The organism is Streptomyces candidus, assembly GCF_014207445.1.
Classification (GTDB): Bacteria; Actinomycetota; Actinomycetes; order Streptomycetales; family Streptomycetaceae; genus Streptomyces; species Streptomyces candidus.
Genome location: NZ_JACHEM010000004.1, coordinates 228,648 through 284,140 on the forward strand (window position 1 = coordinate 228,648; position 55,493 = coordinate 284,140).

The window sequence follows — 55,493 nt, forward strand, 5'->3', positions numbered from 1 at the left end:
GCGTGAATTTCTGCTGGACGAACGGGACGACGAAGACGCCGCCGCCCACCACGACCTTCTGGCCGCTGTTGTCGGTCATGATCCGGCCGGTGACCGGATCGGTGGACTTCTTGCCGCGCCGCCCGGTGATGATGAACGCCTCGCTCGGCCCGGCGACCTTGTAGCGCGTGACGACGACGAGGCCGAGCAGGACGAGGAGTACGACGACTCCGACGACCGCGAGTGCGACTGGGCTCATGGGCAGATCCCTCGTGATGGGTGTGCGGTGATGAAAGGACGGGGGCGCGCGGTGCTACGGACGGGCAGCGGCGGGGTCAGCGTTCGACGGGGCGCACGGCCAGGGAGGTCGTCGACAGGGCCGACTCCACCCACACCTCGGCGCCCCGCGCCACCGGCGTCTCGCTCTTCGCCGCGTACTTCACCGGCTGTCCGCCGAGGTGGACGAGCACCTCGCCGTACCCCCCGGCCGGGATGGCCGTGACGACCGAGCCCGAGCTTCCGACCAGGTCCGAACCGCGCGGTGTCGCGTCGGTCTGGTCCCGCATCAGGGCCCGGCTGAACTTCCACGTCAGCCAGGCAGCACCGGCCCCCGCGACGACGCCGACCCCCGTGGCGGCGGCGGCACCGAGGCCGGTGGTGCCCAGCGTGATCGCGCCGCCGAAGCCGAGCATCGCCGTGAATCCCGCGATGACCGGCAGCGAGAGCCACCCGTCGAACAGTCCCTCCATGGCGGAAAAACCGTCGAACAGGCTCTCCAGCAGCCCGTCGAAGACCAACGCGAAGAGCAGCAGGGCAATGCCCGCGATGCCGAGACCGAGAAACAGTGTCATGCGTGCTCCTTCCCTCCGTACGCGCCGATCCGTTGACGTGACCGAAGCGTCGCACGAAGCACTGACATTCGACATTGCCTGGTACCGGCAGTCTTTACACGTTCTTGATGCCGGGCGCCGAGCGGTGGACGATCAAGGTGCGGAGCGCCCCGAGGGCCGTCGGCGCACCAGCGACGACGCCCCTCGGCAGGCACGCGGTTCCTGTTCAGTTCCCCAGTACGGGCAGCAGTTCCGGAAGATGCCCGTCCGAGGCGTGCGCCGCCGCCACTCTCTCCTGCGGCACCTCCTCGTACAGCGTCGTCCGGGGCCGTGCGGGCCGGCCCGCGGCCTCGGCGATGGCGACGAGGTCCTGGACGGAGCGGTACGAGCCGTAGCTGGACCCGGCCATCCGGGAGATGGTCTCCTCCATCAGCGTGCCGCCGAGGTCGTTGGCCCCCGAGCGCAGCATCTCCGCCGCGCCCTCCGCGCCGAGCTTCACCCAGCTGGTCTGGATGTTGGTGATGTGCGGGTGGAGGAGCAGGCGGGCCATGGCGGTGACGGCCCGGTTGTCGCGGACGGTCGGCCCGGGGCGGGCGATGCCGGCGAGGTAGACGGGCGCGTTGGTGTGGATGAAGGGAAGCGTCACGAACTCGGTGAAGCCTCCGGTCTCCTGCTGGACGCGGGCCAGTGTCCGGAAGTGGCCGAGCCAGTGCCGGGGCTGGTCGACGTGCCCGTACATCATCGTGGACGACGACCGCAGCCCCACCTCGTGGGCGGTTTTGACGACCTCGATCCACTCGGCGGTCGGCAGCTTGCCCTTGGTGAGGATCCACCGCACCTCGTCGTCGAGGATCTCCGCGGCGGTGCCGGGAATCGACCCGAGGCCGGCCTCCTTGGCGGCGGTCAGCCACTCGCGGAAGGACAGCCCGGTCCTGGTGGCCCCGTTGACGACCTCCATCGGCGAGAACGCGTGCACGTGCATGTCCGGCACACGGTCCTTGACGGCCTTCGCGATGTCGAAGTACGCGGTGCCGGGCAGGTCCGGGTGGATGCCGCCCTGCATGCAGACCTCGACCGCGCCGACGTCCCACGCCTGCGCGGCCCGGTCGGCGACCTGGTCGAGGGAGAGCGTGTACGCGTCGGCGTCGGTGCGGCGCTGCGCGAAGGCACAGAAACGGCACCCGGTGTAGCAGACGTTGGTGAAGTTGATGTTCCTGGTGACGATGTACGTGACGTCGTCACCGACCACGTCGCGCCGCAGGGTGTCCGCCATCCGGCACAGCTCGTCGAGCGCGGGCCCGTCGGCGTGCAGGAGGGTGAGCGCCTGGGCGTCCGTCAGCTTCGTGGGATCGGCGGCCGCCTGGGAGAGCGCCGTCTTCACCTCGCCGTCGATGCGGCTGACGTCGCCGGTGAGCCGCGAGGGCACCATGCCGGGTTCTGCGGCCTCGCGCAGGGCCTCCCAGTCGCCGTACACCGCGTCGAAGTCGTCGCGCCGGTCGCCGGTGCGGCCCTCGGTGTCGATGGTGCGGTGCAGGTCGGTGCGGCCCGCGGCGGTGAACGCCTCGTCGGGCTCCTGCCAGGGCAGGCCCGAGGGGCGGACGTCCGGCCGGGCGAGTCCGGTACCGGGGTCGGCGAGGGCGGAGACGTGGGGAATCAGCCGCGGGTCGAGCCAGGGCTCGCCGCGCTGGACGAACTCCGGGTAGATGGTGAGGCGTTCGCGCAGCTCGAAGCCGGACTCAAGGGTGCGCTCGGCGAGTTGGTCGATGTGCGGCCAGGGGCGCTCGGGGTTGACGTGGTCGGGGGTCAGCGGGGACACGCCGCCCCAGTCGTCGATGCCCGCGCCGATGATCAGTGCGTACTCGTCGTCGACGAGGTTCGGGGGCGCCTGGATGCGGGCGGCGGGCCCCAGGACGTGCCGGGCGACGGCGATGGCCGCGGCCAGCTCCTCCAGCTCCGCGTCCGGCATCCTGCCCATCGCCGTGTCCGGCTTGGCACGGAAGTTCTGCACGATGACTTCCTGGATGCCCTGGTAGGCGCGGGCCGTCCTGCGCAGGGCGAAGAGGGAGTCGGCGCGCTCCTCGTAGTCCTCGCCGATGCCGATGAGGATGCCGGTGGTGAAGGGGACGTTGGAGCGCCCGGCGTCTTCGAGGGCACGCAGCCGGACGGCGGGCTCCTTGTCCGGGGAGCCGTGGTGCGGGCCGCCGGGCTCGGACCACAGCCGGTTCGCGGTGGTCTCCAGCATCATCCCCATGGACGGCGCGACGGGCTTGAGCCGCTGGAGCTCCGTCCACGTCATGACGCCCGGGTTGAGGTGCGGCAGGAGCCCGGTCTCCTCCAGTACCCGGATCGCCATGGCCCGTACGTACGCGAGGGTGTCGTCGTACCCTTCGGCCTCCAGCCACTCGCGCGCCTCGGGCCACCGTTCCTCGGGCCGGTCGCCGAGCGTGAACAGGGCTTCCTTGCAGCCCATTTCGGCTCCGGCGCGGGCGATGTCGAGGACCTCGTCCGGGGAGAGGTACATGCCGTGACCGGCGCGGCGCAGTTTGCCGGGGACGGTGACGAAGGTGCAGTAGTGGCACTTGTCGCGGCACAGCCGCGTCAGCGGGATGAAGACCTTCTTGGAGTACGTGATGATTCCGGGCCGTCCCACCGCCTGGAGTCCCGCGTCCCGCACCCGCGCCGCGGACGCACACAGATCGGTGAGGTTCTCGCCGCGCGCCTGGAGGAGCACGGCCGCCTCCGTGACGTCGAGGGCCACCCCGTCCCGGGCGCGTCTGAGGGCCCGGCGCATGGCGTTCTCCGTCGGACCTTGGCGGGCGGGCTGCGCTGCGGAGCTGGTCATCCCCCGAGGATACGTTCGACGTGCACGTGACGTTCGGGGTGCGGGGGCGTTAGACGCAGCACACCCTCCGACTCCCCTGGAGACCCGTATGTCGCGCCGTTTCGCAGCCGTCGCCCTGCCCCTGCTCGCCGTGCTGGGCACGGCGGCGCCCGCCCAGGCGGGTCCCGAACCGCACACCGGGGACCGGCTCACCCTCACCGTCGCCGGGACCGGCTTCCCCGGGACCGAGGGCACGTACGAGCTGACCTGCCACCCGACCGGCGGCAGTCACCCCGAGGCGCAGCTCGCCTGCGACCACCTGGACGCGGTAACGGTGTACGGAAAGGACCCGTTCGCCCCGGTCGCGGCGGACGCGCTCTGCACCCACCAGTACGGCGGCCCGGCGACCGCCCGCCTCACGGGGACATGGGCCGGGCGCCCGGTGGACGCGGCGTACAACCGTACGAACGGGTGCGAGATCTCCCGGTGGGACGCCATGGTCCCGCTCCTGCCGGACACGCGGGGGGTGCCCACGAAGCCCAAGTCGCCGTACCGGGACGCGGCGCAGCCGTAGGGCGGGGCGAGCGGGGCACTGAGGGGCGGGGCGGCCCCTCGGGCGCGCGGTTCCCCACGTCCCTGCCGGGCCGCCCGCCGCGGCCCGCTCCCTGACGGCCGTCCCCCGTTCGCCGCGCCCGGGCCCCGGCCCGTACGCCGCGCCCCGAGCCGAAAGCCGCGACCCCGCCCGGCCGCTAGAGGTACGGCGTGTACGTGTCCAGGGCGCGGAGCACTTCCGCCTCTCCCGCCGGCGGCAGCTGGAGCACCACTTCCTCGATGCCCAGAGCGGCGTAGTGCTCCAGCTTGCCGGGGCTCGGCAGGACCGCGTACGGCACGATCTGCAGGTCCTTCGGGTCGCGGCCGGCCGCCACCCACACCTCCCGCAGTGCCGGGATCGCCTCGCCGAGGCCGCGCCCGCCGATCGGCAGCCAGCCGTCCGCGTACGCGGCGATGTCCGCGAAGAGCTTGGGACCGGCCGCCCCGCCGACCAGCACGCGGGGTGCGCCGCCGACCGGCTTGGGGTGCGCCTCACTGGCCTGTACAGAGGCGAACTCGCCTTCGAAGGCAGTGGGTTCGGGGCTCCACAGCGCCCGCATGAGGCCCATCCGGTCGCGGGTGAGCGCACGGCGGGTGGTCCAGCTCACGCCGTGGTCGGCGGCTTCCTCCTTGTTCCAGCCGAAGCCGACGCCGAGCGTGAAGCGTCCGCCGGAGAGGTGGTCGAGGGTGGCGATCTGCTTGGCGAGGTCGATCGGGTCGTGCTGGGCGACGAGGGTGATCCCGGTGCCGAGGGCCAGCCGCTCGGTCACGGCGGCCGCCTGGCCGAGCGCGACGAACGGGTCCAGTGTCCGCCCGTACTCGCGCGGCAGCTCGCCGCCCGCCGGGTAGGGGGACTCGCGGCCGACCGGGATGTGGGTGTGTTCGGGCAGGTAGAGCCCGGCGAAGCCGCGCTCCTCCAGTTCCCTGGCGATCCGCACGGGCGTGATCGACTCGTCGGTCAGGAAGATCGTGGTGGCGATCCGCATGCGAACTCCTTCGTCGAGGGCCTGTTGATGATCTCAAGCTAGGGCGTACGGTGCCGAAAGCCGAGGGGTCGTCCACGCCCCCGGCCGGAACCGGGGAGAGGCGTACCACCATGCTCATGCGCACCAGAACCCTCACGACGCTGCTGCTCGCGGGCACGCTGACGCTGGGCGCGCCCGCCCTGTCGCTGTCGTCCGCCGCGGCGGCGACCCCGATGGCACGGACGGCCACCGTCGCGGTGGCGGCCTCGGGCACGTCGGCGACCGGCGCCACCTCCGCCGCGGCTGCCCGAACCCAGGCGCAGGACAGCAGCTCCGCGGTCTCCCTCTCCAAGCCGAAGAAGAAAAAGAAGAAGAAGGGCTTCGGGATCGGGCTCCTGATCGGGCTGGTCTTCGGCGTGCTCGCCCTGATCGTGCTGGTGCTCGTCATCCTGTGGATGGTTCGCCGCAACCGCCGCAAGGGCTGAGCCGGGGACGATTCCCCCATGGACGATCCCTCCAGGACGGAACTCTCCGGCCGGGCGGCCCCGACGAGTCGCCGTGCCCTGTTCACCGCGGGCGCGGCAGCCGCCCTGACCCTCACGCCGGTGCGCTTCGCGCACGCGGCGGGCGGTGGCGGTGGCGGTGGCGGTGGCGAAGGGCCGCTGACCCGTACTGTCCGGGGCACGCTGCCGCCCGGCGCACCGGACTTCGTGTACCTGCCCGTCGAAGTACCGCGCGGTATACGCCAGTTGCACGTCTCCTACACGTACGAGAAACCGTCCGTCCCGCCCGGCACGCTGGGCAACGCCCTGGACATCGGGCTCTTCGACGAGCGTGGCACCGCGTTGGGCGGCCGGGGTTTCCGCGGCTGGTCGGGCGGTGCGCGCACCGAGTTCTTCGTACGGGGCGACGCGGCGGCCCCCGGTTACCTGCCGGGGCCCGTCCGCCCCGGCACCTGGCACATCGCGCTGGCCCCGTACACGGTGGCCCCGCAGGGTCTGCCGTACACCGTGACGATCACCCTCACGCCCGGTCCGGCCGCTGCCACGCCTCGCCCGGTGTACCCGCCGGACCGTCTCGCGGGCCGGGGCCGCGCCTGGTACCGGGGCGACTGCCACCTCCACTCGGTCCACTCGGACGGCCGCCGCACACCCGCCGAGATCGCGGCCCTGGCCCGGTCGGCGGGCCTGGACTTCATCGCCACGACCGAGCACAACACCTCGTCCTCGCACGCCCATTGGGGAGATGCGCCGGATGATCTGCTCGTGCTGACCGGTGAGGAGATCACCACCCGCAACGGTCACGTCCTGGCCCTGGGAACGGCTCCCGGTACGCACACCGACTGGCGCTACCGGGCCCGCGAGGGCCGCTTCCCGCGGTTCGCCCGGGAGATCCGCCGCGCGGGCGGCCTGGTCGTACCGGCCCATCCGTACGCCACCTGTCTGGGCTGTGCCTGGCAGTTCGGCTTCGCGGACGCCGACGCGGTGGAGGTGTGGAACGGTCCGTTCACCCCGGACGACGAGGTGGCCCTCCAGGCCTGGGACAAGTCCCTCGTCGGCGGCGGCCGTTGGCTTCCCGCGATGGGCAGCAGCGACGCCCACCGCGACCCCGACCGGATCGGGCACCCGCAGACCGTCGTACTGGCCGACGCGCTCTCCCGCGAGGCGATCCTCGCCGGTCTGCGCTCCGGCCGTTCGTACGTCACGGAGTCCTCGGCGCTCTCACTCACCCTGACTGTCAGCGACTCGCGGGGCCGCACCGCCACGCTGGGCGGGCGGCTCGCCGCACCGCGGGCCGCACCGGTCACGGTCCGCCTGACGGTCGAGGGGGCCGCTCCCAGCTGCACGACCCACCTGGTCACCGACCAGGGCACGGTCCGCAGCGGGCCGGCCGGCGGGACCGAGTGGACGACCACGCCCTCGTACGCCTCCTACGTACGGGCGGAGGTCCGCCACCCGGCCACCGCGGCGGGGCTGCCGGGGCCGCCGGCCGCGTTCAGCAATCCGGTGTTCCTGCGCAGCCTGGCGTAGGCACCGGCCCGGACCGCACCGCTCACCTGCGAGAGGTTCCCGCCGGGGCCGTTCAGTCCTGCACGACCAGCGCCGGGGTGTCCTTCGTCAGCACCTCGCCCCGGAAGAAGGCCGGGCTGCGGCGCTGCATCACCAGCATGACCACCACGCCGACGAGCAGCAGTCCGACGCCGATCACGAAGACCGAGCCGACGCCGAACACGGACGAGCCGCTGCCGTACGCCGGGTCCCACATGTCGTACAGCGTCTTGCAGAACACGGCGGCCAGCAGGACTCCGCCGAGCACCGGGAAGACGCCCTTGAAGAACGCGTCGCGCACGGAGGCGGTGAGTTCGCGGCGGAAGTACCAGGCGCAGGCGAAGGAGGTCAGCGCGTAGTAGAAGCAGATCATGAGGCCGAGCGCGTAGATGGTGTCGAGGAGGACGTTCTCGCTGACCAGCGTCATGACCGTGTAGAAGAGGCCGGTCGCCACGCCCGCGTGGACGGTCGCGCGGCCGGGGCTCTTGAAGCGGGGGTTCACACGGGCGTACGACGCGGGCAGGGCCTCGTACGCGGACATGGCGAGGACCGTGCGGGCGACCGGGATAAACGTCGTCTGGAGGCTGGCGGTGGCGGAGGCGACCACGGCGACGAAGAGCAGGATGCCGAGGAAGGGGCCCATGACGGGTCCGGCGAGGGCCGCGAAGACGTTGTCGGAGGTCTCCGGGTTGCCGAGCCCGAGGCCCTTGTCGCCGGTTCCGACGGCCATCTGCACGGCGACGGCGGTGGCGAGGTACGAGCCGACCAGGACGACCATGGCGATCAGGGCGGCGCGGCCGGGGGTCTTCTCGCTGCCGGTGGTCTCCTCGTTGGCGGTCAGGCAGGCGTCCCAGCCCCAGTACATGAAGATCGAGAGGGAGAGGCCCGCGGTGAAGGCGGCGAAGGAGCCCACCGAGAAGGGGTTGAACCACGACCAGGAGAAGTCGACGGCGCCCGCGAACTCGGGCAGCCCGCCGCCGGCCTTGCTGAGCGCCATCCCGACGAACAGCGCGAGGACGACGAGCTGGAGGCCGACCAGGGCGTACTGGACGCCCTTGGTGGCGGTCATCCCCCGGTAGCTGACCAGGGTCGCCAGGGCGATCAGGGCGAGGCAGGTGAGGATGTGGACGGGTTTGCTGTCGTCGAGGGCGGTGATCGCCGCACTGCCGGTGAGCTCGCCCGCGAGGAGCCAGAAGTACGAGGTGGCGACGCCCGCGAGGTTCGACAGCACGATGATCGTGGCGACCACCAGGCCCCAGCCGCACATCCAGCCCAGGCGCGGCCCGAAGGCCTTCACCGTCCAGGTGAAGGAGGTGCCGCAGTCCGGCATCACCTTGTTGAGCTCGCGGTACGCGAAGGCCACCAGGAGCATCGGCAGGAACCCGGCGAGGAAGATCGCCGGCATCTGGAGGCCGACCTCACCGGCCGTGGGGCCGAGGGTCGAGGTCAGGCAGTAGACGGGGGCGACGGTGGAGACACCGATGACGGCGCTGCCGACGAGGCCGACGGAGTTTCCGCCGAGCCCCTTGCCGCGTACGCCGTCGTGGCCGTCGCGGGCCCCGCCGGAAGAACGGTCGCCCGAGACGCGAGGGCCCGCCCCCTCTGGGACGCCCCTTACCGCATCTCCGGCCTGCGGGTTCGTTTCCACCTGAGTCATGAACAGGACGTTAAGTCCTGCGGTTTCCACATACGGAGGACCAAGCTCCGGTACGCCAACCTTGCCTTGGCGGGGTCAAACCACCCAACGATCAAGGAACTTGAGACGCATATCGGAAGTACACCTTGCGAATACAGAGGAACACGACTTCCCCCTGAATGCGCAAACCGCAGGTCCGTCCGTTTTGTCCGGGTTCAAAATTTTCCCGTCGCCGATCCGGCCGCCGTGCGGCCGATCAGTACTTGACCCCGCGCACCTCCCGCCCCCGGGCGTCCTGCTCCCACGCGGGCAGCTCGTCGTGGCGCCGCGTGATGCCGGCCTTGTCAGCCGCCGCGTACAGGGACCGCAGGGCGATCATCATCACGCCGATGTCGTCCAGCAGGACCGGATCGGGCAACAGGTCCACCGGGCTGATCAGATAGGCCACGGCGCCCCAGAACAGGAACTTGTTCTCCACCGGAACCCCGGCATCGGTAAGCAGCTTCCGCGCCTTCACCATCTTGACCAGCAGGATCACGGCGACCACGACCATCGCGAGGACCGCGAGGCCCACCACGACCAGCAGAACGATCGTCCCGTCACTCATGCGCTCACTCCTCGTACCGCCGCCCGTCGGACGTCCCCTTCCGTGTACCCGGATGCGACCGTTCCGCGCACCCGCCACCGGAAGGTTCACCCGCCGCCCGGGGGCCACCCACTTTTTTGTGCGTACTTGAGGAAGCCCCGCGCGGCCACGAGGCTGGGAGCAGCCCACTCGGGCGCACCCCAACACACCTCAGCAAAGGGACCCCCATGTCCAGCATGCCCGAAACGCCCCCCAACTCCACCCCGCTGGCTCCTTCTTCCGCCGTGACGGTGCTGGGCCTCGGCCTGATGGGCACGGCCCTCGCCGAGGCGCTTCTCGCCGCCGGCCACCGGGTCACCGTCTGGAACCGCACCCCCGGCAAGGCCGCCCCCCTGGTAGCACGCGGCGCGACCCGGGCCGCGACGGTCCGCGAGGCGATCGAGGCGAGTCCCCTCACGATCTCCTGCGTCCTGGACTACGAAGCACAGCACGCCCTGCTCAGCCCGGCCGCGGGCGCCCTGCACGGCCGTACCCTCGTCAGCCTCACCAACGGCACCCCCGCGCAGGCCCGCGCCGCCGAAACCTGGGCACACGCCCTGGGCGCGTCCTACCTGGACGGCGGCATCATGGCCGTCCCCGAGCAGATCGCCACCGAGGAGGCGTTCCTCTTCCACAGCGGCGCGGCGGGCCCCTTCGAGACGCACCGCTCCACCCTCGCCGCGCTGGGCACCCCGAAGTACCTGGGCCAGGACGTCGGCCTGGCGTCCCTCTACGACCTGGCGCTCCTGAGCGCGATGGACATGATGTTCGCGGGCTTCTTCCACGCGGTGGCGGTCGCCACGTCCGACAAGGACACGACGGCGTCGAGCTTCACGCCGCTCGTGGTGGCCTGGCTGCAGAGCATGATCGGCACGCTGCCCGCGATGGCGGCGGACATCGACTCCGACGGGCCGGCCGCCTACGCGCAGACCCTGGACCTGGTGGTCGCCGCCGCGGACAACATGGGTGCCGCCGCCCGCGAAGCAGGAGTGGACGCGTCCCACTTCGACCGTACGGTGGCGGCCCTGAAGGCCCGCATGGCGGCGGGCGAGACGACGTACACGGCCCCCGGTGCGGTGCGTCAGTTGCGCGTGGCCGCACAGGACCAGAGCGCCTCCTGCCGATCGGCGGATCCCGCCACGGCGCACCCGTGCGCACCTTTGACGACAGCCCTTCCGATACCGCCGCCTGATCGTTTTCAGGCGGGTCGGCCGACGTCCAGCCGTTCGGACGACGGCTCGTACCCAGCTGCCCTGTAGGCGGCGACGGCGGCAGCGTTCGAGGTCGGAGTGCTGACGAGTGCGCTCGATGCACCCAGTTCACGCAGCGCGGCCGCAGCGGCGACGCTCATCGCCGTCCCGTAGCCCCGGCCGCGATGGTCGGCGTGCACGCCCATCGGCTCCAGCAGGCCGGGCTTGCCGGGGCCGGCCGACCAGACCGTCGCCGCGGCCACCGCGTTGTCCCGGTCGTCGTAGCCGATCAGGCAGCGGGCGTCGGCATAGACCGGCCCGGCCGCGAGGACGTGCCACACCTCCTCGGTGAACGCGGGGCTGCCGAACGCCGAGCGATGCACTGCGGTCCGCACCCCCGCGGTCTGCGGACCGGCCACCTCGATCCGCAGGCCGGGGTCCTTCACCGGCTCGGCGAGGTCGTGGCGCAGCGGCGTCCACGGCTCGTCCGGAACCCAGCCCGCCTCCAGGAGGACGTCGCGGAGCACGGCGCCGTCGGGGATTTCGAGGCCGACCTTTCCGGGCGGCAGAACCCCGCGCCCCGGCTCATCGAGGTCCGCCAGCAGCCGGCGCGCCAGATCGCCGTCCTGTCGCAGATCCGGCGCGGTCGTCAGGCGCAGCACATCGGGGTCGTCCAGGTATCCGACGGCAACGATCCGTCCGTCCACACCCCAGGTGCGGACGGCCGCGGCCAGCCTCTCCGCACCCAGCGCCCAGGCCCAGCCGAGGTCTCCCGGATGCAGTTGCAGCGGCGTGCGGTCGTCCTGCCATGCGCGGAGGGCGTCCACGACCTCGGTCAGCCCATCGACGCCGGGTTCGTTCAGAACGATCGTCATGCCCCGCATCCCACACCATCGCGGCGAGCGGCCGCATCTGGTTTTGCTCGGCCCGTCGGATCGGCGGGACACGCCCCTGGGCGGTCTTCCAGCTCGCCCCCGGAATCGGCCGCCCTCGTCACCCCGGCGAGCGTGGCGACGGGGCGGCGAGCGGCTCGGACGCAAGTCGTACCCGTACGGTCTTGCCGTCCTCCGGGGCTGCGCCGCCCCGCAGGAACCAGGTCAACTCCCCGAGCTGCCGCACCAGGTGAAGACCCCGGCCACCTTCCCCCTCGCACCCCGGCGGCACGTCCATACCACCCCCGCCGCTACGGAACCCAGCCACCGGATCGGACACGTCCACCAGCAGATCCCCGCCGTCCAGCACCGCCAGCCGCAACCAGCCCACCCGGCCGGGGACGCGGGCGTGCCGGACGGCGTTGGTGACGAGTTCGGAGACGACGAGCACGGCGTCGTCGATGTCGCCGGTCCACCCGAGGGCCGTGAGGTGGGTACGGGCGCGGGTGCGGGCGAGGGCCACGGCGCGCGGGGTGAGGGTGCACTCGGTGGACCAGGAGCGGGACCCTGCCGGGAGGACTCCGGTGGACGTCTCCTGGACGTGACGGTGATTGTGCATGGGGACATTCCTCGCTCCGTTGCGTGGTGTGCCACCACACTCCCGGAAGGGCCATCACCGCCCTAGTGGCGTCGGTAGGGGCAAGTGGGCCGCGCTCCGCGGGACTTGCCCGGCAAGTGGCAGGTGCGGGGGCAAAATGGGCGCATGGACATCGGAGAGCTGATCCGGGAGCTCCGGCAAACGCGGGGCTGGTCCCAGGGGCGGCTCGCCTCCGAGATCAACGAGCGGTACCGGACGGCCCTCACCCGGGAATACGTGTCGGGGTGGGAACGGCTGAAGCATCAGCCGGGGCCCTATTACCTTCGGGCGCTGTCGGCCGTGCTCGACGTACCCCTAGCTGTCCTGGAGAGCGAAGTGGATCGGCGCACCTTTCTGACCGATGTCGCCGGGGCCGCCATAGCCCCGGTGATCGCATCGGACCTCCTGTCGGACGGGTTCGCCGCCCGGCTGTCCGGCGGGCCGTCGCTGGAGGCGTGGGAGCAGAAGCTCGCCACATACGGCACCGACTACATGTCGCTCGGTGCTGCCGACATCCAGCGCCGGGTGTCCAGCGAGCTGGTGGTCGTTCAGCAGCAATTGGACAAGCCGCAGCTGTGGTCCGTGGCGGCGCGCCTGATGACCCTGTACGCGAAGACCTTCCCGGGGTCGGACGGTACCAAGGCAGTTCACTGGTACCGGATGGCCGCGCGGGCCGCCGACGAGTCCGGGGACGACGCAACGCGGGTGTGGGTGCGGGGGCGTGCCGCCATCGCGCTCGGCTACGAGGGTGCCTCACTGGGGGTCGCCGACGTGTTCGCCGACCAGGCCATGGCGATCACCGAGCGGCCTTCCCTGGGGCTCTTGAACGCCATCTACGGCAAGGCCCACGCAGCGGCACTGCGGGGCGACACGGCCACGGCTGTCGACCTGGCGGACCAGGGGCGACGTGTCTTCGACACTGCCGGGTCGCACGAGCAGACCAGCGACTACGCCGTGCCGTACTGGCGGCTGAACGTGTTCCGGTCCCTGTTGCTGGCACGGCTGGGCGACGAAAGGGGAGCAGCCGCGGCCCAGGATGTCGCCCGGACGGAACTGCCGGCGTCGCTGCCGCGGTTCGCCACGCACCTCGACATGCACCGGGGCCTCATGCTGACCCGCTCCGGCGACCGGTCAGGGGGTGCGGCCCACGCGGAGTCGGCACTTGCCGCCCTCCCTACGGAGAAGCACTCACTGACGCTGCGGATGCTCATGGACGAGATCAGGGCCTGAGCAGGTTCCGGCGCACGGTACCTGCACGTCAGAGAGCCACCTGACGCGACCTCCTTCACCTGCGACTTCACAAGTACGGGCACGCACCGTGCAGTTGATGCGATACGGTGACCGCACCATCACTCTCCGCACACCTCCGTGCGCGGAGAGCGGCCCCCGTCGGTGCTACCAACACCGGGCGAGGGCCTCACCACCGAGGCTTCGAAGGAGCCAGGGCAATGTTCCTGCATGTTATCTCCCCCGTGCGCGCTTACATCAAGGTCTCCAAGTCCCTGGTGCGCGACAAGCGGCTCGACACGGCCGCACGGTTGCTGATCGCCCACGTCAGCGGGCTGCCGCCGACCGAGGACTACCATCCCCTCTCCCACTACGCGGACGAGCTGGGCCTCAAGCCCTCCGTGTACAAACGCGCGAAGAAGGAACTCGTACAGCACGGGTACGTCCACGATCACCGCCAACAGGGCGCGAACGGGCGCTGGTTCACCGAGCAGTGGGTCAGCAACGTACCCCTCACGGACGACCAGTTCCACGCACTGCGTACCGACGGACGGCAGCCGACCGTCGGTGAACCGGCCCTTCGGCCCGTCGGCCGTTCTACCGGTACTTCCGATACCAACAGCAGCAAGACATCTCCCACCCGCCCACCCCAAGAGCCGGTCCCGGCCCGGGAGGACGGCCCGGAAGTCGACGCCGTGGCCGAGCCCGACAGCCAGCAGCTCACCGCCGAGCGCATGCTGCGACAGCTCGGCAACGAACGGCCCGATCTGCGGATGAGCTTCCGCAACGTCCGGTACCTCGCCGGTGCCGTCGCCGAGCACCTGCGGCGCGGGGTGCCCGTCTGGGAGGTGTACCAGGCGGTGACGCACGGCCTTCCCAAGGAGGAGATCCGCAACGCCGCCGGTTTCGTGACCAACCGGCTGCGGACGAAGGTGCCCGACGCGGGCGTGTGCGCGGCCATCGTCCCTCCGCAGGACGAGGACGGGGCCGTGCCGCCCGTACGGAAGGGCATCGCCGAGTGCACGGGTCCCGGGCGGCCCGGTGAGCACTGGTTCCGGCCTGTCGGCGACGAGACCATGTGTCCACCGTGCCGCCGCGAGTGGCCACAACTCGCAGCCCACGTGAAGGAGGAGCGCGGCGGGGAGTGGGCCCCGCTGGGGGCACTGTGGGCCCCCCACGCGCCCTTCTGAACGGAGACCTTTTTCCGCACCTGCTTTCTTCCTCGGCGGCAGTCGGGGCGGGGCTGCGGCCCGCACCCGGAAAGCGCTCCGGCAGAGGGGAAGCTGTCCACGTCCGTTACGTCAGCGTGCAACTGATGGGCCGTCAGGTGCGTGGGAGGGCGCCTTTTGGCGGGGGTGTGCCTGCGGGGTACGGGCGTGCGTACGGGGTGGGTACGACCCCTTCGCCGTTCCTTGAGCTTCCTCTGAGGTTTGCGTGCTGACGCGCTCGGCACGGACAAGGCAAACTGGCCCTTGCCGTACGGGTCCGTACGAGCCGTACCGGGCAACGGATCGGCCCGTTCCGGGCGCGGATCGGCGTGGGCGAGGGGGAGTGGGATGGTCGACGGCATGTCGGACGGTACGAAGGCGACGGCGGGCGCGGAGGCCGTGGCGGGCCCCGGAGTGCGCTTCAGCCTGCTGGGCCCGGTCCGCGCCTGGCGGGACGGCGAGCCGGTGCCCGCCGGGTCCCCGCAGCAGCGCGCCCTGCTCGCCCTGCTTCTGCTGCGCGAGGGCCGTACCGCCACCGCCGCCGAGCTGATCGACGGCATCTGGGGCGGCGAACCGCCCTCGCAGGCGCTGGCCGCCCTGCGCACGTACGCCTCCCGGCTGCGCAAGACGCTCGGCGCGGACGTGCTGGTCAGCGAGTCCGGCGGGTACGCGATCCGCCCGGAGCGCGGGGCCCTCGACCTGGCCGTGGCACAGCAGTTGGCGGCGGAGGCGGAGGCGGCCCGCACCGCCGGCGACCGCTGCGGGGCGCGGACCCTGCTGGCCAGGGCAATCGGCCTGTGGGACGGCGAGGCGCTGGCCTCCGTACCGGGGCCCTACGCGCAGTCGCAGCGGGCCCGGCTGGAGGAGTGGCTCCTCCAGCTCACCGAGACCCGGCTGGACCTGGACCTGGAGGTCGGCTGCCACGCGGAGGCGGTCGCGGAGCTGACCGCGCTGACGGCCGCGCACCCGCTGCGGGAGCGGCTGCGCGAACTCCTGATGCTCGCGCTGTACCGGTGCGGGCGGCAGGCGGAGGCGCTGGCCGTGTACGCGGACACGCGCCGACTGCTCGCGGACGAACTCGGCGTGGACCCCCGCCCGGAGCTCTCCCGCCTCCAGCAGCGCATCCTCGCTGCGGACACGGAGCTGGCCGAACCCGTCGAGACGCCGCCCAGCGCCGTACCCGCGGTCGTGCTGCCCGCCCAACTCCCGGCCTCCGTACCGGATTTCACCGGTCGCGCCACCCTCGTACGCGAACTGGGCGAACGGCTCGCGCACGCCGAGACGAGCGTGATGGCGGTGTCCGCGCTGGCCGGGATCGGCGGCGTCGGCAAGACCACTCTCGCCGTGCACGTCGCCCACGCGGCCCGCCCGCACTTCCCCGACGGGCAGCTCTACGTCGACCTCCAGGGCGCGGGCGCCCGCCCCGCCGAACCGGAAACGGTGCTCGGCTCCTTCCTCCGTGCCCTCGGCACGCCCGACACCGCGATACCGGACTCCCTGGACGATCGCGCGGCGCTCTACCGCTCGACCCTCGACGGCCGCCGCGTCCTCGTCCTGCTGGACAACGCGCGGGACGCCTCCCAGGTCAGGCCCCTCCTGCCCGGCACCCCCGGCTGCGCGGCCCTCGTCACCGCCCGTACGCGCATGGTCGGCCTGGCGGGCGCGCACCTCGTCGACCTGGACGTGATGTCGCCCGAGGAGGCCCTCCAGCTCTTCACCCGCATCGTCGGCGAGGAGCGGGTGGCGGCGGAGCGGGAGGCGTCGCTGGACGTGGTCGCGGCCTGCGGCTTCCTGCCGCTGGCGATCCGGATCGCGGCTGCCAGGCTCGCGGCACGGCGGACGTGGACGGTCTCCGTACTCGCGGCGAAGCTGGCGGACGAGCGGCGGCGGCTGGACGAACTCCAGGCGGGCGACCTCGCGGTGAAGGCCACCTTCGAGCTGGGGTACGGGCAGCTGGAGCCCGCTCAGGCGCGGGCGTTCCGGCTGCTGGGGCTCGCGGACGGCCCGGACCTCTCGCTCGCCGCCGCGGCCGCCGTGCTGGACCTGCCGCTGTACGACGCGGAGGACCTGCTGGAGGCCCTGGTCGACACGTCCCTGCTGGAGTCGGCCTCCCCCGGCCGCTACCGCTACCACGACCTCGTGCGGTTGTACGCGCGAGCGTGCGCGGAGCGCGACGAACAGCCGCCGGGGGAACGCGAATCGGCCCTGTCACGGCTGCTCGACTTCTATCTGGCGACGGCGGCCGGGGTCTACGCGCTGGAGCGGCCCGGGGACCGGCTGGTGGACCATCTGGAGCCGGTCGGCCGGACCGGGCTGCAGTTCACCGACCGGCACGACGCCCAGGACTGGCTGTACCGGGAGGCGGGCCCGCTGCTGGCCTGCGTACGGCAGTCGGCCGGGCCGGGAACGGTACGGCGCGCCGCGGACCTGCTGTGGGCGGCCCGCGACCTCGGCGAGTCCGGCGCCAACGCCCGCGAGTACGAGTCGACGGCGCAGGCGGTACGCACCGCCGCGCACGCGCTCGGCGACGAACGGACCGAGGGGCGTGCCCTGCTGAACCTCGCCGACGTGCACAGCACGTCGGGACGGTTCGACCGGGCCAAGCTGGAGGCCGAACAGGCCGGCGTACTGGCCACGGCGGCGGGCGACCTGCTGACCAGCTGCTGGGCGCTCAACGCGCTCGCCATCATGGCGATCTACCAGAACCACCACCACGAGGGCGAGGACCACCTCACCCGTGCCATCGCCGGCTTCCGCAAGCTGGACGACCAGCCGGGCGAGGCCAGCGCCCTGTGCAACCTCTCCCGCATCCGCCTCGCGACCGGGCACACCACCAGCGCCGTCTCGCTCGCCCAGCAGGGCATCCGGGTCTACGACAAGATGGGGCACCACCTGCGCGGAGCCAACGGCAGGTACGCCCTCGGCCTGGCACTCGCCGAGGACGGCCGGCACGAAGCGGCGTCGGCCCAGCTCCACCAGGCCCTGGACGTGTTCCGCGACACCCGCCAGCGCCTGTGGGAAGGGATGACGCTCTTCCGGATGGCCGAGGTCGACCTGGCGGCGCGCCGCCCCGCCCAGGCGGCGGCGAAGGCGGAACAGGCGCTGACGGTGCTGCGGGGCATCGGCGGCGAGTGGCGGCGCGGCAACGTCCTGTCCGTGCTGGGAAGCGCCCTGCACGAGGTGGGGCAGGACGGCCGCGCCCAGGTGTGCTGGCACGAGGCCCTGGCCATCTTCGAGGAATCGGATGCCCCGCAGGCCGAGGAGGTCCGCAGGCTCATGGCCGCGCGGACCGCCGCGGCGTAGGGCGTTCATCGTTCGTTTATCGCCGTCCGGCATGCTCGTGTTCATCGAATCCGTCGCGTCGGGGGGCAGACGGGGACGAGTACGGGGCGGCCCGGACAGGGTGCGGCCCGAAGAGGGGTCCGTCCAGCCGTCCACGGGGGAACGGCCGGGCGGGCCCCCCACCTCACCACCGCGCACGACACACACGGGAGCCCACACCATGAGCGACGCCAAGCAGCCCGAGCCCGACGTCAAGCCGCAGGACCTGCACGCCACGTCGGCGCCCGCGAAGACCGAGGATCTGCACGCCACCTCGGAGCCGGCGAAGACCGAGGACCTGCACGCCACCTCGGAGCCCACCAAGTAGACCTTCCTGCACGGGGATCGGCCGCGGCGGCGCGGAGGGGGAGCCGCCGCGGCCGTCGCTTTTCCGGGCGCGGGCCGGGCCGGATACGTAGGCCCGGCCCGGACACGTACGTAGTCGGCGCAACCCGTACCCCTGTTCCGCCCTCCTCCCGTACGAGACCCCGAGGACACACGGTCCGCCGAATCCGCAGGCCACGAGGCCGGGCGGCCGGGCCGTCCGTCCCGTACCGCCCTGGAAGGACCGGAATGACCGCCCAGCGCAACGCCGCCGCGACCACCCCCTCCGACACCGGCAGCGAGCCGGACGCCGGTCGTACCCCACTCCTTCCGCGCCCCGACCGCACCACCGCGGGCCTGCGCGCGGCTCTCGCCCGCCTCTCCCCGCAGCAGCTCCCGGAGATGGAGCGCCAGATGGACGAGGCGCTCAGTCTCGCCGCCCGCACCGGCACGCTCGCCCCGCTGACCCGGTTCCTGGACAGCTGGGCGGTGACGGTCGAGATCACCCGCTTCCCGCAGGCGGCGGCGCGTCTGCGCGAAGCGGAGCACACGGCGCGCTCGGTCCGCCAGGACGATCCGGCGTGGCGCACGGCGATGGACGAGATCCGGGACCTTCAGACGCAGGCCCGGAAGGCGCTGGCGTCGGGTGGGGCGTAGGAGTGCGGGGGCGGGGCCGCGGGGCGGTGGTGGTCGGCGCACCCGTCGCACCGGGCCGCGCACGCCTGCTGGATCGGGTCGGCGAACTGGTGCGGGAGGCCAGGGCGCTGGGCATGTCCGAGGACGAGCTGATGGCGCTCGTACGGGCCAACCTCGTGGACTGAGCCGGGCGGCCCGGGGCTGAAAGCCGCCCCGGGCCGCCGACATAGTGGCAGGTGCGCACCGGTGGAGCCGGTTGCCCGGCGCGCGCCGCTGCGTCGCGTGCCGGGTGCTCGCCTCAGGAGCTGGAGCGGACGACGTCCTTGACCTCGCAGCGGCCGGACAGGGTCTCCGACGACTTCTTGACGTACACGGTGGAGACGTCGGTGGTGCGGCTCTGGTTCGGGGCGACGGCCACGATGCTCGACAGACGCGTGCCGACGGTGGAGCCGCCGTTGGTGAACTTCACCGTGAAGCTGTAGCTGTAGGTCTGCGAGGAGCTCGGGTTCGTGGCGGTGATGCTGGCGACGATGCCGCGCGACGGGTCGTACTTGCACCCCGAGATGCGCAGGTCGCGCGAGCCCCGGTTGCTGCCGCCGACGCCCGGCACGGAGCCGCCGGTGCTGGTGGAGGAACTGGAGCTGTCGGTGCCGCCGGACGACGTGGAGGAGCCGAAGCCGCCGGTGGACGAGGTGGAGTCGCCGCCGCTGCTGGAGCTGCTGCCGTCGGAGCCGCCCGTGGACGCCTGGTAGCCGCCGTCCGACGAACTGGAGCCGCTGTCGCTGCCGCCGCTGCTGGACGAGCTGGAACTGCTGCTGCCGCTGCAACTGCCCCCGTTCGAGCCCCGTGCGCCCGTGAGAGCGAACACGACGACACCGCAGACGGCCACCGCGCGGACATGGCGAAGCTTCATGCTTCCAACCCCCGTTGTTTTGAAGCGTTTGGACGCGACTCGCTAGGAGTCGACCGATATAAAGTCCCCGTAAGGACGTGTGCATGACACCTTAGCAGCGGCTGTCGCGTGGCACGTCCGGAACCCCGGGCGTACCGTCGAAGCCCTGAGACCTGGACACAAACCCGACAGAACCTCACACGAGGGGTGCGAGATGGTCAGGAATGTTCTCGGTTCGATCCTCGGTCTCGCCGGAGCCACGGCCGCCGTCTGGAGCCCGTTCCGAGCCTGGTACGACGGGCGTCACGGGCGTGACTACCGCGTTGCAGATCTCTTCAACGGGGTCACAGACGCCAAGGCCGAGCTGGCCGGTTCCCTGCTGCTGCCGTTCCTTTTCGCGGCCCTGGTCACGCTGGCCGCGGTTCTGCTGCGGTCGCGGTTGCTGATGGGCCTGGCGGGGCTCGTGGTGCTCGGCTTCACCGTCCTCTGGATGGTCCGCCAGGGTCAGGCGGCATCCGGCCTGGCGCTGCAGGCAGACGGATCGGGGCTGGGCTGGGGGGTCGGGTATGCGGTGGCGGGCGGGATCGCGCTGCTGCTGGCGTCCGCGCTGATGACCGGCCGCCGGCCGAAGCGGCGAACCGCCAGGACCCGGCCGCACGTCGAGGACAGGCCGTACGACGAGGGCGGACCGTACGTCGAGGACGGGCCGTACGTCGAGGACGGGCCGTACGAGGGCAGGCCCCCCGCCGGGGCGAGTCCGCACGACGGGGCACGGCCCTACGACGAGGGCGCGCCGTACGGGGGGAGCAAGTCCCACGGCGAGAGCAGGTCCTACGACGAGGCGGGCTCGTACGACGAGAACCGGCCGTACGAAGAGAACCGGCCGTACGAAGAGGGCCGCCCGTACGAAGAGGGCAGGCCCTACGACGAACGCCGGCCCCCCGGCGAGAGCAACCCGTACGGCGCACCGGGCGCCACCTACGAGTCCGGACCGCAGCAGCGGGGAACGTGGCCGCCGAGGGACGACACGCGCCCCTTCCAGTGAGCGGGCAGGGCACGGAAGAGCCGTCGGCGGCTGCCTCGCCGCTGCGGGCCTCGTCCGCCCCCACCCCGCTTACCGGGTCGACCGCCCCGTGGCCGTCCCCTTGACCGCGTCCAGGGCGTACACGCACCTGTCCTTGCTGCACGCGTACACGATGCCCGCCTCCGCCACGGGCGAGCCCGTGATCTCGCCGCCCGTCTTGAGCTTCCAGCGCAGCTGACCGCCCACGGCGTCCACCGTGTAGAGACAGTGGTCGGCGGAGCCGAAGTGGACACGGCCGTCGGCGACCACCGGTGCGCCCACCACCTCGCCGCCGGCCGCGAACCGCCACTTCGGCGTTCCCGTCACCGCGTCCAGCGTGTAGAGCGCGCTTCCGCTGCCGACGTGGACGTGTCCGCCGGTCACCAGGACCGGTTCGATGGACTGGCGGGACTCGGTGGCGATGCGCCAGCGGTCCTTGCCGGTGGAGGCGTCCAGGGCGTACACCGTGCCGAGGTAGTCGGCGAGGTAGACACCGCCGCCGGTGACGGCGGGGCCCGGTGCGAAGGCCGGTGCGCAGAGGAAGACCGCCGGGGCCTCGAAATGCCAGCGGACGTGCCCCGACTCCCGGTCGACGGCGAGCACCCGCGTCCCGGCCGAGACGTACACGTATCCGTCGTCCGCCGACGTCACGCGGACCGGCACGCCTCCGCAGGACGCGGCGTCGCCGATCGGGTACGACCAACGCTCCCTTCCGGAACGGGAGTCGAGCGCACGCAGGCGTGCGTCCTGCCAGACGTACACCGTGTCCCCGTGGAGGTCGGGGCCCGCCTCCGGCGTCTCGAAGTCGGTCTGCGCGCCGGTGATCTCCCACAGTTTCTGCCCGTTGGACGCCTCCCACGCCTGCACTCCGCCGCCGCGCGTGCCGGTGACGACCGTGCCGCGGGCCGCCTTGAGCGAGTACACCCAGGCGTCCGTCTGCAGCCGCCACCGCTCGGCGCCGTCCGAGGCGTCGAGCGCGTACAGGGTCGGCCCGTCGGAGGCGTGGATGCGGCCGCCGGAAACCGCCATCGCCCACGCCACGTCACGCGTCTTGAACTGCCGGCGGCCCGATGCCACATCCAGCGCGTGCACCTCGAAGGAGGTGACGTAGACGAGGTCGTCGGCGACCTGCGGGGTGCCCCACACGTCGTTCGACATCCGGAACCGCCACGGCCGCCATCCGGCGGGCGCGGGGCTCTCGGCGGGAACCGGGCCCCCGCCGCCGTGCGCGGGTCCGTGCGCCGGTGCCGGTACGCCGTTCAGCGCACCGTCAGGCGCACCCCCGCCGCCCGGTGGGCGCACCCAGCCCGTCGCGGGGCCGGCGGCCTCGGCGAGGGCGGCCGCCGCAGCGGCGCCGTGCCCGTCGGCCACCCGGGGCCCCGGCCCGATCGGCACCTTGGCCCCGGCGAGCCGTACCGGCCCGTCCGCGTACGAGGGCGGCGGAGGGGCCTGTCCCGTACGCGGGTCCGCGCCCCAGTCGCGGCCGCCGCCGCGCGGCGGCGGCGGATACGGCGGCGGGCTCTGCGGGCGGGGCGGCGACGGCTCCCGCCGGGGCGCAGCGACGACGGGGGCGACGGGCGGCGCGGTCCGGCCGCCGCCCCTGCGCTGCTCGATCATGGCCGTCGCGCGCGGGGGCAGCCACGCCGAAGCGGTGCCGCTGTCGTCTTCGCCGGAGGAGAACAGGTGCGGGGCCAGCTGTGCCTGGAGGTCGGCGGGACTGGGGCGCAGGGCCGCCTCCATGCCCATGCAGGACTCGATCAGCGGGCGCAGCTCGTCGGGGAGACCGTCCAGGTCAGGGCCTTCGCGGAGCAGCATGAAGACGGTCTCCACGGGGTTCGCCCCGTGGAAGGGGGCGTGCCCGGTCGCGGCGAAGACGAGGGTCGAACCGAGCGAGAAGATGTCGCTGGCACCGGTGACGCTGCGCGAGTCGCGTGCCTGCTCGGGCGACATGTAGGCGGGCGTGCCGACGGCGACGTTCGTCATGGTCAGGCGGGTGTTGGAGACGCCCGACGCGATGCCGAAGTCGATGACGCGCGGCCCGTCCTCGACGACGAGGACGTTGGAGGGCTTGAGGTCGCGGTGGACCAGGCCCGCCCCGTGGATGGACTGCAGCGCCTCGGCGATGCCGGCGGCCAACCAGCGCACCGCGTTCGCGGGCATCGGCCCGCACTCGTTCACTATTTCTTCGAGGGAGGGCGCGGGGACGTAGGCGGTGGCCAGCCAGGGCACCGCGGCACGCGGGTCGGCGTCGACGACGGCCGCCGTGTAGAAGCCGGAGACCGCGCGGGCCGCCTCGACCTCCCGTGTGAAGCGGACCCGGAACAACTGGTCCTCGGCGAGTTCCGTCCGTACGGTCTTGATCGCCACCCGGCGCCCGGACGCGGACCGCGCCAGATAGACGAGCCCCATCCCGCCGGCTCCGAGCCGTCCCAGGACCTCGAACGGGCCGATCCGCCGCGGATCGTGCTGCGTCAGCTGCTCCACTTGCCCTGCCACCTCCCCGTACACAGGCCGCGTCGCACAGCCCTGTGCAGCGTCTCACCGCTGGGCACCCCCAGCGGTGCGCTCCCCCCTGATTCTTGCGGTCTCCCGGCTCGGTGGCTAACCCGGGGCCAATATCTGGCGTTTCCCCCCATTCCCACGCTTCCGTGCCATTTACGGCTTCGACTCCTCCGGCACGCCCCCGCCCGGTCCCTCCCCTTCCTCCGGACGCCTGCCCGGCGCCGTTCCCGGTTCCTCGGGATCCCCGACGGACGCCGCTCCCGCTTCCCCCCGGTCCGCGTCGGCCCCCGCTTCCGGTTCCGCCATGACGGCGAAGACCGCGCCCTGGTCGTCGACGACGACCGCCATCCGTCCGTACGGGGTGTCGAACGGCGGCCGGCCGATCCGCCCGCCCAGCCGCTGGACCTTCGCCACCGCCTCGTCGCAGTCCTCCACCAGGAAGTACGAGAGGTAGTGCGCGGGCAGCTCGGCCGGGAGGTCCCGGGAGATGACGGCCCGGCCGCCGACCGCGGTCTCGTCCCCCGGCTCGGTCCCGGCCGGCGACCAGACCCGGAAGTCCTCCCCGGACTCCTCGGGCAGGTCGTACGTGCCGAACCCGAAGACCGCGTCGTAGAAGGCGTCGACGCGCTCCTTGTCCTCCGCGCGCACGTGCGCCTCGGTCCAGCAGAAGCAACCCGGCGCGGCCCTCCTGCCGAAGCCGGGGTGGCTGTCGGCCTGCCAGACCCCGAAAACCGCCCCGCCGGGGTCGGCGATCTGCGCCATCGTGCCGTACGGGCCGACCTGCATGGCGTCCGTGACGATCTGTCCGCCCGCCTCGCGTGCCCGACGGACGAGCGCCGCCGCGTCAGGGGTGGCCAGGTAGACGCCCCAGGCGGTGGGCATCCTGCCGTCGGCCTTGGCGGCGAGGGCCGCGACGCACGCCCGGTCGTCACCCGCGCCCGTGTACGCCTGCGTGTAGTAGCCGTACTCCTTGTCGGCGCCGTCGTCGAAGGTCCATCCGAAGAGGGCACCGTAGAACCGCTTGCCCGCCTGGACGTCGGGGAGGCTCGCGTCGATCCAGCAGGGCACGCCTTCTGCGTATTCTCCGCTTGCGGTCATGGACCGATCCTCCACACTCCCGGGCATCCCCGCTCGGAGATATCCACCGATGTTGTCCACAGGCTGTTGATAACACTATTGGGGTACGGCTTCCGATGCCGCCTCACATACCGCCATCCGGTAGCACAGCCCCCGGGCCGCCTCCCGCGCCCGCCCGCACCCCCGCCCACCGCTCACAACCGGCCGCCCGCCACGCCAACTCTGGCCGGAAACCCATTTGCACTCGTCGAATCGCGCTCCGATCACCCCTCGGTAAGCTGACGGCATGACAGGACAAGTACGCACCGTCGACGGCCGCGTGGCCGGTCGACGCGGTCAGGCGACGCGGCAGAAGCTGCTCGACTGCCTCAGCGAAATGCTCAGCTCGTCCCCCTACCGGGACGTCAAAGTCATCGACGTGGCCCGCAAGGCCGGAACTTCGCCGGCGACCTTCTACCAGTACTTCCCCGACGTCGAGGGCGCCGTCCTCGACATCGCGGAGGAAATGGCCAAGGAAGGTGCGGGGTTGACCGACCTGGTCGCCGGCCGTTCCTGGGTCGGCAAGGCGGGGTGGGCCACCTCCGAGGAACTGGTGGACGGCTTCCTCGACTTCTGGCGCAGACACGACGCGATCCTGCGGGTCGTCGACCTCGGGGCGGCGGAGGGCGACAAGCGGTTCTACAAGATCCGCATGAGGATCCTGAACTCCGTCACCAACTCCCTTACGGACTCCGTGAAGGAGCTCCAGGCGAAGGGCAAGGTGGACAAGGACATCAGCCCGGCGGCGATGGCCGGTTCACTGGTCGCGATGCTCGCGGCCGTGGCCTCGCACCAGAAGGGCTTCACCACCTGGGGCGTCAAGCAGTCCGAACTGCGTCCAAACCTTGCTCAGTTGGTACACCTGGGCATTACCGGCAAGAAGCCCACCAAGTAGTACCCGTACCGGACGAACCCCCACGAAGTCCTGTCACCCGATGGCGGATCACACCCCTGTGGTCCGCCATCGGCGTTCCCGGGGGCGGAGTACCAGGAAGGCACGGGAGTGCGGTGGCTCTCCAGTCGGCATCGACGTCCACCGAAGGCGTCCCGGCCGTCGCCCGACGGCGCGTCATGCATTGACGCGACCAGCGCAACGCGCATACCGGAAAGCTGTGTTGGGCCGCCTGCTGCGGAACGGCGAACCTCCGTGAACACGGACGGCGGCGGCCTCTCCGCCCGCCGCCCGAGATGCGCGGACTGTTCGTTCTCGTCGAAGCGGTCAGGCAACTGCGGGGCCAGGCGGGTGAGGGTCAGGTCCGCAAGGCGGGGGCGCCTGCCGGGGATCGCCCTCGCCTCGGGCACCGGCGGCTGGTTCTGCTCGTCGGCGACGGTACTGCCGGGCCGCTGAGCACGCGAATCGTTCACCGCTGGACGCGCCGCGCACAGTGGTGCAGCAGCGCAGACTCCGCGCCCAGGAGGCGGTGCGCATCCACTGCTCGACGCCATGTGCACGCCGGCCGGCGCTGCGCGTGCCACGTGCAGGCAGTCCGGCGGACATGGACCTTGCACGAGGGCATCCGGCCCGTCGCGCCCGTCGCTCGCGCCCTGACGGCACAATCGCCCCATGAAGAACGCCGACGAAACCTCCCGCGACTTCCGTGCCCTGCTCCACTCCCTCCGCGTCTGGGACGGCGTCCACCTCCCGGTTTTCGACCCGCAGACCGCCCCCGCGAGCCCACTCCCCCTGTTCCGCGCCTGGCTCCGCGAAGCCGCCGAGGCAGGCCAGCCGGAACCCCACACGATGAGCCTCGCCACCGCCGACGCGGACGGTCGCCCCTCCGTCCGTACGGTCATGCTCCACGACGCCGACGACGACGGCTGGCACTTCGGTACCCATGCCACCAGCCGCAAGGGCCGCGAGCTCGCCGCCCGCCCGGACGCCGCGCTCGGCTTCTACTGGCAGGCCCTGGGCCGCCAGGTCCGCATCGAGGGGCAGGTCAGCTCCGGCACCCCGGAGGCCACCGCAGCGGACCTGCACGCCCGCTCGACGGGCGCGCTGGCCGCCGCCCTCACCGGCCGCATGAGCGAAGTCCTGTCCTCACGGGCGGAATTGGCCTCCGCTTCGCAGGCTGCCTGGTCCCGCGCGCAGGCCGAACCGACCGCGACCGCCCCGACCTGGACGCTGTACGCCCTGGCGGCCACGGAGGTCGAGTTCTTCCAGGGCGACGGGAAGCGGCAGCACGTACGGCTGCGCTACCGGCGCGAAGGCGGGTCGTGGGTACGCGAGTTGCTGTGGCCATGAGCATCACCGGCCGGGACGGCGCTCGGCCCGCGCAACCGGAACCGGCACCGCGCACTCCGGCGGGGCCCCCTCGTCCGCGGCACCGCGTACTCCGGCGGGGCCCCCTCGTCCGGACCCCGAACCACCCCCTCGCCCGTCCGGAACGCCACCTCCAGCTCCGCCCCCATCCGCAGTTCGCCCGCCGTGCTGCCGACGATCTCCGTCATCATTCACGAAACCAGTCCGATCGCGGCGTACCGGGACCAGGCCTGCCAGGACCTCGCGAGCAGCGCGACGACGGAGAGCAGCGCCGACGCCGCGTTCTGCCCCCGCTCGGCCCAGTCGTGGACAGCGCACCTCTGCATGCGTCCCTCGCTCCGAAGAGGCCTGCCTGACGGTGCGTCAGTAGCGCTCACGCGGTAGCCGTACGCAAGAGGCGCACCCCCGCCCGTATGCCCCACATCGGCGCTACGTGATCGATTCGCAACCGATTCCCCCCTCGCCCGAGACCCATCGCGCGACAGCGCGGATACGCTCACCACCCATGCCCCCCAACGCCCCCCGCCCCTCGGCCGCTTCCGCGATCACCACCACGAACGACCGTCCCGTGTACGTCATCGGCGGCGGACCGGGCGGCCTGGCGACAGCGGCGGCACTCCGCACCCGTGGCGTACGGGCCGTCGTGCTGGAGAAGTCGGACCAGGTGGGCGCCTCCTGGCGGAACCACTACGACTGCCTCCAGCTGCACACCACCCGGACGCTCTCCGCCCTGCCGGGGCTCAGGATGCCGCGGTCGTTCGGGCGCTGGGTCTCGCGCGACAACGTGGTCCGCTACCTGGAGAAGTACGTCGAGCACCACGAGCTGGAGATCGTCACGGGTGTCGAGGTGGCCCGCGTCGACCCGGCCGCCGACGGCACCGGCTGGGTGCTGCACGCGAGCGGCGGGCGCGAGCTGACCGGGGCCGCGGTCGTCGTCGCCACCGGCTACAACCACACGCCCCACCTGCCCGGGTGGCCCGGCCGCAGCGCCTACCCGGGCGAGCTGATCCACGCCGCCGCCTACCGCGACCCCACCCCCTACCGGGGCAAGGACGTGTTGGTCGTCGGGACGGGCAACACGGGTACGGACATCGCCGTCGACCTTGCCAAGGGCGGGGCGTCCCGGGTGCGCCTGGCCGTCCGCACCCCTCCCTACGTTCTGCGCCGCACCACGGCGGGCTGGCCCGCCCAGCGCACCGCCGTCCTGGTGCGCCACCTCCCGGCCGGCCTGGTGGACCGGATCGGTGACGTGCTGGTTCGCGTCTCCGTCCCCGACCTCTCCGCCCACGGGCTCCCCCGCGCCACCGGGGGTGTCTACACCCGGGTCCACGAGGGCGCGATCCCCGTCCAGGACGTGGGGATCGTCGCGGCGGTCCGCGCGGGCAAGGTCGAGCCCGTCGCCGCGCTCACCTCCTTCGACCCCGCGACCGGTGAGGCGGTCCTCAGCGACGGCACCCGTCTCGCCCCGGAAGCCGTGGTCGCCGCCACCGGCTACCGCCGGGCGCTGGAGGGCCTGGTCGGCCACCTCGGCGTCCTGGACGCCCGGGGCCGCCCCACCGTCCACGGCGCCCGCACCGCCCCCGGGGCTCCGGGCCTCCACTTCACCGGCTTCACCAACCCGATCTCCGGCATGCTCCGCGAAATGGCCCGCGACGCGGACCGCATCGCCCGGACCGTGGAACGAAGCCGCACGCGCGCCCGCACCTAGAACCCGCCCGCCACGACCCCCGACCGGCATCCCGCCCGGCGACCCCGACCAAAACCCATGCGCCCGGGCCGCATTCCCGGCCTCGCGGCGGGACGCACTCCACACAACGGTCGCCGCAAGCGAAACCATGCCTCCCACCCCGTTCCTGACGGACCGTCATTTCGGTCACCTGCTCTTCCACCGGGCAGATTCGCCACCCTCGGCAGGTAAGGACACCCCTCATGCCGTCCGCTGCTTCACGGTCGGCCTCCGGATGATCAGGGCCATCAGCGCCGCCGCCGCGCACAGTGCGCCCGACGCGTACCAGACCACGCTGTACGACCCGAACACGTCTCGGGCCAGGCCGCCGAGGAAGGCGACCAGGGCCGCCCCCACCTGGTGCGAGGCGAGCACCCAGCCGAAGACGATCGCGCTGTCCGCTCCGAAGTACTCGCGGCACAGGGCGATGGTCGGCGGGACGGTGGCCACCCAGTCCAGGCCGTAGAAGACGATGAAGAAGAGCATCGGGGTGTTGACGGTGGGGGCGAGGAGTATGGGGAGGAAGAGGAGCGAGATGCCGCGCAGGGCGTAGTAGACGGCGAGCAGGCGGCGGGGCTCGAAGCGGTCGGTGAACCAGCCGGACGCGATCGTGCCGATGATGTCGAAGACACCGATGACGGCGAGCAGTCCGGCCGCCGCGGTGACCGGCATTCCGTGATCGTGCGCGGCGGGCACGAAGTGTGTCTTGACCAGTCCGTTCGTGGACGCGCCGCAGATCGCGAAAGTGCCGGCGAGCAGCCAGAACGGGCCCGTACGGGCGGCCGAGAACAGGACGGTGACCGCGCGCCGGGCAGCCCCCGGGACGGGCGGCGGCTTGGGCACGAAGTCCGGTGACCCGTAGGGAGCCAGGCCGACGTCCGCCGGGTGGTCGCGCAGCAGCAGCCATACGAACGGGACGACGACCAGCGCGGCGAGCGCGACGGTGATCGAGGCGGGCCGCCAGCCGTGGTCCTTCATGAGCCAGGCCAGCAGGGGGAGGAAGACGAGTTGGCCGGAAGCGCCCGCCGCCGTGAGGATTCCGGTGACCAGCCCCCGGCGGGCCACGAACCACCGGTTGGTGACCGTCGCCGCGAAGGCGAGCGCCATCGAGCCGCTGCCCAGGCCCACCAGCACGCCCCAGAACAGCACCAGTTGCCAGGCCTCGGTCATGGTGACGGTCAGCGCCGAGCCGACCGCGATGACCGTCAGCGCGCAGGCGACCACCCGTCGGATGCCGAACCGGTCCATCAGCGCGGCGGCGAAGGGCGCGGTCAGCCCGTACAGCGCCAGGTTGACCGAGACCGCGAACCCGATCGTGCCGCGCGACCAATTGAATTCGCGGTGCAACGGCTCGATGAGCAGACCCGGAAGCGAGGCGAAGCCCGCGGCCCCGATGATCGTCACGAAGGCGACGACCGCGACGAACCAGGCGCGGTGCATACGAGGCCGCTTGCGGAGCCCGCCACGGCCACCGGGCACATCGCCGAGCGCGACATCGAAGGGCACAGCGTCACTGGGCGGCACACTGCTGGGCGCCTCAGCACCGGAGGGCACACCCGCAGGCACCCCGGAACCGGTCGGCACGCCCGACAATTCCTCCGGCGGCGCACTGGGCGCCTCACCGGGCAGCACCCTCGGAGGCACGGCGTCACCGCATGCCGCCCCCGTGGACGCGGGCCCTGTGGGCGGGAGCCCCGTGGGCGGGGGCCCGTTGGGCGCGGGTCCCTTGAGCTGGGCGTCTGCGGGCGCGGGCCCCGTGAGCAGGGCGTCTGCGGGCGCGGGCCCCGTGAGCAGGGCGTCTGCGGGCTGGGGGGACGGAGTCGTCTGTGTCACGCCCTCAGCATCCGGACCCAAGTCCCCCCGATCGAGTGGCCCGAAGGACAGCATTCGCTACGATCGGGCCATGAGTGCCGCTCCCCACGCCACCGAGCGTCCGCGACAGACTCCGCACCGGGTCGCCGTCCTCGCCCTTCCGGAAGTCATCCCGTTCGAGCTGGGCATCCCGCACCGGATCTTCGGCCGTTCCTACGCCGCCGACGGCTCGCCCCTCTACGAGGTAACCACCTTCGGCATCCGGCCGGGCCAACTGGTCTCCACGCAAGCGGACTTCAAGCTGCTCGTCGAGCACGGGCCGGAGGTCCTCGCCACCGCCGACACGGTAATGATCCCGGCCGCGTACGAGCCCGCCCAGCTTTACCAGGAGGGCCGCCTCCCGGAGGAGATCGCCGCCCTCTTCCGGCACGTACGCCCCGGCACCCGCATGGCGTCCATCTGTACCGGAGGTTTCGTCCTGGCGGCGGCCGGCTACCTCGACGGCCGCCGCGCCACCACGCACTGGCACTGGGCGGAGACCTTCCAACGCCTCTTCCCCGCCGTCCACGTCGACCCGGAGGTGCTGTACGTCGACGAGGGCGACGTCCTCACCTCGGCGGGCGTCGCCGCAGGCATCGACCTGTGCGTGCACATGGTGCGGCGGGACTTCGGGGCGGCGGTGGCCAACGACGTGGCCCGGCGGAGCGTCGTCCCGCCGCACCGTGCCGGCGGGCAGTCCCAGTACGTCCGGCGCCCGGTCCCGGAGCCCCAGCTGGCGACGACGACGACGGCCCGCGCATGGGCGCTGGGCCGTCTGCACGAGCCGATCCAGCTGCGTGACATGGCGGAGCAGGAGGCGATGTCCGTACGGACGTTCACGCGCCGCTTCCGCGAGGAGGCCGGCGTCAGCCCCGGTCAGTGGCTGGCGCAGCAACGGGTGGAACGTGCACGCCATCTGCTGGAGTCCAGCGACCTGTCGATCGACCAGGTGGCCCGGGAAGCCGGTTTCGGCACCGCCCAGTCGATGCGCCAGCACCTACAGTCCGCACTCGGCGTCCCGCCGACCGTCTACCGCCGCACCTTCCGCACCGGCCCCGGCCAGGCGCATCCGCGCGCGTAGCCGCGAGCCCCGCCGCTCCCCCACGGCCGAGGCGGCGGTCAGCACCAGGCACAGCGCGGCGCCCGCGAGGATCGCCGTCGACGGCGCGGCCACGCTCTGCACCACGCCCGCCAGTACGGCACTCGCCGCATACCCGGCGCCCACGGCCGCGTACATCATCGAGTACCCGGCGGCGAAGGCGCTCGGCGGCAGGGCGTTCTTCAGGGACAGGCCGCGCGCGATCTGGACGCCCGACTGGAGCAGCCCGGCCACCACCAGGGCGGCGGCGATCCCTCCGGCCACCGGAGCCACCGCACTCGCGCCCACCACCAGCGCCACGGCCACCAGCAGCACCAGGGACTGCCGTTCCGGGCTGCCGGGCCAGGTCCTCAGGCCGTAGAGGTACGCCCCGACGGCACCGGCGAGCGCGTACGCGGCGAGCATCGGGCCCGCCCAGCCGAGGGCGATGCCGCGCTGTTCGAGGAGGGCGGGCAGGACGAGTTCGGCGAGGGCCAGGAGGGAGAGGCCGGCCGCGCCGGTCAGGTACAGCGGCCAGACCGCGGCGAGGGTGCGCGCCATGGAAACGCCCCCACGGTCCGTCTCGTCGGCCGGCCAGCCGACGGGCAGTGCCCACAGGCCCGCCGTCGCCAGCGCCATCAGCACGGCGGCCAGCACCATCGGCACCACCGGGTCGACGCCGAGCGCCAGCCAGGTGGCGAGCGCGGGCGAGGCCGCCCACACCCCGTAGCTCACGATGGCGTCCGCACTGAACGCCTGCGCGACCCCGTCCTCCGGCACCAGCGAGGTCAGCAGCGCGCGGAAGCCGCCGGGCACCGCTCCCGGCGCGGCCCCCGCCACCGCCGCGAGCACGCCCAGGACCAGGGGGTGCGCCTGCGCGCCCAGGCCGAGTCCGGCGAAGGCCAGCGCGCCGACGGTGAGACCGAGGGCCATCGCGTACCGCGCCCGTGCGGCCTTCAGCCGGGGGCCGAGCAGGGAGGCCCCGGCCACCTCGCCGATGACGTACACCGCTGCGAGGGCCGCCCCCAGGCTGTATCCCCCTGGCCGCTCACGCACCAGCAGCACCACGGCGAGCGGCGCCATCGCGACCGGCAGACGGGCGGCGACCGTGACGGCGGCCAGGGTGATCACGGGGCGGGTCACGAGGTCGCGATAGCTCATGCGTTCGAGAATAGGGGGGCGAGAGGGGACATGATCAAGTGATTTCGGGCTGCCGGACGGCACAGCGCTGACCAAGCATCAGGAGCGGGGGCGCCCTGCCGTACGCCTCGCACTCCGGGAAGATCTACAACGGCCGGTCCGCCTGCATCGTCACCGGGCACGCCCGCGCCGCGCTCAGCGGCATCGACAAGGTCCGGCGCGTCGTCCCGCGCGGCGGTGCTGCTGGACGTGGCGCGGTCGCACGGAGCCGACCGGCTGCCGGGCGGCCACGCCGTGACGCCCCAAGACCTGGAAGCGGGCCAGGAGTTCACGTCGGTCCCGATCCTCTGGACGCTCGCCGGAATCCGTACCGGAGCCATCGGAAACCGCGGGCGGGTGCGTCGCGGCCGATGCCGTACAGCCGCTGACGGAGGCCGCCGCACAGATGCGACGGCCCACCGTTCCGTGCCGACCCGCCTTCGCCGAGGGCCGGGTTCCGCCGGCCGTCCGGGAACCCTCGTCGTACCTCGGCATCCCCTCGCGGCGAATCGTTCACCCCAGGGTGATCAGAACGCCACCCCGCGTCAACGCCGGCTCGGCACCGTGTCCGTCATGCCAGGTGGGTGACGGCGCACGACGGCTCGTACAGCCCGGTCCCCGATGGGTCCGAGTGCGCCCCTTCCCCGGCCGCGGTCCGGCGGTCCACCTCGCACCAGATCCGTTTGCCGGTGCCCTCGACCTGCCAGCCCCACCGGTCGGCGAGTCCGTCGACCAGTTCCAGGCCGCGCCCGTTGGTGTCGTCGCCCTCGGCGTGCCGGGGCCGGGGCGGGCACGCGCTGACGTCCGCGACCTCCACCCGTACCGTGCCGCCGCAGGACACCGCCTCCAGCCCGGTCCCGGTTGCCGGAACCGCCCCGGAACCGGTACCCGGGCAGGGCGCCGAGCCCGCCCCCGGCTCCGCACGAACGGAACCGGAGTCGCCGCCGGCCGCCGCGTCCGCCTCGTCCCCGGGGAAGAGCATCCGCAGCACGGCAGGACAGCCCGTGTGCACGACCGCGTTGGTCACCAGCTCGGAAATGAGCAGGATCAGCGTCTCGGCGAGCGACTCGTCGACCGCTATGCCCGCCCCGGCCAGCCGGGACCGTGCCCATCTACGGGCCCGCCCCACCTCCGCGGGGTCGGCCCCGACCTCCAACTGCATCTGAAGCACCTGCACCGCTCACACCATCCGAACCGGCGGACACAACGCCTCGTGTCTCCTCAGGGTCACGGAACGTGATTCCCTTACGAGACAGCATGGTTGACGCATCGTCACCGCAACAAGCGCTTCAGGCATATTCCAGCGCGAAGGAGTACGCATCCTGCATACTGTGCGACGCACGCTGCGGGGAGTCGAACGTGGGCGCTTGTGGCGCGTCCGTCCGACGCGAGCAGCGGCGCTCTCGCAGCGCGTCGCCCGGTCCGGAGCCGCCATACAGACCGCACCGGGAAGACCACGCTTCACCACCACTCGCATCTGCGGAGCGTACCCGAGCCGGGGCCCGACTCCTGCCCGTGACGACTCCTGAGAAGGACACAACCCGGTATCGACGCAGGGTGACCTCTTCTGCCGCTACCTTTGCCCACCGGACCGAACCGCCTTCCCGTTTGGCCCGGTTGCTCCCGAAGCGGCCGATCACACCTGATCAGCGGGCCCGCCGTGGCGGCCCTCGGCCGCCCCACCGGTCGGCGTCGGCGAGCAGATCGGCCGCCGGCTCCTCCTCCGCCCGCACCCTCGTCGGCCCCCGCCCGGCCCGTACCCGTGCTCGCTTCAGGTGCAGGTGTACGTCGTACTCCCAGGTGAAGCCGGTGCCGCCGTGGACCTGGAGGCAGTCGCGGGCGTTGCCCTGCGCGGCTTCGTCGGCGAGCAGCCCGGCGGCCGTGATCTCGACGAGCGCCCCGGCGACGGCGGCGGCGTACACGGCGGTCCTGGCCGGCTCGGCTCGGCTCGGCCCGTACCAGCATCCCCGCGCACAGGTGTTCCACGGCCTGGAAACCGGCGGCCGGCTGTCCGAACTGTGTTGGTGTGAAGGGGTCTTGAGCGGCGAGGTCCACCGTGCGGGCCGCGCTTCCGCACGGTTCGGCGGCGGTGAGGAGGACCGCTTCGGGGAGGCCCAGGCCGACCCCGCCCGCTCGACGCGTACGACGCCCTGGCGGACGCGGACCCCGGGCTGCTGCCGCCCGCCCCGACGACGGCACGTCCGTACGGTGGAACTACTGGACCTCGGGGACGACCGCCGATCCCCGCGGCGTGCCGCACACCGACCGCTCCCTCCTCGCGGGCGGATCGTGCCTGGCGCACGCACTGCGGCTGCGCGCCGACGGCAACGTTGGCCGGATATCGCCGCCACCGGGTGCCCGTGGCGGGCGGGGAGTCGACGCTGCCGGACGTCGTGCCGTACCTGCGCGGGGCGGGACTCGCCGCGTACAAACTGCCCGAGCGGCTGGAGGCGGTCGGCGCGATGCCGAGGAACGAGACACTGCGCAAGGTGCTCGAGTACCGGCTGAGGGAGCGGTCCGGCGGCTGAGCCGGACCGCTCCCTCACGGCACGGGGGTGCCGCGCCCCGGGCGGGATGCCTACCGCAGGTCCGGGCCGTCCAGCGTGTAGTACACGGCGAAGGCGTTCATGGTCTCCTCCTCGGTGATGCGGCCGTCCCCGTCCGCGTCCAGGGCGGCGGCCACCCGCTCGGCGACCTGCTCGTCCGCGCCCAGGACCCGCAGCAGTCTGGTGGCCGACCGGACGGTGAGCCCGTCCCCCTCGTCGTCCGCCGACGCCGCGATCTCGATCGCCGACCGCAGGAAGGGGCGGGCGATCTCGGCGAACCGCTGGGGATTGTCGCTCAGGCGCTTGACCGCGCCCCTCACGAACTCGCCGCGGGTCACCCGCTGGTCGCCGTCCACGTCGGCGATTCCGGCCATGCCCTGCCAGAACGCCTCGGCGCCGCTGTAAAGGGCCTGCCCCTTGTCGCAGCGGGCGGTGGTGTCGAACTCGGCAAGAATGGCGGCGGCCGCGGCACTGAAGTCCTCGCGGTCGATGTAACCGTTGCCGTCCTGGTCGAAGGAGGCGAAACGGGCCGCTGTCTTGCGCTCGTACTCTGCGCTGTCCATGCAGGCGAGGGTACGTGCTGGGGGTGGGACGAGGCAGGTTGTGCGCGGAAATCATCCCGGAGAGGAGACCTCGGACACCAGGCCGACACCGCGGAACGGGCCTGGGCCGGGCGCCCGCGGGGCTTCAGGCGGACAGGGACTGCGCCGAGTCGTCCACGGCCGTCTCCACGTCCGGGAACACCTCGAACAGACGGCGCACGCCGAGGGCGGCGAGGACCCGGTTGACGTGGCTGCCGTCAACCGCGCCGTGCGCCGGGAGGATCAGCCGCAGACTGCCCTGGCAGGAACGCATCAGCCGACGGGCCGCGATCAGCACGCCGACCCCGCTGGAGTCGCAGAACAGCACGTCCGTCAGGTCGAGCACCACCTGGTGCCGGCCGTCCGCGACGGCGTGGTGCACGTGCTGACGGACGGCGGGCGAGGTCACCAGGTCGAGTTCGCCGGAGATGTGCAGCACGGCCCAGCTGCCGTGCTCTGCCTCTTTCACCTTCAGCGTCACGCGTCGGACCTTTCGCCTAACCGGAAGTAGACCTTCCTCAACGCGGCTTCCCTACCGCCCCTCCATGAAACACCGCCTTGCCGTGCGCCACGTCGGCAGGAGGTGCGCAATGACCGGATCGCTGCCGTCCCGGACCCCGTACGGGACGCACTTGCCACAATGGGGCATGCGCCGTCCGGTCCGCGCACTACATTCGAAGGAGCAGGGGCACGGGGCAGGTGGGGAAGTCGTACGGGTTGCCCGTACGGCGGCGTCGTACGGGGAGGGGGAGCCGGATGGCGAAGGACGCACCTCCGCGCTGGGACCGCAGGATGCAGCAGCGGCTGGCGCGGGGCGAGGCAGCCGCACTCGGTGAGCTGTACGACCGGTTCGCGTCCCTGGTGCACAGCCTGGCGCACCGGGTGCTGGACGACGAGGACGCGGCCGACCAGATCACCCGGGAGGTCTTCGGTCACGTCTGGGAGAACCCGCACGCGTACGACCCGAAGGAGGGCTCCATGCGTGCCTGGATAGCCCGGCTCACCAACCGCCGCGCCGTGCACCGGCTGCGGCAGTCGGAGTCGGCGGCGCTCGCGGACGGCGGGGGCACGGCCGAGGAACTGGAGCTGAAGGTGGACCGGGCGGCGGCCGTGGCGCGCGCGGACTACATCGTCACGTCGATGCCAGCTCCCCTGCGGGAGGCCCTGGAACTCGCGTACTTCAAACGCTTCGACTACCGGCAGACCGCCCGCCGGCTGGGCGTCACCGAGGACGAGGCCCGCCGCAGGCTGCGGCTCGGCCTGCAACTGCTCTCGACCGCCCACACGGCCCGCGGCGTCGGCGGCCAGGAGTACGGGAGCGCCCGGTGAGCGGCACCCCGGAAACGACGACCACGGGCCCGGCGCACCCCGGAACACCGGAACAACCTCCCGTACGGGACGCGCCCGCCGTACGGGAGGCGCACGCCGGACAGGACGGGAGCGCCGTACGGGAGGCGCACGCCGGACGGGACGCGCCCGCCGTACGGGAGGCGCACGCCGGACAGGACGGGAGCGCCGCCGGTTCCGGCGGCGGTGGCGGCGGGGTCGGCGATCCGCACCGCGTCCTCAAGTCCCTCCTCGGCGCCTGGGCGCTGGCCGCCTGCTCCCCCGAGGAGACCCTCGCCGTCGAGGAGCACCTCACCGACTGCGGCTCCTGCGCGGAGGAGGCGGTGCGGCTGCGGGACGCGGTCGGCCTGCTCCAGACCGAGCGCGGACTCGACCTCGACCCGCAGCTCCGCTCCCGCGTCCTGGCCACCTGTCTCAACCGCCGCCCGGCCCGTGTCCCGGTGCCCGCCTGGGCACAGCCCTACGACACCGAGACGGCCCGCCTGGACGCCCTGCTGTCGGACATCGACCCCGGCGAGTGGCACGCCCCCGTGCAGCTGCGCTGGTTCGAGGAGGAACGGCAGGTACGGCGCAAGGCGACCGTCGTCTCGGTCATCGGCCACCTGATGACGGTCGACGGACTCGTGGCCGCCGCCCTCGGACTCGACGACCCCCTCGGCATGGCCGGTGACGGGGACCCCACCAGCCGTACGGAGACGTACTGGCTGAACGCCCGGCAGCCGCCCACCCTCACCGTCCGCGGCCCGTGGCGCGAACAGAGCCACACCCTGCTGCGCACGGTGTCCTTCGCGGGCGGCGGGGCCGCGGAACTGGGCGTGTCCTACGGCGCTTTCACGCTGCCCCTCGAAGACGCGCTGCTGGAGCGGGCCTTCGAGTGCTGGGTGCACGCCGACGACATCGCGCGGGCCGTGGACTACCCGTACGAGCCGCCGACCGGCGCCCATCTGCACAAGCTGATCGACCTGGCCGCCCGGCTGCTCCCCGGCACGCTCGCCGCCCGCCGCCGGGCCGGACTCGCCGCGCCCGCGCAGTCGCTCGTCACGGCGGGCTCACCGGGCCGCACGCTGCACCTGGAGGTGGAGGGGCCCGGTGGCGGCGACTGGTGGATCCCGCTGGACTCCCCCGCCGCCGTCGGCTCCGCGGACCGCAAGGTGGCGCACATCGCGCTGGACGGCGTCGAGTTCTGCCAGCTCGCCGCCGGACACGTCTCGCCCCAGGAAGCCGCGGCGGGCCAGCTCGGCGACCGGACGGCGGTGCGGGACGTGCTGTTCGCGGCGGCGTCGCTGTCGCGGCTGTGAAGCCGCGGGCACGTCGGCCGCGCTAGGCGAAGACGACCGTACGGTGCCCGTTGAGCAGTACCCGGTGCTCGCTGTGCCACTTCACCGCGCGCGCCAGTGCCTGGCACTCGACGTCGCGGCCGACCGCCACCAGCTGCTCGGGGGTGACCTCGTGGCCGACCCGCTCGACCTCCTGCTCGATGATCGGGCCCTCGTCGAGGTCGGCCGTCACGTAGTGCGCGGTCGCGCCGATCAGTTTCACCCCGCGCGCATGCGCCTGGTGGTAGGGCTTGGCGCCCTTGAAGCTCGGCAGGAACGAGTGGTGGATGTTGATGATCCGGCCGCTGAGCTGCTTGCACAGGTGGTCGGAGAGGACCTGCATGTAGCGGGCGAGCACGACGAGTTCCACCCGCTCCGCCTCGACCAGGTCGAGCACCTGCTGCTCGGCGGTCGCCTTGGTGTCCTTCGTCACGGGGATGTGGTGGAAGGGGATGTCGTACGAGCCGACCAGTTCGCGGAAGTCCGGGTGGTTGGAGACGACGGCGGCGATCTCCACCGGCAGCGCGCCGATCCGCGAACGGAACAGCAGGTCGTTGAGGCAGTGGCCGAACTTGCTGACCATCAGCACGATCCGCATCCGGTCCGCGGCCCGGTGGATCTGCCAGTCCATCTTGAACGCGTCCCCGATCGCGGCGAAACTGGCCCGCAGCTTGTCCACCGACACCGGGTCCTGCGCCGAGAACGCGACCCGCATGAAGAACAGCCCCGTGTCGTGGTCCCCGAACTGCCTGCTGTCCTCGATGTTGCAGCCGGTCATGAAGAGGTAGCTGGACACGGCGTGCACGATGCCCTGCTTGTCCGGGCAGGAGAGGGTCAGGACGTAGTGGTCGGTGGCGGGGGTGGCCGTGGAACCGGCCTTGGGGTCGCTCATGACCCCAGAGGATCGCACATCCGCACAGATCAGGCGGGACTGGTCAGTATGCGGATGACGTCCAGGGAGCGCGGCGCGGTGTCCGGGTCGTCCCCGTCGCTCGTCGCCATCCGCACGTGCGCCTCGCGCGCCGCCCGGACCGCCTCCGGCCACAGAGGGTGCGCCAGATAGGCCGGTACGGGGGCGTCCGCGCCGATCTCGTGCATGATCCGCAGGACCCGGAGCACGGCGGCGTCCACGAGGGCCGCCTCGTCCGGATCCCGGAATATGGACCCGACGTACTTTTCGGCGGACCAGTTGTCGAGCCAGGTGTCCTCGACGAGGCGGTACACGGCATCGGTGATGTCCCCGTACCCGTCGAGGCCGGCCAGCCAGCACTCCTGGTGGAAGACGGGGTCGGAGAGCATGTGCAGCGCGGAACGCACCTGAGTGCGCCAGCGCCACCACGGCATGTCATTCAGCGGCATGCCGCCCATGGTGGTGGAGCGACGGCCGCGACGGGAAGGGTTCGCAGAAGCTTGCACGGTTGCCGATCGTACGGGCATGCGAATTCAGTCCGGACAAGCCCCCACGATTCACCCGTCACCGCACCGGCGCTCCGCCCGCCGGCCGCGGCAGGCGCACGCGCGTGCGCCTGCTCGCAGGTCCGTCCTCAGAGGTCCGTCGCCTGGTGCCGGGTCAGCCCGTACTTCCCGGCGATCGAGTTCCACAGGACCACGGCCTCCTTCTTCGCCCGGGACGCCTTGCCGCTCTCCCGGTCGCCCAGCTGGCGTGCGCCGGTGGCCTGCGCCTTGCCGTTCGGGCAGAAGCGCTGCGGGCCGCCGGCGACCCGGTCCGCCCACGCCGCGTAGTGGTCGTCGGCCGCCGCCGACGCCTGCCACGCCCTGTTGAGCGCCTCGGTCAGTGCCGCGTGCTCGGGCAGCTTGTCCACCGTGAGGGCCTCCAGCCGGCTCACCAGGCCGCGCCGCTGGGTGGCCGCGCCGCGCAGATCGGACGCCGCCTTGTCGAGCTTGTCGCACCTGCTGATGGAGTCGACGGCGTTGATGACCGTGGAACGGCTGTCGTTGCTGCTCTCCAGAAGCTTCTCCAGCTCCTGGGCCTGCGCCTTGGCGGGGTCTGCGGCATTGTCGGCGGGCGGCGCGGGCAGCGAGCTGCCGGACGCCACCGTCGTGGCGTCGCCGCCCTTGGCGTCCGTCTCGCCGCCCGAGCTGGCCAGCGCGCTGATCCCCAGGCCGAGCACCGAGCAGCCGATCACCACGGCGGCGATCATCGGCACCGCGCCGACCTTGCGCCGCCCGGACGCGGGGCCACCGCCGGGCCCGTAACCGCCCTGCCCGTGGCCGGGCTGCTGGTACTGCTGGTAGCGCGCCTCCTCCTGCTCGGCCTCCTGCTGCCGGGGCGGCAGGAAGCGCGGCATCTGCTGCGTGGAGGCGGGGGCGTCCGGCTCCTCGGCGGCCCGGGGGGCGGACGGGCGGAAGAGGCTGTCGAACTCGGCGGGCGGCTGCCGCTCCCCGGGCGCTCCCGGCCGCAGCGGCACCTCGGGACGCGGCGCGTACGCGGCGTCCGCGGGCACCGGCGGCAGGTACTGCGTGGCGTCGGCGTCCGACCCGGCGGGCGGCTGCAGCGCCTGCTGCCCGAGGAACGGGGTTCCGTCGAGGGGCCCGGCGTGCCCGGCGCCCTGGGCGGGACCGGCGTGGCTTCCGTGGCCGGTGGTCCCGTAAGCGGACTGTCCTGCCGGAGCCGCGTGGCCTCCGGGGCCGGAGGGGTACGGCACCGGGTTCTCCGGCGGGAGCGCCCCGGGGCCCCGCGGCACGGGCGGAATGAGCTGGGTGGCGTCCGGGTCCCCGCCGGGCGCGGGCATGTCCCAGGCGGGCTGCTGCGGCACCGGCGGCTGCACGTGCGGTGGCGGCATCGGCTGCCAGTCCGTCATCTGCTGCGGGACGGGCGGCTGTTGGGCCTCCGGGTAGCCCTGAGGGTGCTGGGTGCCCTGGGCGTCCGCTCCCCACGTCTGGTCCCAGCCCTGCCCGTGGGGCGGCGTCGCGCCAACGGCTCCTTGGCCCGGGGCCGCGCCGGGTATCCCGCCCGGCGCGGCCGGCCACTGCTGCTGGTACTGCTGCGGGTCGTACTGCTGTGGTGCGTACGACTGCTGCTGCGCCTGCTGCGGGTACTGCTGCGCCGGGGGCAGCCCTGCGCCCTCGTGTGCGGGGCGCACAGCGGGATGCTGCGGCTCATCACCCTGTTCGCTCTGCGTCAACGGGGGCTCCTGCCATCGGTACCGGGGTTCCCCGCCGCGAGAGCGAGGGACGGAATCACCGGTTCACGCTACCGGGTGAATCCGCCCCGCTGCCACGCGCCCGTGGCCGCTGGTCACCGGCACCCCGCCCGACCTCGCACGCTGTCCCGCACAGTCGGCCGTTGACGCTGCTCACAAGGTGTCCGGGCGCGCCTCACGCCGCCTGAATCTCCATCCGTGCCCCGAACTCCCGTACCGAGGGCTCGTCCCGGTACGGGTCGAGACGCTGCTGCAGGTCCTCCAGGTACTCCGCCCCCCGGTTCGACCGCAGCGTTCCCAGGAGTTCGGCCGCGCGCGTGCCCGTGTGACAGGCCTGTTCCACCTCGCGCTGCTGCACCTGTGCGGAGGCGAGGAGCACGAGGCCGATGGCCCGTCGGCGCACCCGGCTGTCCGGATGTCCCGACAGGCTCTCCTGGGCCCGGCGCGCCGCAGCCTGCGCCTGACCCAAGTCGCGGTGGCAGTGCGCGAGTTCGTCGGCGAGGTATGCCTGGTCGAAGTGCGCGATCCACACCGGGTCGTCCCCCGTGTCGCCCGCGTCGTGCGCCCGCTCCATCGCCGACTGAGCCTTCCCCGCCACCGTCTGGCAGGTCCTCTCGTCGCCCAGCAGCGCGTGGCCGCGCGCCTCCGCCGCGTAGAACATCGCCTCCGTACGGGGCGTGACCCGCCCCTTCGCACCCTCCTGCGCCGCCCGCGCCAGCTGGGCGATCTCGCGCGGATTCCCGAGCTGAGCCGCGAGGTGGCTCATGGACGCGGCCAGTACGTATCCTCCGTAGCCCCGGTCCCCCGCCGCCTGTGCGAGCCGCAGCGCCTGGATGTAGTACCGCTGGGCGAGCCCCGGCTGGCCCGTGTCGACGGCCATGTATCCGGCCAGTTCGGTCAGCCTGGCCACCGCGGCGAACAGTTCGCGCCCGACGGCCTCCCGGTACGACCCGGACAGCAGGCCGGAGACGACGCTGTTGAGGTAGTGGACGACGATCGGCCGCACGTGCCCCGCGCCGAACCTGTGGTCCAGTGCCACCAGGGCCTCCGTCGTCGCCCGTACCGCCTCGACATCGCTCGGCCCCACCCGTGATCCGGCGTGCCGCGCCACCTGGTGGTCCGCGCCCGTGATCAGCCAGTCCCTGCTGGGCTCCACCAGCGCCGACGACGCGACGGAGGAACCGGACAGGAAGTCCCGGCGCCCCACGTCGCTGCGCCACAGCTCGCAGACCTGCTCGATCGCGCCCAGTACGGTCGGCGAGAACTGGAGCCCGATCCCGGACGCCAGGTTCTTGCCGTTGGCCATGCCGATCTCGTCGATGGTGACCGTGCGGCCGAGCTTGCGGCCCAGGGCCTCCGCGATGATGCCCGGGGCGCGCCCCCGGGGCTGCTGGCCGCGCAGCCACCGCGCGACCGATGTCTTGTCGTACCGCAGGTCGAGGCCGTGCTCGGCGCCGCACATGTTGACCCGGCGGGCCAGCCCGGCGTTGGAACAGCCGGCTTCCTGGATGAGCGCCTGGAGACGTTCGTTCGGCTGACGGGCGACGAGCGGCCTGGCTGCCATGTGTACCCCCTGGTGCGGGCGCTGAGAACTCCTGGTGAATCCCTGCGGATTCCGTGCGGAGATCAATGCCCTGCGGATATGCAAAGAATGCGAGACATCTACGGTGATGTGCCCACATGCCGGAACACCGAGGTATTTCCGGTACTTCGGCGTACCGTTCGTGAACTTCCTCGTACGGCCCTGTACTTCCGGTTAGCGGCGGGTAGTTCCGAGTGTTCTCGTGCTTCCACATTTGTGGCTTCCCGCTCACCGTCCCGGACCCACCTGCGCGCCCCCGCCCGTGCACCCATGCGCCCCGCATGCAGGATCGTTGCGCCATGTCCCGGCAGGCCACGCCCGTAACCGGAGTTGGCAGGCGTAGTTGTGCTGTTCGTGGAAGAGACCATCGGAGTTCCGGACGTCACGGACGCAGCCCAGATCCCTCAGCAGCGCCGGGAGCAACTGCTCGACGGCGCCGTGCGATACGCGGAAGAACGGCACTGGGACGTGGTCCCCGGCACCTGGCTGGAGGCGCGGGAGGGGGTCGAGCGCTGCTCGTGCGGCGACGTGACGTGCACCGCCCCCGGCGCACACCCCACGGGCAACGACTGGGCGACGCAGGCGACCGGCAGTGCGGTGGCGGCGCGCAGGATGTGGCAGAAGACGCCCGGCGCCTCGATCCTGCTGCCCACCGGCCGCACCTTCGACGCCATCGACGTGCCCGAGACGGCCGGTTTCCTGGCGCTGGCCCGGATGGAGCGCATGGAACTCACCCTCGGCCCGGTGACCAGCACCCCCGACCGACGGCTCCTCTTCTTCGTACTGCCGGGTGTGGGAGCCAAGATTCCCGACCTGGTACGGAAGCTGGGCTGGGTACCGAGCACCCTCGACCTCGTCTCGCGCGGCGAGGGCGACTACGTGGCGGCCCCGCCGACCCGCATGGGCGGGATGGGCGCCGTGCAGTGGGCCCGCCGTCCCACTCCGGCGAACCGGTGGCTGCCGGACGCGGAGGAGCTGATCAACCCCCTCGCCTACGCGTGCGGGCGGGAAGCGGCTACTGCGCGGGGGCGCGCTCGAACATAGGGTGGGCCCCGTCACACGGGGACCACGAAAGGCAACGCGTCATGCCTGACCAAGCATTCGACCACGGGGCGGCCGCACAGTCCGGGCAGGCGGGCGGAGCGCATACGGCGCCGCCCGCCGCGGTACGTGTTCAGGGGCTGTGGAAACGATTCGGCGAGCAGATCGCCGTCGCCGGGATCGATCTCGAACTGCCCGCGGGAAAGTTCATCGGCCTGGTCGGGCCGAACGGGGCGGGCAAGACCACCACCCTGTCGATGGTGACGGGACTGCTGCGTCCCGATCAGGGCACCGTGGAGATCGGCGGCCACGACGTGTGGCGCGACCCGGTGCGGGTCAAGTCGCGCATCGGCGTGCTGCCCGAGGGTCTGCGCCTGTTCGAGCGGCTGTCGGGGCGTGAACTGCTCGCCTACAGCGGCCGGTTGCGGGGGCTTCCCGGCGCCGAGGTCGACAAGCGGGCGACCCAGCTCCTGGACGTACTGGACCTGGCGGGCTCCCAGCACAAACTGGTCGTCGACTACTCGACGGGCATGCGCAAGAAGATCGGTCTCGCCGCCGCCCTGCTCCACAACCCGCAAGTCCTCTTCCTGGACGAGCCGTTCGAGGGCGTCGACCCGGTCTCGGCCCAGACCATCCGGGGCGTGCTGGAGCGCTACACCGCGTCGGGCGCCACCGTGATCTTCTCCAGCCACGTCATGGAGCTGGTGGAGTCGCTGTGCGACTGGGTGGCGGTGATGGCCGCGGGCCGCATCCGCGCCCAGGGCACCCTCGCGGAGGTCCGCGGCGACGCGCCGACCCTGCAGAGCGCGTTCCTGGAACTGGTGGGGGCACAGGGGCGCGACGCCGGGGAGAGCCTGGACTGGCTGGGCGGCGGGGCGGGACGATGAGTGCCGACTCCGTGGTCGCTCCGGCCGGCTCCGCCGGTCCCGCCGACGCTGTTTCCTCGGGGCTGACGCCCCTGTTCGTACGACTGAAGCTGGCGCTCCTGAAGAACGGGCTGCGGCAGTCGTCCGGGCGCACCGCCGCCTTCATCGCCTCCTTCGTGCTGGTGGTGCTCTTCTCCGCGGCGCAGCTGCTGGGGCTGATCCTGCTGCGCGGGACGGAGTACGCCCCGGTCTTCACGCTGCTGATCACGCTCGTCCTCGCGCTGGGCTGGACGTTCATGCCGCTGTTCTTCCCGAGCGGCGACGAGACGCTCGACCCGTCGCGGCTGGTGATGCTTCCGTTGCGGCCCAGGCCCCTGGTGCGGGCGCTGCTGGTGGCGTCGCTGGTGGGCATAGGGCCGCTGTTCACGGTGTGCCTGGTGGTGGGCTCGGTGATCGCCGTGGCGCACGGGTTCGCGGGGGCGGTGACGGCGTTGCTCGGCGCCGTACTGACCGTCCTCACGTGCGTGGCCGTCGCCCGTACCGTCGCGACCCTGAACGTACGGCTGCTGACCAGTCGACGCGGCCGGGACCTGGCGGTGCTGAGCGGACTCGTCATCGCCGTGGGCATCCAGGTCGTCAACTTCGGCTGGCAGCGGCTGGCCAGGTCCGGCGACCTGTCGGTGCTCGATCCGGTCACCGACGTCGTGCAGTGGATTCCGCCGGCCTCGGCGGTCGGCGCGGTGCACTCGGTGAGCGAGGGGGCGTACGGGCGCGGTGTCTGCCAGCTGCTGCTCGCCGTGGTGGCCCTGGTGCTGCTGCTGTGGGTGTGGGAGCGCGGGCTCGTCAAGCTGATGACGGCGCCCGACGGGTCGACCCTCCAGGCGTCGTCGGGGCCCTCGCGCAAGGAGTCGAAGGCGGGGCCGTTGTCACGGCTGCTGCCGGACGGGCGTACCGGGGCCACCGTGCAACGGGTCCTGCGCTACATCTGGCGCGACCCCAAGACGAAGGGCGCCTGGATCACCTCGCTGGCGATCGGTCTGATCATCCCGGTCTTCAACGCCCTCCAGGGCACGGGGTCGGTGTACCTAGCCTGCATCGCGACGGGGATGCTCGGCATGCTCACGTTCAACCAGTTCGGAACGGACACCTCGGCGTTCTGGATGGTCGCGACGTCCATCTCGACGACCCGGGACGCGTACGAGGAACTGCGCGCACGGCTGCTGGCGCTGCTGGCGATCACCGTCCCGTACACGCTGCTCGTGACGTGCGTGACGGCGGCGGTCGTCGGTGACTGGCGGACGCTGCCGGAGGTTCTCGGGCTGGCGTTCGCACTGCTGGGGGCACTGCTGGCGGCCGGCATGGTGGCCTCGATGCGCTACCCGTACTCGGTGCCGAGCGAGGGCAGCAAGACCGTGGTACCCGGGCAGGGGTCGCTGGCGTGGATGTCGCTGGTCGCGGGCGTGGTGGTGTCGATGGTGCTGTGCGCGCCGCTGATCGCGCTCACGGTGTGGCTGCACGTGGCGGGGCACGCGACGTGGATCCTGCTGCCGGTGGGGACGGTGTACGGGGCGCTGGCCGCGTGGGCCGGGCTGAAGGCGGCGGCGCCGGGGACGGCTCGGCGGTTGCCGGAGATTCTCGGGGCGGTGAGCAAGGGGTAGGGCGGGGCGTACGTGCGGTCTGTGCGTGGATGAGTTTGTGCGCGCGGGGCGTACGGGGGTGGCGGGGCGTGGGGCGGGAGGTGCGCGTCCCGTGCGGGGGCCGCCCCCTTGCCCGCCCGTTCCGCCCCCTTGGGCGGCCCCGCCGCCCAAGGGCGCTACCGGGGGGTTGAGGTGGCCCCGCCGCTCAGGGGGCTACCGGCGGGGGGTTATCGGAGGGGGGTGAGGGTTTCTTGCAGGAAGGGTTCGATGGCGGTGCGCCAGCCTCCCGGCTGGTCGTAGTGGACCAGGTGGCCCGCTTCGACCACCTCCGCGTACTTCCCCTTCGGCAGCACTCGCACCATCTCCTGCGCCTCCGCCCGTCCCAGCTCGCCGTCCAGGCCGCGTACCACCAGCGTCGGGCACTGCACCTGGGACAGCTCGTCCCAGTGCGCCTCGTACACCCACGTCGCCCTGGACAGCAGCATCTGGCGGCGCGAGAAGACCGGACGCCAGCCGTCCGACCGTTCCGCCATCACCTCGGCGAAGAACTCGCCGCGCGCCGGGGAGGGCCGCTCCACCCACGGGTCGTCCTCGCCGAACCACTTCCGTACGTCCGCGAGCGTGGCGAACGGCACCGGCCAGGCCTTGAACCAGTCCTCCCATTCCCGCTGGGAGGCGGCCCCGAGCGCCGAGGCCCGCATGTCGCAGACGACCAGCGCCCGCACCAGGTCCGGCCGTTTGGCGGCGAGCTGCCAGGCGGTCAGTGCGCCCATCGAGTGGCCGATCAGGGTCACGGGCCCCAGCCCCAGTTGCTCGACCACCGCCTCCGCGTCGGCGACGTAGGCCTCGCGTGTGAAGGGCCCGTCCGCCGGTTTTTCGCTGCGGCCGTGGCCGCGCTGGTCGAGGGCGACCGCCCGGTGCCGCTCGCTGAGCCAGCGGGCCGTCTCCGCCCAGTGCGAGGAGCGGCCCATCAGGCCGTGCAGCAGGAGGACGCCGGGAGACCGCTCCGGCTCACCGCCGTCCTTGGGCGGGTCGGCGAACTCCCAGGCGGCGAGGCGTACGCCGTCTGCTCCGGTCACGTCGATGCGCCGCGCCATATGGCCTGGCACCCCCTTCTGCTTCCGGTCGTTCCGGTTCCGGGCGGTCTCCGCTGCCTGCGCTGCCCGCTCTCTCCGCTCTCGCTACGACACTCAAGTTATCGAACTCTCATTCGAGAATCCGGGTTCGGCGCGCAAGTCCCCACTTTCGAGTGACAGCGCTCAAGGATTGGCTCGCGCTGCCGAGGGGAGATCTTCTGCGGGAGGCGGGCCGCTCGGGGAAGACGGTCCGCGGGAGTCGACCTAGGGAGCTCGGGGCTCCAGGTCGACGCAGGGGAGGACAGGCCCCGGCGCCTCAGGGCGCCGGGGCCCTCTTCGTACGGCGCCTCCCGCGACGCCGTGTGCGGTGCGTACGACGGGCTCATCCCCGCCTCCTCCCCGGCCGCGCTGCGGGCCCGGCCGGCAGCCCTCATTCACGATGTGTGCCCCGGTTCGTGCGCCGCAGACACAGCGTGGCACGCGATCCGTCCGGCCGCTGGCATTCCGGTGCGAAAGAGGGGGCCAACTCCCCGGTGGAGTCGGGAAGTTGACCTTGCTCGGGTTCGGGTCAGGGCTTGGCGACGAAGACGTGCGACGCCGTCTCCGTGTCCAGCTCCGCCGCCTCGCCGCTGCTGCCGACCAGGACGCCGCCCGGCGACTCGGTCACGCTGACCACCGAGCCGGGCTGCACGCCCGCGCGGCGCAGCGTGTACATCAGCTGGGCATCGGTCTGGATGGGCTCGCCGATCCGCCGTACGACGACGGTCTTGCCCTCCGGGCCCGGCGCGAGCTCGCTCAGGCTGACCATTCCCTCGTTCAGGAACGGGTCGGCCTCGGCCTTCTCGCCCAGCTCCTCCAAACCCGGGATGGGGTTGCCGTACGGGGACTCGGTGGGGTGGCGGAGCAGTTCGAGCACCCGGCGCTCCACCGCCTCGCTCATCACGTGCTCCCAGCGGCACGCCTCCGCGTGCACCTGCTCCCACTCCAGGCCGATCACGTCGACGAGCAGGCACTCGGCCAGGCGGTGCTTGCGCATCACGCGGGTGGCGAGCCTGCGGCCCTCCTCGGTGAACTCCAGGTGGCGGTCGCCCGCGACCGTCACCAGGCCGTCGCGCTCCATGCGCGCCACCGTCTGGCTGACGGTCGGTCCGCTCTGGTCCAGGCGCTCGGCGATACGGGCGCGCATGGGGACGACGCCCTCCTCCTCGAGTTCGAGGATGGTGCGGAGATACATCTCCGTGGTGTCGATCAGTCCGGACATGTGTGCCCCTCGATGCTGTGGCAGAAAATCGTCGTGCGCTCAGTCGCCCTGCGCCGGCCCTGCACCAATTCTGACGCATCCCACTGACAACCGTGCCGCACCGGTGTCAGGCCGTATTGACAGGCCCCAGGTCCAGACCGCACCGTGCTGCGATGAGCGAGAACAAACTGGCCGGCCAGTTCTTCGACGCCGCGATCGGACTGCTGCACAAGGTGCGGGACGAGGAGTCGGAGTCCATCGCCGCGGCGGGCGCCGCGATCGCCGACACCGTGGCCGCCGGCGGCCGGCTCTTCGCCTTCGGCGCGGGCCACTCCTCGCTGGCCGCGCAGGACGTCGTCTACCGGGCCGGCGGACTCGCCCTGATGAACCTGCTGGCCGTCCCCGGCGTCGTCGGCGTCGACGTCATGCCGGCCACCCTGGGCTCGGCCCTGGAACGCGTCGACGGCCTCGCGGGCGCGGTCCTGGACAGCAGCCCCGCCAAGCCCGGCGACGTACTCGTCGTCATCTCCCTGTCCGGGCGCAACGCGCTGCCCGTCGAGATGGCGATGAACGCGCGCGCCCTGGGGCTGAAGGTGATCGGCGTGACCTCTGTGGCGTACGCGGAGGGCACCAGGTCGCGACACAAGTCGGGCAGTTTCCTCAAGGACCACTGCGACATCGTGCTCGACAGCAAGATCGCCGTGGGTGACGCCGAGCTGACGGCGGACGGCGTCGGCGCGCCCTTCGCACCCGCCTCCACCGTCGTCACCACCGCCCTGATGCAGGCGGTCATGGCCGCCGCGGCCGGCGAACTCGTGGCGCGCGGCGTCGAACCGCCGCTGCTGCGCTCGGGGAACGTGGACGGCGGCCACGAGTGGAACGGCCGCGTGATGAGCGAGTACGGGGACCGGATCTTCTTCCGGCACTGAGCACGCACCCCGTCACCGGGCACGCGCACGGCGGCGTGCTTGCCGCGCGGGCCCGGTGACGGGGGTTCGGCGCGCGTGCTCGGTGCGGGGGTTCGGCGCGCGTGCTCGGTGCGGGGGTTCGGCGCGCGTGCTCGGTGCGGGGGTTCGGCGCGCGTGCTGGGTGCGGGGGTTCGGCGCGCGTGCTCGGTGCGGGGGTTCGGCGTGCGCGCTCGGTGCGCGTGTTTCAGTGCGCGTCCGTCGCGCCCGCCAGCGCCTGGGCCAGGTCGACCGAAGCCGCGACCCGCACCGCGATGCTCTCCGCGTACGTCGCGTCCGGGCGCTCGAAGGCCGGGCGGCCGGGACCGCGGAGGAAGGTCACCGCGCCCAGCGTGCGGCCCCGGCTGCGCAGCACCGTGCAGAGCGCGTGGACGGCGCCCTTCGGCCACTGCCGCTCGGCCGCCCAGGCGGCGGCGTCGCGCACTCCCGCGCTCGCCCGCACGGCGCCCGTCCGGTCCAGCGACCGGAGGGCCGGATGTCCCTCCCCGTACCGCACCGGGATGCCCGCCCCCGCGTTCTCCGGGGAGCACGGTCCCGGCTCCCCGGAGGGTGTGGCGGCGACCCGTACCAGGCGCTCGCCCGCCAGTACATCCATGAGGGCGTGGTCGGCGAAGCCCGCGAGGCCGAAGTCGAGATGGGCGAACGCGGCCTCCATCGGGTCCTCGCACTCGGCGGCGGCTCGCGCCGCACGGTGCAGCTGGCTGCTCCGGAAGCGCAGTCTGGCCGCCTCCTGTTCGGCGGTCTTCGCCTCCGTGACGTCCTGGAAGAGCCAGCCCACGCCGAGCGGCACCGGCTCCTGGGCGAGCGGGGAGGCCAGCCGCAGGAAGCCGCTGCGCCAGCAGCGCCGCCGCTCGCCCTCGGCGGTGCGCAGCGTCACCCACAGGTCGACCGGGGCGGGCGGGGAGCCCTCGGCGAGGACGTGCTGGAGGGCACCCTCCAGTTCGTCCACGCCCTGGACGACCGTCTCGCCCAGCGGGCGGCCCAGGAGCGTCGTACGGCCGCCGCCGAGGGAGCGGGCGGCGTGCACGTTGACGACGGTGGGGCGCAGGTCGACGTCGAGCAGGACCACGCCCCAGGAGGCGTCCTCGAACAGGACCTCGCTCAGTGCGATGGCCCGCTCCAGGTCGATCTGCGCGTGCACTTCGCCGAACGCGCCGTACACCCCGGCCGGCCGTCCGTCCGTGCCCGGCACGGCCGCCGACTGCATCCGTACCAGAACCCGGCCGCCGTCCTTGCGCAGCAGGGCGAACTCGTGGACCTGGCGTCCGCCGCCGCGCATCGCCGACATCAGCCGTTCCTGGACCTCCTCGGCGTCCGCGCTGCGCACCGCCCAGCCCGCGAGGCCGCGCCGGCCCACGGCGTCCCCCGCGCTCCAGCCGAGGATGCGCTCGGCCTCACGGTTCCAGTGGGTGACGGTGCCGTCTGCGTCGAAGGCGCACAGGGCGGCGTCCATGCCGTCCAGAAGTGCGGCGAGCAGTTCCGCGCCCGGCGGCGGCCTGTCCGCACCCGGTTCCGTCGTCCCACTGCTCAGCGAAGCACTCACCGGCACCCCCGCACATCTTTCCTCCGCGCTGCTGTTCACCTCAGCTCCACGCGTGGTCATTCAACTCGAACGTGACGCAGCCCACATCCCGTTCGGGAAAATCAGTTGAAGGCCCCCCGGGGCGCTCCTAGGCTGGTGCGCACACTGAAAGGAGGTGATTCGGAAGTGATTTCTTTCCGGACTCGTGAGGTGGCTGCGGGCTAGTTGCCCGTTGTCGCACTCAGTGCGGTGCCGGCGCAGCCGGTTCCAATCCCAAGCAGTCACCGCCCCGCGGGCTCGCCGGTACGTCCGGCCGGCTTCCTCCTCGGAGGGAACCAGAGCCCGCGGGGTTCTGCGTGCCACGGGTCGTACGGCGCTCCGCACGACGTTCCGTGCCGCGCCCTACGGGTTCAGCCGCTCCACCGCCCAGGCCCCGTCCCGCGTCCTGACGTACCGCAGCCGGTCGTGCATCCGGTTCTCCTGCCCCTGCCAGAACTCCACCGCCTCCGGTACGACCCGGAAGCCGCCCCAGTGCGGCGGTACCGGCACCTTCTCGCCCTCCGGGTAGCGCTCCTCCAGGGCGGCGTACGCGGCGGTGAGTTCCTCGCGCGAGCCCACGACCCTGGACTGTTCGCTGGCCCAGGCGCCGAGCTGCGAGCCGTGCGGACGGGTGCGGAAGTAGGCGGCCGTCTCGGCGCGGGAGACGCGTTCCGCGGTGCCGGTGACGATGACCTGGCGGGCGATCTGGTGCCAGGGGAAGAGCAGCGAGACGTACCGGTTCCCGGCGAGTTCGTCGCCCTTGCGGGAGCGGTAGTTGGTGTAGAAGACGAAGCCCTGGGCGTCGTACGCCTTCAGCAGCACCGTACGGGAGCTGGGGCGGCCGTCGGGGGTGGCGGTGGAGACGACCATGGCGTTCGGTTCGTGCAGGCCGCCGGTGACGGCCTGCTGGAACCAGCGGGCGAACTGTGCCATGGGGGACGGCGCCAGCGTGTCCTCGGTGAAGGGTTCGGCGCGGTACTGCTCGCGCATGACGGCGGGGTCGATGTCGGTGTCGGCCGCATCGGCGGCACGGGCGACGGCGGCGTGGGCTGCGTCGATGGCGGACCCGTCGGGTTCGGGAAGTGTGTTCGGCACGGGGCCATCCTGCCGCAGGCCGCGCGATCCTCCGGAGGGGTGCACACACCTGCCCGCCTGGGATGCGGCCGCAGTCTTCCCATCGCCAACTCCCGTTAACCCTCCCGCAAGTGGGTCCGGGAGTGTGCCTGTTCTCACGCTTCCCCGCATCGGTGGAACCCGCCAAAATCCCGGGTGGGGCCGCTGTCGCTTCCTTACAGCAGGGGTATCGTTCCTGCCTCCCGTCGCTTCCCGCACACGCATCTTGAGGAGCCGCCTGATGTCCGACTTCGTACCCGGACTTGAGGGAGTCGTCGCCTTCGAAACGGAGATCGCCGAACCGGACAAGGAGGGCGGCGCCCTTCGCTACCGGGGCGTCGACATCGAGGACCTGGTCGGGCACGTCTCCTTCGGGAACGTGTGGGGCCTGCTGGTCGACGGCGCGTTCAACCCCGGTCTGCCGCCCGCCGAGCCGTTCCCGATCCCCGTGCACTCCGGCGACATCCGGGTCGACGTGCAGTCGGCGCTGGCGATGCTCGCCCCCGTGTGGGGTCTGAAACCGCTGCTGGACATCGACGAGTCCACCGCCCGCGACAACCTCGCCCGCGCCGCCGTGATGGCGCTGTCGTACGTCGCCCAGTCGGCACGCGGCCAGGGGCTGCCGATGGTGCCCCAGAGCGAGATCGACAAGGCGGACTCGGTGGTCGAGCGGTTCATGATCCGCTGGCGCGGCGAACCGGACCCCAAGCACGTCAAGGCGGTCGACGCGTACTGGACGTCGGCGGCCGAGCACGGCATGAACGCGTCCACGTTCACCGCCCGGGTGATCGCCTCCACCGGTGCGGACGTCGCCGCCGCCCTGTCCGGTGCGGTGGGCGCCATGTCCGGTCCGCTGCACGGCGGCGCGCCGTCTCGCGTCCTCGGCATGATCGAGGAGATCGAGCGCACCGGGGACGCGCGCGCGTACGTGCGCCAGGCCCTCGACAAGGGCGAGCGCCTGATGGGCTTCGGCCACCGCGTGTACCGCGCCGAGGACCCGCGTGCGCGCGTCCTGCGGCGGACCGCGAAGGAGCTGGCCGCACCGCGCTTCGAGGTCGCGGAGGCGCTGGAGAAGGCGGCGCTGGAGGAGCTGCACGCGCGCCGGCCGGACCGGGTGCTGGCGACGAACGTGGAGTTCTGGGCGGCCATCGTGCTGGACTTCGCGGAGGTTCCGGCGCACATGTTCACGTCGATGTTCACCTGTGCCCGGACGGCGGGCTGGTCGGCGCACATCCTGGAGCAGAAGCGGACGGGGCGTCTGGTGCGGCCTTCGGCGCGGTATGTCGGGCCGGGGAGCCGGGATCCTCGTGAGGTGGCGGGGTTCGGGGACATCGTGGGGTGAGGGGGGCTTGGCGGCGTCCGGGGCCGTCGGGTCCGGGGCGCTCGGCGACCCCGGGGGGCGGTGCCCGGGGACACGGGGCGTAGGGCCGGGGGGTGCACCTCCGGTGGGGGACCGCCCCCTTGCCCGCCCGTTCCGCCCCCGGGGGCGGCCCCGCCGCCCAAGGGGGCTACCGGGGCCAACGGCGTGCGGACGGCCGCCCGAGGCGGCTACGGGGGCTTAGCGTGCGGGCCGCCGCCCGAGGGGGCTACGGCGACGTCAGGGCTTCTTCGAGCAGTTGGGACCACTGGGCGACGACCTTGTGGCGGCGGGCCGTATCGTCGGTGAGGAGGTTGGCGAGGCCCAGGCCGCGGGCCATGTCGAGGAAACCCTGGACGGTCTCGCGGACGCCGGGGCGTGACTCGTCCGCGTGCAGCAGCTCGACGGCCATACGGTGCGACTCGCGGCCGAAGTGGGCCTCCAGCTCGGTGACCCGGCGCCGCAGCTTCTCCTCGTTGGAGGCGGCGACCCACAGGTGCAGGGCGGCCCGGAACAGCGGGCCCGTGTAGAGGTCGACCATCGCGGCGACCACCGCCGCCGTGTGGCGGCGGGGCAGGGCGCGCAGCGCGGTGCAGCGTTCTTCCGCGACGTACTCGACGGCCGCCGTGAAGAGGTCCTCACGGGTCGGGAAGTGGTGCTGGGCCGCTCCCCGGGACACTCCCGCCCTCTCCGCCACGACCGACACCGTGGAGCCCGCCCAGCCGCGTTCGGCGAGGCAGGCCACGGCGGCCTCCAGCAGGCGCCGCCGGGTGGCACGGCTGCGGTCCTGCTTGGGGGCGGTCACTGCAGCCATGCGGGATCCCGTCGTTCGAGGTGCGCGGTCACGCCCTCGCGCGCCTCGGCGGACGCGAACAGCGCTGCCGAGCGTTGTACCAGGTCTTCCGCGTCCCGGTCGAAAGCGTCCCGCATACCGGCCGTCAGGAGCCGCTTCGCCTCCGCCAGCCCCTGCGGGGACGCCCTGCGCAGCGCCTCCAGCACGGGGGCCAGCGCGACGTCCACGTCGGGCGCGGCCTCGGTGAGGAGTCCGATCTCCTGGGCGCGCGTCCCGGCGAACACCTCACCGGTGAGGAAGTAGCGGGACGCGGCACGGGGATCGAGGCGGGGCAGCAGAGGGAGGGATATCAGGGCGGGCGCGACCCCGATCCGCACCTCGGAGAAAGCGAAGTCGGACGAGAGCGTCGCGAACGCCATGTCGCACACCCCGAGCAGCCCGAGGCCGCCCGCGCGCGCGTGCCCGTCGACGCGCCCCAGCACCGGCTTGGGCAGTTCCGCGATCTGCCGCAGCAGGGCGACGAACGCGTACGGGCCGGCGGGCGCCTTCAGGTCGGCGCCCGCGCAGAAGGTGTTGCCGGTGTGGGTGAGCACCACCGCCCGTACCGACGGGTCCTTGCCGTACCGCTCCAGAGCCCGCCCCAGCTCCTCGACGAGGGAGACCGAGAGGGCGTTGCGGTTCGCCGGTGAGTCGAGGGTGAGGGTGGTGATGCCGCGCTCGTGGGTGGTGGG

At 72.5% G+C, this 55,493-nt stretch carries 50 protein-coding genes and 3 pseudogenes (2 of these 53 cut by a window edge); 25 read left to right on the plus strand and 28 right to left on the minus strand.

Annotated features, from left to right (window positions below; genetic code table 11):
• From HNQ79_RS09760 to HNQ79_RS09770, 3 genes are all read right to left on the minus strand, one after another.
• Positions 1–238, minus strand: partial view of a flotillin family protein gene (locus tag HNQ79_RS09760; RefSeq protein ID WP_185029120.1) — the beginning only. The gene continues 1,202 nt to the left of window position 1, outside the view; the window shows 238 of its 1,440 coding nt (coding positions 1–238); its start codon is at positions 236–238; the stop codon falls past the left edge of the window.
• A gap of 76 nt (positions 239–314) precedes the next feature.
• Positions 315–830 (minus strand): NfeD C-terminal domain-containing protein, encoded by a 516-nt coding sequence (locus HNQ79_RS09765; protein WP_185029122.1) that lies wholly within the window; start codon positions 828–830, stop codon positions 315–317.
• Between the two features lie 205 nt (positions 831–1,035).
• Positions 1,036–3,651, minus strand: a complete 2,616-nt coding sequence (locus tag HNQ79_RS09770; protein ID WP_185029124.1) for a bifunctional FO biosynthesis protein CofGH — start codon at positions 3,649–3,651, stop codon at positions 1,036–1,038.
• Positions 3,652–3,739: 88 nt separating this feature from the next.
• On the opposite strand from HNQ79_RS09770, the gene HNQ79_RS09775 reads away from it, so the two are divergent.
• On the plus strand, positions 3,740–4,204 hold the full coding sequence (locus HNQ79_RS09775; protein WP_185029126.1) for an SSI family serine proteinase inhibitor: 465 nt from the start codon (positions 3,740–3,742) through the stop codon (positions 4,202–4,204).
• Positions 4,205–4,379: 175 nt separating this feature from the next.
• Here the strand turns inward: HNQ79_RS09775 and HNQ79_RS09780 are convergent, their stop codons facing one another.
• A complete protein-coding gene (locus HNQ79_RS09780) occupies positions 4,380–5,207 on the minus strand; it encodes an LLM class F420-dependent oxidoreductase (protein ID WP_185029128.1) in 828 nt (275 codons plus the stop codon).
• Between the two features lie 116 nt (positions 5,208–5,323).
• On the opposite strand from HNQ79_RS09780, the gene HNQ79_RS09785 reads away from it, so the two are divergent.
• Both HNQ79_RS09785 and HNQ79_RS09790 read left to right on the plus strand, forming a co-directional pair.
• Positions 5,324–5,671 (plus strand): hypothetical protein, encoded by a 348-nt coding sequence (locus HNQ79_RS09785; protein ID WP_185029130.1) that lies wholly within the window; start codon positions 5,324–5,326, stop codon positions 5,669–5,671.
• Between the two features lie 18 nt (positions 5,672–5,689).
• Positions 5,690–7,216: a CehA/McbA family metallohydrolase gene (locus HNQ79_RS09790; protein ID WP_185029132.1), complete on the plus strand. Its 1,527-nt coding sequence runs from the start codon at positions 5,690–5,692 to the stop codon at positions 7,214–7,216.
• A 52-nt stretch (positions 7,217–7,268) separates the two neighbouring features.
• Here the strand turns inward: HNQ79_RS09790 and HNQ79_RS09795 are convergent, their stop codons facing one another.
• Together HNQ79_RS09795 and HNQ79_RS09800 are read right to left on the minus strand one after the other, a co-directional pair.
• Positions 7,269–8,891: an APC family permease gene (locus HNQ79_RS09795; RefSeq protein ID WP_185029134.1), complete on the minus strand. Its 1,623-nt coding sequence runs from the start codon at positions 8,889–8,891 to the stop codon at positions 7,269–7,271.
• Between the two features lie 235 nt (positions 8,892–9,126).
• On the minus strand, positions 9,127–9,477 hold the full coding sequence (locus tag HNQ79_RS09800; protein WP_185029136.1) for a YkvA family protein: 351 nt from the start codon (positions 9,475–9,477) through the stop codon (positions 9,127–9,129).
• Positions 9,478–9,683: 206 nt separating this feature from the next.
• Between HNQ79_RS09800 and HNQ79_RS09805 the strand changes: the two genes are divergently transcribed.
• Positions 9,684–10,754, plus strand: a complete 1,071-nt coding sequence (locus HNQ79_RS09805; RefSeq protein WP_185029138.1) for an NAD(P)-dependent oxidoreductase — start codon at positions 9,684–9,686, stop codon at positions 10,752–10,754.
• On the opposite strand, the gene HNQ79_RS09810 is transcribed toward HNQ79_RS09805, so the two are convergent.
• Together HNQ79_RS09810 and HNQ79_RS09815 are read right to left on the minus strand one after the other, a co-directional pair.
• Positions 10,694–11,560 (minus strand): GNAT family N-acetyltransferase, encoded by an 867-nt coding sequence (locus tag HNQ79_RS09810; RefSeq protein WP_185029140.1) that lies wholly within the window; start codon positions 11,558–11,560, stop codon positions 10,694–10,696. The genes HNQ79_RS09805 and HNQ79_RS09810 overlap by 61 nt on opposite strands.
• Positions 11,561–11,678: 118 nt before the next feature.
• Positions 11,679–12,176: an ATP-binding protein gene (locus HNQ79_RS09815; RefSeq protein ID WP_185029142.1), complete on the minus strand. Its 498-nt coding sequence runs from the start codon at positions 12,174–12,176 to the stop codon at positions 11,679–11,681.
• 144 nt (positions 12,177–12,320) lie between these two features.
• Between HNQ79_RS09815 and HNQ79_RS09820 the strand changes: the two genes are divergently transcribed.
• The 6 genes from HNQ79_RS09820 to HNQ79_RS33590 all read left to right on the plus strand — a co-directional run bounded on the left by HNQ79_RS09820 (position 12,321) and on the right by HNQ79_RS33590 (position 19,095).
• On the plus strand, positions 12,321–13,424 hold the full coding sequence (locus HNQ79_RS09820) for a helix-turn-helix domain-containing protein (RefSeq protein WP_185029144.1): 1,104 nt from the start codon (positions 12,321–12,323) through the stop codon (positions 13,422–13,424).
• Positions 13,425–13,642: 218 nt separating this feature from the next.
• On the plus strand, positions 13,643–14,611 hold the full coding sequence (locus HNQ79_RS09825) for a hypothetical protein (protein WP_185029146.1): 969 nt from the start codon (positions 13,643–13,645) through the stop codon (positions 14,609–14,611).
• Positions 14,612–14,989: 378 nt separating this feature from the next.
• Positions 14,990–17,932 carry an SARP-family global regulator AfsR gene (gene afsR / locus HNQ79_RS09830; RefSeq protein ID WP_229923529.1) on the plus strand — a complete coding sequence of 981 codons (2,943 nt, stop codon included), beginning with the start codon at positions 14,990–14,992 and terminating at the stop codon, positions 17,930–17,932.
• A gap of 199 nt (positions 17,933–18,131) precedes the next feature.
• Positions 18,132–18,278 (plus strand): hypothetical protein, encoded by a 147-nt coding sequence (locus HNQ79_RS09835; protein WP_185029149.1) that lies wholly within the window; start codon positions 18,132–18,134, stop codon positions 18,276–18,278.
• Between the two features lie 245 nt (positions 18,279–18,523).
• The gene (locus HNQ79_RS09840) at positions 18,524–18,931 is read left to right on the plus strand and encodes a DUF6247 family protein (protein ID WP_185029150.1); all 408 of its coding nucleotides are present in this window, start codon (positions 18,524–18,526) and stop codon (positions 18,929–18,931) included.
• 29 nt (positions 18,932–18,960) lie between these two features.
• Positions 18,961–19,095 carry a hypothetical protein gene (locus HNQ79_RS33590; protein ID WP_260421558.1) on the plus strand — a complete coding sequence of 45 codons (135 nt, stop codon included), beginning with the start codon at positions 18,961–18,963 and terminating at the stop codon, positions 19,093–19,095.
• A gap of 113 nt (positions 19,096–19,208) precedes the next feature.
• On the opposite strand, the gene HNQ79_RS09845 is transcribed toward HNQ79_RS33590, so the two are convergent.
• Complete coding sequence (locus tag HNQ79_RS09845) at positions 19,209–19,823, minus strand: hypothetical protein (RefSeq protein WP_185029151.1); 615 nt, start codon at positions 19,821–19,823, stop codon at positions 19,209–19,211.
• A gap of 193 nt (positions 19,824–20,016) precedes the next feature.
• Here HNQ79_RS09845 and HNQ79_RS09850 point away from each other — a divergent pair, with 193 nt between their 5' ends.
• Entirely contained in the window at positions 20,017–20,847 is an 831-nt protein-coding gene (locus tag HNQ79_RS09850) for a hypothetical protein (protein WP_185029152.1), read from the plus strand.
• A gap of 69 nt (positions 20,848–20,916) precedes the next feature.
• Here HNQ79_RS09850 and afsK read toward each other — a convergent pair whose 3' ends face one another.
• The gene (gene afsK / locus HNQ79_RS09855; protein ID WP_185029153.1) at positions 20,917–23,349 is read right to left on the minus strand and encodes a protein serine/threonine kinase AfsK; all 2,433 of its coding nucleotides are present in this window, start codon (positions 23,347–23,349) and stop codon (positions 20,917–20,919) included.
• Between the two features lie 171 nt (positions 23,350–23,520).
• Positions 23,521–24,465, minus strand: coding sequence for a VOC family protein (locus HNQ79_RS09860; protein WP_185029154.1), 945 nt, complete (start codon positions 24,463–24,465; stop codon positions 23,521–23,523).
• A gap of 265 nt (positions 24,466–24,730) precedes the next feature.
• Between HNQ79_RS09860 and HNQ79_RS09865 the strand changes: the two genes are divergently transcribed.
• The 3 genes and pseudogenes from HNQ79_RS09865 to HNQ79_RS09870 all read left to right on the plus strand — a co-directional run bounded on the left by HNQ79_RS09865 (position 24,731) and on the right by HNQ79_RS09870 (position 26,725).
• Positions 24,731–25,378, plus strand: coding sequence for a TetR family transcriptional regulator (locus HNQ79_RS09865; protein ID WP_185029155.1), 648 nt, complete (start codon positions 24,731–24,733; stop codon positions 25,376–25,378).
• Positions 25,379–25,630: 252 nt separating this feature from the next.
• A pseudogene (locus HNQ79_RS33595) lies at positions 25,631–25,831 on the plus strand (thiolase C-terminal domain-containing protein); the annotation flags it as partial.
• 216 nt (positions 25,832–26,047) lie between these two features.
• Positions 26,048–26,725 carry a pyridoxine/pyridoxamine 5'-phosphate oxidase gene (locus tag HNQ79_RS09870; protein WP_185029157.1) on the plus strand — a complete coding sequence of 226 codons (678 nt, stop codon included), beginning with the start codon at positions 26,048–26,050 and terminating at the stop codon, positions 26,723–26,725.
• 209 nt (positions 26,726–26,934) lie between these two features.
• Here HNQ79_RS09870 and HNQ79_RS33600 read toward each other — a convergent pair whose 3' ends face one another.
• On the minus strand, positions 26,935–27,069 hold the full coding sequence (locus HNQ79_RS33600) for a hypothetical protein (protein ID WP_373312563.1): 135 nt from the start codon (positions 27,067–27,069) through the stop codon (positions 26,935–26,937).
• A 179-nt stretch (positions 27,070–27,248) separates the two neighbouring features.
• Here HNQ79_RS33600 and HNQ79_RS09875 point away from each other — a divergent pair, with 179 nt between their 5' ends.
• Positions 27,249–28,451 (plus strand): flavin-containing monooxygenase, encoded by a 1,203-nt coding sequence (locus HNQ79_RS09875; RefSeq protein WP_185029159.1) that lies wholly within the window; start codon positions 27,249–27,251, stop codon positions 28,449–28,451.
• A gap of 219 nt (positions 28,452–28,670) precedes the next feature.
• Here the strand turns inward: HNQ79_RS09875 and HNQ79_RS09880 are convergent, their stop codons facing one another.
• Positions 28,671–29,909 carry an MFS transporter gene (locus HNQ79_RS09880; RefSeq protein ID WP_185029573.1) on the minus strand — a complete coding sequence of 413 codons (1,239 nt, stop codon included), beginning with the start codon at positions 29,907–29,909 and terminating at the stop codon, positions 28,671–28,673.
• 463 nt (positions 29,910–30,372) lie between these two features.
• On the opposite strand from HNQ79_RS09880, the gene HNQ79_RS09885 reads away from it, so the two are divergent.
• The gene (locus tag HNQ79_RS09885) at positions 30,373–31,401 is read left to right on the plus strand and encodes a GlxA family transcriptional regulator (RefSeq protein WP_185029161.1); all 1,029 of its coding nucleotides are present in this window, start codon (positions 30,373–30,375) and stop codon (positions 31,399–31,401) included.
• On the opposite strand, the gene HNQ79_RS09890 is transcribed toward HNQ79_RS09885, so the two are convergent.
• The 3 genes and pseudogenes from HNQ79_RS09890 to HNQ79_RS34940 all read right to left on the minus strand — a co-directional run.
• Complete coding sequence (locus HNQ79_RS09890; protein ID WP_185029164.1) at positions 31,318–32,559, minus strand: MFS transporter; 1,242 nt, start codon at positions 32,557–32,559, stop codon at positions 31,318–31,320. The genes HNQ79_RS09885 and HNQ79_RS09890 overlap by 84 nt on opposite strands.
• A gap of 589 nt (positions 32,560–33,148) precedes the next feature.
• A complete protein-coding gene (locus HNQ79_RS09895; protein WP_185029167.1) occupies positions 33,149–33,754 on the minus strand; it encodes an ATP-binding protein in 606 nt (201 codons plus the stop codon).
• 469 nt (positions 33,755–34,223) lie between these two features.
• Positions 34,224–34,683, minus strand: a pseudogene (locus tag HNQ79_RS34940) (acyl-CoA dehydrogenase family protein); the annotation flags it as partial.
• Between the two features lie 29 nt (positions 34,684–34,712).
• Here HNQ79_RS34940 and HNQ79_RS33610 point away from each other — a divergent pair.
• Positions 34,713–34,927: pseudogene (locus HNQ79_RS33610) on the plus strand (cyclohexanecarboxylate-CoA ligase); the annotation flags it as partial.
• Entirely contained in the window at positions 34,908–35,105 is a 198-nt protein-coding gene (locus HNQ79_RS09905) for a hypothetical protein (RefSeq protein ID WP_185029169.1), read from the plus strand. The pseudogene HNQ79_RS33610 and the gene HNQ79_RS09905, both read left to right, overlap by 20 nt.
• Before the next feature lie 50 nt (positions 35,106–35,155).
• Here HNQ79_RS09905 and HNQ79_RS09910 read toward each other — a convergent pair whose 3' ends face one another.
• Together HNQ79_RS09910 and HNQ79_RS09915 are read right to left on the minus strand one after the other, a co-directional pair.
• Entirely contained in the window at positions 35,156–35,686 is a 531-nt protein-coding gene (locus HNQ79_RS09910) for an EF-hand domain-containing protein (protein WP_185029171.1), read from the minus strand.
• 124 nt (positions 35,687–35,810) lie between these two features.
• The gene (locus tag HNQ79_RS09915) at positions 35,811–36,185 is read right to left on the minus strand and encodes an STAS domain-containing protein (protein WP_185029173.1); all 375 of its coding nucleotides are present in this window, start codon (positions 36,183–36,185) and stop codon (positions 35,811–35,813) included.
• 275 nt (positions 36,186–36,460) lie between these two features.
• Between HNQ79_RS09915 and HNQ79_RS09920 the strand changes: the two genes are divergently transcribed.
• Together HNQ79_RS09920 and HNQ79_RS09925 are read left to right on the plus strand one after the other, a co-directional pair.
• Positions 36,461–37,033, plus strand: coding sequence for a sigma-70 family RNA polymerase sigma factor (locus HNQ79_RS09920; RefSeq protein ID WP_185029175.1), 573 nt, complete (start codon positions 36,461–36,463; stop codon positions 37,031–37,033).
• Entirely contained in the window at positions 37,030–38,349 is a 1,320-nt protein-coding gene (locus HNQ79_RS09925; RefSeq protein WP_185029177.1) for a zf-HC2 domain-containing protein, read from the plus strand. Before HNQ79_RS09920 ends, HNQ79_RS09925 begins: the two co-directional genes overlap by 4 nt.
• 22 nt (positions 38,350–38,371) lie before the next feature.
• Here HNQ79_RS09925 and purU read toward each other — a convergent pair whose 3' ends face one another.
• The 4 genes from purU to HNQ79_RS09945 all read right to left on the minus strand — a co-directional run bounded on the left by purU (position 38,372) and on the right by HNQ79_RS09945 (position 43,095).
• The gene (purU, locus tag HNQ79_RS09930; protein ID WP_185029179.1) at positions 38,372–39,259 is read right to left on the minus strand and encodes a formyltetrahydrofolate deformylase; all 888 of its coding nucleotides are present in this window, start codon (positions 39,257–39,259) and stop codon (positions 38,372–38,374) included.
• Positions 39,260–39,288: 29 nt separating this feature from the next.
• Complete coding sequence (locus HNQ79_RS09935; RefSeq protein ID WP_185029181.1) at positions 39,289–39,804, minus strand: SCO4402 family protein; 516 nt, start codon at positions 39,802–39,804, stop codon at positions 39,289–39,291.
• 107 nt (positions 39,805–39,911) lie between these two features.
• Positions 39,912–41,513, minus strand: coding sequence for a hypothetical protein (locus HNQ79_RS09940; RefSeq protein ID WP_185029183.1), 1,602 nt, complete (start codon positions 41,511–41,513; stop codon positions 39,912–39,914).
• A gap of 193 nt (positions 41,514–41,706) precedes the next feature.
• A complete protein-coding gene (locus tag HNQ79_RS09945) occupies positions 41,707–43,095 on the minus strand; it encodes an NsdA family TPR-like regulatory protein (RefSeq protein WP_185029185.1) in 1,389 nt (462 codons plus the stop codon).
• Between the two features lie 363 nt (positions 43,096–43,458).
• Between HNQ79_RS09945 and HNQ79_RS09950 the strand changes: the two genes are divergently transcribed.
• Genes HNQ79_RS09950 through HNQ79_RS09960 form a run of 3 tightly spaced genes read left to right on the plus strand, consistent with a single transcriptional unit; the run spans position 43,459 to position 46,678 of the window.
• Entirely contained in the window at positions 43,459–44,157 is a 699-nt protein-coding gene (locus HNQ79_RS09950; RefSeq protein ID WP_185029187.1) for a bifunctional DNA primase/polymerase, read from the plus strand.
• Between the two features lie 41 nt (positions 44,158–44,198).
• Positions 44,199–45,041 (plus strand): ABC transporter ATP-binding protein, encoded by an 843-nt coding sequence (locus HNQ79_RS09955; protein ID WP_229923528.1) that lies wholly within the window; start codon positions 44,199–44,201, stop codon positions 45,039–45,041.
• Positions 45,038–46,678: a transporter gene (locus HNQ79_RS09960; RefSeq protein ID WP_185029189.1), complete on the plus strand. Its 1,641-nt coding sequence runs from the start codon at positions 45,038–45,040 to the stop codon at positions 46,676–46,678. The genes HNQ79_RS09955 and HNQ79_RS09960 overlap by 4 nt, the downstream gene beginning before the upstream one ends.
• Positions 46,679–46,884: 206 nt before the next feature.
• Here HNQ79_RS09960 and HNQ79_RS09965 read toward each other — a convergent pair whose 3' ends face one another.
• Positions 46,885–47,754, minus strand: coding sequence for an alpha/beta fold hydrolase (locus HNQ79_RS09965; protein WP_185029191.1), 870 nt, complete (start codon positions 47,752–47,754; stop codon positions 46,885–46,887).
• Positions 47,755–48,301: 547 nt separating this feature from the next.
• Positions 48,302–48,994, minus strand: a complete 693-nt coding sequence (locus HNQ79_RS09970) for an iron-dependent transcriptional repressor DtxR (RefSeq protein ID WP_185029193.1) — start codon at positions 48,992–48,994, stop codon at positions 48,302–48,304.
• A 152-nt stretch (positions 48,995–49,146) separates the two neighbouring features.
• On the opposite strand from HNQ79_RS09970, the gene HNQ79_RS09975 reads away from it, so the two are divergent.
• The gene (locus tag HNQ79_RS09975; RefSeq protein WP_185029195.1) at positions 49,147–49,902 is read left to right on the plus strand and encodes an SIS domain-containing protein; all 756 of its coding nucleotides are present in this window, start codon (positions 49,147–49,149) and stop codon (positions 49,900–49,902) included.
• Positions 49,903–50,125: 223 nt separating this feature from the next.
• Here HNQ79_RS09975 and HNQ79_RS09980 read toward each other — a convergent pair whose 3' ends face one another.
• Both HNQ79_RS09980 and pdxH read right to left on the minus strand, forming a co-directional pair.
• Positions 50,126–51,481: a PAS domain-containing protein gene (locus HNQ79_RS09980; RefSeq protein WP_229923552.1), complete on the minus strand. Its 1,356-nt coding sequence runs from the start codon at positions 51,479–51,481 to the stop codon at positions 50,126–50,128.
• A 381-nt stretch (positions 51,482–51,862) separates the two neighbouring features.
• Positions 51,863–52,489, minus strand: coding sequence for a pyridoxamine 5'-phosphate oxidase (gene pdxH / locus HNQ79_RS09985; RefSeq protein WP_185029575.1), 627 nt, complete (start codon positions 52,487–52,489; stop codon positions 51,863–51,865).
• Between the two features lie 364 nt (positions 52,490–52,853).
• On the opposite strand from pdxH, the gene HNQ79_RS09990 reads away from it, so the two are divergent.
• Positions 52,854–53,954 (plus strand): citrate synthase 2, encoded by a 1,101-nt coding sequence (locus tag HNQ79_RS09990; protein ID WP_185029200.1) that lies wholly within the window; start codon positions 52,854–52,856, stop codon positions 53,952–53,954.
• Between the two features lie 244 nt (positions 53,955–54,198).
• Here the strand turns inward: HNQ79_RS09990 and HNQ79_RS09995 are convergent, their stop codons facing one another.
• Complete coding sequence (locus HNQ79_RS09995; protein ID WP_185029202.1) at positions 54,199–54,783, minus strand: TetR/AcrR family transcriptional regulator; 585 nt, start codon at positions 54,781–54,783, stop codon at positions 54,199–54,201.
• On the minus strand, positions 54,771–55,493 hold the 3' portion of the coding sequence (locus tag HNQ79_RS10000) for an enoyl-CoA hydratase family protein (RefSeq protein WP_185029204.1). Its footprint extends 21 nt past the window's final position; the window shows 723 of its 744 coding nt (coding positions 22–744); its start codon lies beyond the right edge, outside the window; the stop codon is at positions 54,771–54,773. Before HNQ79_RS10000 ends, HNQ79_RS09995 begins: the two co-directional genes overlap by 13 nt.

Bases quoted from the DNA above. Each gene is read 5' to 3' on its own strand.
- HNQ79_RS09765 (WP_185029122.1), bottom strand. From the start codon at position 830: ATGACACTGTTTCTCGGTCTCGGCATCGCGGGCATTGCCCTGCTGCTC.
- HNQ79_RS09770 (WP_185029124.1), bottom strand. From the start codon at position 3,651: ATGACCAGCTCCGCAGCGCAGCCCGCCCGCCAAGGTCCGACGGAGAAC.
- HNQ79_RS09775 (WP_185029126.1), top strand. From the start codon at position 3,740: ATGTCGCGCCGTTTCGCAGCCGTCGCCCTGCCCCTGCTCGCCGTGCTG.
- HNQ79_RS09780 (WP_185029128.1), bottom strand. From the start codon at position 5,207: ATGCGGATCGCCACCACGATCTTCCTGACCGACGAGTCGATCACGCCC.
- HNQ79_RS09785 (WP_185029130.1), top strand. From the start codon at position 5,324: ATGCGCACCAGAACCCTCACGACGCTGCTGCTCGCGGGCACGCTGACG.
- HNQ79_RS09790 (WP_185029132.1), top strand. From the start codon at position 5,690: ATGGACGATCCCTCCAGGACGGAACTCTCCGGCCGGGCGGCCCCGACG.
- HNQ79_RS09795 (WP_185029134.1), bottom strand. From the start codon at position 8,891: ATGACTCAGGTGGAAACGAACCCGCAGGCCGGAGATGCGGTAAGGGGC.
- HNQ79_RS09800 (WP_185029136.1), bottom strand. From the start codon at position 9,477: ATGAGTGACGGGACGATCGTTCTGCTGGTCGTGGTGGGCCTCGCGGTC.
- HNQ79_RS09805 (WP_185029138.1), top strand. From the start codon at position 9,684: ATGTCCAGCATGCCCGAAACGCCCCCCAACTCCACCCCGCTGGCTCCT.
- HNQ79_RS09810 (WP_185029140.1), bottom strand. From the start codon at position 11,560: ATGACGATCGTTCTGAACGAACCCGGCGTCGATGGGCTGACCGAGGTC.
- HNQ79_RS09815 (WP_185029142.1), bottom strand. From the start codon at position 12,176: ATGCACAATCACCGTCACGTCCAGGAGACGTCCACCGGAGTCCTCCCG.
- HNQ79_RS09820 (WP_185029144.1), top strand. From the start codon at position 12,321: ATGGACATCGGAGAGCTGATCCGGGAGCTCCGGCAAACGCGGGGCTGG.
- HNQ79_RS09825 (WP_185029146.1), top strand. From the start codon at position 13,643: ATGTTCCTGCATGTTATCTCCCCCGTGCGCGCTTACATCAAGGTCTCC.
- afsR (WP_229923529.1), top strand. From the start codon at position 14,990: ATGTCGGACGGTACGAAGGCGACGGCGGGCGCGGAGGCCGTGGCGGGC.
- HNQ79_RS09835 (WP_185029149.1), top strand. From the start codon at position 18,132: ATGAGCGACGCCAAGCAGCCCGAGCCCGACGTCAAGCCGCAGGACCTG.
- HNQ79_RS09840 (WP_185029150.1), top strand. From the start codon at position 18,524: ATGACCGCCCAGCGCAACGCCGCCGCGACCACCCCCTCCGACACCGGC.
- HNQ79_RS09845 (WP_185029151.1), bottom strand. From the start codon at position 19,823: ATGAAGCTTCGCCATGTCCGCGCGGTGGCCGTCTGCGGTGTCGTCGTG.
- HNQ79_RS09850 (WP_185029152.1), top strand. From the start codon at position 20,017: ATGGTCAGGAATGTTCTCGGTTCGATCCTCGGTCTCGCCGGAGCCACG.
- HNQ79_RS09860 (WP_185029154.1), bottom strand. From the start codon at position 24,465: ATGACCGCAAGCGGAGAATACGCAGAAGGCGTGCCCTGCTGGATCGAC.
- HNQ79_RS09865 (WP_185029155.1), top strand. From the start codon at position 24,731: ATGACAGGACAAGTACGCACCGTCGACGGCCGCGTGGCCGGTCGACGC.
- HNQ79_RS09870 (WP_185029157.1), top strand. From the start codon at position 26,048: ATGAAGAACGCCGACGAAACCTCCCGCGACTTCCGTGCCCTGCTCCAC.
- HNQ79_RS33600 (WP_373312563.1), bottom strand. From the start codon at position 27,069: ATGCAGAGGTGCGCTGTCCACGACTGGGCCGAGCGGGGGCAGAACGCG.
- HNQ79_RS09875 (WP_185029159.1), top strand. From the start codon at position 27,249: ATGCCCCCCAACGCCCCCCGCCCCTCGGCCGCTTCCGCGATCACCACC.
- HNQ79_RS09880 (WP_185029573.1), bottom strand. From the start codon at position 29,909: ATGCACCGCGCCTGGTTCGTCGCGGTCGTCGCCTTCGTGACGATCATC.
- HNQ79_RS09885 (WP_185029161.1), top strand. From the start codon at position 30,373: ATGAGTGCCGCTCCCCACGCCACCGAGCGTCCGCGACAGACTCCGCAC.
- HNQ79_RS09890 (WP_185029164.1), bottom strand. From the start codon at position 32,559: ATGAGCTATCGCGACCTCGTGACCCGCCCCGTGATCACCCTGGCCGCC.
- HNQ79_RS09910 (WP_185029171.1), bottom strand. From the start codon at position 35,686: ATGGACAGCGCAGAGTACGAGCGCAAGACAGCGGCCCGTTTCGCCTCC.
- HNQ79_RS09920 (WP_185029175.1), top strand. From the start codon at position 36,461: ATGGCGAAGGACGCACCTCCGCGCTGGGACCGCAGGATGCAGCAGCGG.
- purU (WP_185029179.1), bottom strand. From the start codon at position 39,259: ATGAGCGACCCCAAGGCCGGTTCCACGGCCACCCCCGCCACCGACCAC.
- HNQ79_RS09935 (WP_185029181.1), bottom strand. From the start codon at position 39,804: ATGCCCGTACGATCGGCAACCGTGCAAGCTTCTGCGAACCCTTCCCGT.
- HNQ79_RS09945 (WP_185029185.1), bottom strand. From the start codon at position 43,095: ATGGCAGCCAGGCCGCTCGTCGCCCGTCAGCCGAACGAACGTCTCCAG.
- HNQ79_RS09955 (WP_229923528.1), top strand. From the start codon at position 44,199: ATGCCTGACCAAGCATTCGACCACGGGGCGGCCGCACAGTCCGGGCAG.
- HNQ79_RS09960 (WP_185029189.1), top strand. From the start codon at position 45,038: ATGAGTGCCGACTCCGTGGTCGCTCCGGCCGGCTCCGCCGGTCCCGCC.
- HNQ79_RS09965 (WP_185029191.1), bottom strand. From the start codon at position 47,754: ATGGCGCGGCGCATCGACGTGACCGGAGCAGACGGCGTACGCCTCGCC.
- HNQ79_RS09970 (WP_185029193.1), bottom strand. From the start codon at position 48,994: ATGTCCGGACTGATCGACACCACGGAGATGTATCTCCGCACCATCCTC.
- HNQ79_RS09975 (WP_185029195.1), top strand. From the start codon at position 49,147: ATGAGCGAGAACAAACTGGCCGGCCAGTTCTTCGACGCCGCGATCGGA.
- pdxH (WP_185029575.1), bottom strand. From the start codon at position 52,489: ATGCGCGAGCAGTACCGCGCCGAACCCTTCACCGAGGACACGCTGGCG.
- HNQ79_RS09990 (WP_185029200.1), top strand. From the start codon at position 52,854: ATGTCCGACTTCGTACCCGGACTTGAGGGAGTCGTCGCCTTCGAAACG.
- HNQ79_RS09995 (WP_185029202.1), bottom strand. From the start codon at position 54,783: ATGGCTGCAGTGACCGCCCCCAAGCAGGACCGCAGCCGTGCCACCCGG.